This is a genomic window from Pseudomonas trivialis (assembly GCF_001439805.1).
Lineage (GTDB): Bacteria > Pseudomonadota > Gammaproteobacteria > Pseudomonadales > Pseudomonadaceae > Aquipseudomonas > Aquipseudomonas trivialis.
In genome coordinates, this window is record NZ_JYLK01000015.1 from 56,069 (window position 1) to 112,038 (window position 55,970).

The 55,970-nt window shown below is 61.5% G+C and carries 54 protein-coding genes (2 of these 54 running past the window's edge); 29 read left to right on the forward strand and 25 right to left on the reverse strand.

From position 1 onward, the window contains the following. The 3 genes in view from TU79_RS19700 to mfd are tightly spaced (at most 11 nt apart) and all read right to left on the reverse strand, a layout consistent with a single transcriptional unit that may run on beyond the window. On the reverse strand, positions 1-225 hold the 5' portion of the coding sequence (locus TU79_RS19700; RefSeq protein ID WP_057009566.1) for a DEAD/DEAH box helicase. It extends 2,481 nt beyond the left edge of the window; the window shows 225 of its 2,706 coding nt (coding positions 1-225); it begins with the start codon at positions 223-225; the stop codon falls past the left edge of the window. Between the two features lie 9 nt (positions 226-234). Beyond that, positions 235-801 (reverse strand): CsiV family protein, encoded by a 567-nt coding sequence (locus TU79_RS19705; protein WP_057009567.1) that lies wholly within the window; start codon positions 799-801, stop codon positions 235-237. Between the two features lie 11 nt (positions 802-812). Then, the gene (gene mfd, locus TU79_RS19710) at positions 813-4,262 is read right to left on the reverse strand and encodes a transcription-repair coupling factor (RefSeq protein ID WP_057009568.1); all 3,450 of its coding nucleotides are present in this window, start codon (positions 4,260-4,262) and stop codon (positions 813-815) included. Between the two features lie 340 nt (positions 4,263-4,602). On the opposite strand from mfd, the gene TU79_RS19715 reads away from it, so the two are divergent. Then, positions 4,603-6,066: a glyceraldehyde-3-phosphate dehydrogenase gene (locus TU79_RS19715; protein ID WP_057009569.1), complete on the forward strand. Its 1,464-nt coding sequence runs from the start codon at positions 4,603-4,605 to the stop codon at positions 6,064-6,066. Positions 6,067-6,244: 178 nt separating this feature from the next. Here the strand turns inward: TU79_RS19715 and TU79_RS19720 are convergent, their stop codons facing one another. Beyond that, a complete protein-coding gene (locus TU79_RS19720) occupies positions 6,245-6,778 on the reverse strand; it encodes a chalcone isomerase family protein (RefSeq protein WP_057009570.1) in 534 nt (177 codons plus the stop codon). Between the two features lie 213 nt (positions 6,779-6,991). Here TU79_RS19720 and sthA point away from each other — a divergent pair, with 213 nt between their 5' ends. Next, positions 6,992-8,386 (forward strand): Si-specific NAD(P)(+) transhydrogenase, encoded by a 1,395-nt coding sequence (sthA, locus tag TU79_RS19725; protein WP_057009571.1) that lies wholly within the window; start codon positions 6,992-6,994, stop codon positions 8,384-8,386. 42 nt (positions 8,387-8,428) lie between these two features. Here sthA and TU79_RS19730 read toward each other — a convergent pair whose 3' ends face one another. Together TU79_RS19730 and TU79_RS19735 are read right to left on the reverse strand one after the other, a co-directional pair. Next, complete coding sequence (locus TU79_RS19730) at positions 8,429-9,151, reverse strand: glycerophosphodiester phosphodiesterase (RefSeq protein ID WP_057009572.1); 723 nt, start codon at positions 9,149-9,151, stop codon at positions 8,429-8,431. 44 nt (positions 9,152-9,195) lie between these two features. Further along, positions 9,196-9,774 carry a PilZ domain-containing protein gene (locus TU79_RS19735; RefSeq protein ID WP_057009573.1) on the reverse strand — a complete coding sequence of 193 codons (579 nt, stop codon included), beginning with the start codon at positions 9,772-9,774 and terminating at the stop codon, positions 9,196-9,198. A gap of 94 nt (positions 9,775-9,868) precedes the next feature. Between TU79_RS19735 and TU79_RS19740 the strand changes: the two genes are divergently transcribed. The 5 genes from TU79_RS19740 (at position 9,869) to queF (ending at position 14,551) form a co-directional block, all read left to right on the forward strand. Beyond that, entirely contained in the window at positions 9,869-11,119 is a 1,251-nt protein-coding gene (locus TU79_RS19740) for a lipoprotein-releasing ABC transporter permease subunit (RefSeq protein ID WP_057009574.1), read from the forward strand. A gap of 7 nt (positions 11,120-11,126) precedes the next feature. Next, a complete protein-coding gene (gene lolD / locus TU79_RS19745; protein ID WP_167325114.1) occupies positions 11,127-11,810 on the forward strand; it encodes a lipoprotein-releasing ABC transporter ATP-binding protein LolD in 684 nt (227 codons plus the stop codon). Between the two features lie 62 nt (positions 11,811-11,872). Further along, positions 11,873-13,117 carry a lipoprotein-releasing ABC transporter permease subunit gene (locus TU79_RS19750; protein WP_057009575.1) on the forward strand — a complete coding sequence of 415 codons (1,245 nt, stop codon included), beginning with the start codon at positions 11,873-11,875 and terminating at the stop codon, positions 13,115-13,117. A gap of 24 nt (positions 13,118-13,141) precedes the next feature. After that, positions 13,142-13,654, forward strand: coding sequence for a copper-resistant cuproprotein CopI (copI, locus tag TU79_RS19755; RefSeq protein ID WP_057009576.1), 513 nt, complete (start codon positions 13,142-13,144; stop codon positions 13,652-13,654). A 66-nt stretch (positions 13,655-13,720) separates the two neighbouring features. Further along, a complete protein-coding gene (queF, locus tag TU79_RS19760; RefSeq protein WP_057009577.1) occupies positions 13,721-14,551 on the forward strand; it encodes an NADPH-dependent 7-cyano-7-deazaguanine reductase QueF in 831 nt (276 codons plus the stop codon). Positions 14,552-14,605: 54 nt separating this feature from the next. On the opposite strand, the gene TU79_RS19765 is transcribed toward queF, so the two are convergent. Together TU79_RS19765 and pcrP are read right to left on the reverse strand one after the other, a co-directional pair. Next, on the reverse strand, positions 14,606-14,872 hold the full coding sequence (locus TU79_RS19765) for a DUF4404 family protein (RefSeq protein WP_057009578.1): 267 nt from the start codon (positions 14,870-14,872) through the stop codon (positions 14,606-14,608). Positions 14,873-14,982: 110 nt separating this feature from the next. Then, positions 14,983-15,591 (reverse strand): HAD superfamily inactivated hydrolase PcrP, encoded by a 609-nt coding sequence (gene pcrP / locus TU79_RS19770; protein ID WP_057009579.1) that lies wholly within the window; start codon positions 15,589-15,591, stop codon positions 14,983-14,985. 195 nt (positions 15,592-15,786) lie between these two features. Between pcrP and TU79_RS19775 the strand changes: the two genes are divergently transcribed. Next, a complete protein-coding gene (locus TU79_RS19775) occupies positions 15,787-16,476 on the forward strand; it encodes an MlaA family lipoprotein (RefSeq protein ID WP_057009580.1) in 690 nt (229 codons plus the stop codon). A gap of 59 nt (positions 16,477-16,535) precedes the next feature. Here TU79_RS19775 and TU79_RS19780 read toward each other — a convergent pair whose 3' ends face one another. Beyond that, positions 16,536-16,832, reverse strand: coding sequence for a PilZ domain-containing protein (locus TU79_RS19780; RefSeq protein ID WP_057009581.1), 297 nt, complete (start codon positions 16,830-16,832; stop codon positions 16,536-16,538). A 277-nt stretch (positions 16,833-17,109) separates the two neighbouring features. Here TU79_RS19780 and rssB point away from each other — a divergent pair, with 277 nt between their 5' ends. Both rssB and rssC read left to right on the forward strand, forming a co-directional pair. After that, positions 17,110-18,291: a two-component system response regulator RssB gene (gene rssB, locus TU79_RS19785; protein WP_057009582.1), complete on the forward strand. Its 1,182-nt coding sequence runs from the start codon at positions 17,110-17,112 to the stop codon at positions 18,289-18,291. Then, complete coding sequence (gene rssC / locus TU79_RS19790) at positions 18,291-18,773, forward strand: anti-sigma factor antagonist RssC (RefSeq protein ID WP_003235194.1); 483 nt, start codon at positions 18,291-18,293, stop codon at positions 18,771-18,773. Before rssB ends, rssC begins: the two co-directional genes overlap by 1 nt. Positions 18,774-18,881: 108 nt before the next feature. Here rssC and tal read toward each other — a convergent pair whose 3' ends face one another. Both tal and dusA read right to left on the reverse strand, forming a co-directional pair. Beyond that, positions 18,882-19,808 (reverse strand): transaldolase, encoded by a 927-nt coding sequence (gene tal / locus TU79_RS19795; RefSeq protein ID WP_057009583.1) that lies wholly within the window; start codon positions 19,806-19,808, stop codon positions 18,882-18,884. 247 nt (positions 19,809-20,055) lie between these two features. Then, positions 20,056-21,042, reverse strand: coding sequence for a tRNA dihydrouridine(20/20a) synthase DusA (gene dusA, locus TU79_RS19800; RefSeq protein WP_139136824.1), 987 nt, complete (start codon positions 21,040-21,042; stop codon positions 20,056-20,058). Positions 21,043-21,371: 329 nt separating this feature from the next. Here dusA and TU79_RS19805 point away from each other — a divergent pair, with 329 nt between their 5' ends. Both TU79_RS19805 and TU79_RS19810 read left to right on the forward strand, forming a co-directional pair. Further along, a complete protein-coding gene (locus TU79_RS19805) occupies positions 21,372-22,040 on the forward strand; it encodes a class I SAM-dependent methyltransferase (protein ID WP_057009585.1) in 669 nt (222 codons plus the stop codon). A gap of 128 nt (positions 22,041-22,168) precedes the next feature. Next, the gene (locus TU79_RS19810) at positions 22,169-22,387 is read left to right on the forward strand and encodes a hypothetical protein (RefSeq protein ID WP_057009586.1); all 219 of its coding nucleotides are present in this window, start codon (positions 22,169-22,171) and stop codon (positions 22,385-22,387) included. A gap of 93 nt (positions 22,388-22,480) precedes the next feature. On the opposite strand, the gene TU79_RS19815 is transcribed toward TU79_RS19810, so the two are convergent. Then, on the reverse strand, positions 22,481-23,668 hold the full coding sequence (locus TU79_RS19815) for an MFS transporter (protein WP_057009587.1): 1,188 nt from the start codon (positions 23,666-23,668) through the stop codon (positions 22,481-22,483). A 418-nt stretch (positions 23,669-24,086) separates the two neighbouring features. On the opposite strand from TU79_RS19815, the gene mqo reads away from it, so the two are divergent. After that, on the forward strand, positions 24,087-25,733 hold the full coding sequence (gene mqo / locus TU79_RS19820) for a malate dehydrogenase (quinone) (protein ID WP_057009588.1): 1,647 nt from the start codon (positions 24,087-24,089) through the stop codon (positions 25,731-25,733). Between the two features lie 78 nt (positions 25,734-25,811). Here mqo and TU79_RS19825 read toward each other — a convergent pair whose 3' ends face one another. Beyond that, the gene (locus tag TU79_RS19825; protein WP_057009589.1) at positions 25,812-26,648 is read right to left on the reverse strand and encodes a LysR substrate-binding domain-containing protein; all 837 of its coding nucleotides are present in this window, start codon (positions 26,646-26,648) and stop codon (positions 25,812-25,814) included. A gap of 98 nt (positions 26,649-26,746) precedes the next feature. Here TU79_RS19825 and TU79_RS19830 point away from each other — a divergent pair, with 98 nt between their 5' ends. Both TU79_RS19830 and TU79_RS19835 read left to right on the forward strand, forming a co-directional pair. Further along, on the forward strand, positions 26,747-27,646 hold the full coding sequence (locus TU79_RS19830; RefSeq protein WP_057009590.1) for a DMT family transporter: 900 nt from the start codon (positions 26,747-26,749) through the stop codon (positions 27,644-27,646). 124 nt (positions 27,647-27,770) lie between these two features. Beyond that, positions 27,771-28,100: a YXWGXW repeat-containing protein gene (locus TU79_RS19835; protein WP_057009591.1), complete on the forward strand. Its 330-nt coding sequence runs from the start codon at positions 27,771-27,773 to the stop codon at positions 28,098-28,100. Positions 28,101-28,106: 6 nt separating this feature from the next. On the opposite strand, the gene TU79_RS19840 is transcribed toward TU79_RS19835, so the two are convergent. The 5 genes from TU79_RS19840 to TU79_RS19860 all read right to left on the reverse strand — a co-directional run bounded on the left by TU79_RS19840 (position 28,107) and on the right by TU79_RS19860 (position 31,718). After that, positions 28,107-28,481: a hypothetical protein gene (locus TU79_RS19840; protein ID WP_057009592.1), complete on the reverse strand. Its 375-nt coding sequence runs from the start codon at positions 28,479-28,481 to the stop codon at positions 28,107-28,109. Positions 28,482-28,552: 71 nt separating this feature from the next. Continuing rightward, positions 28,553-28,948, reverse strand: coding sequence for a type II toxin-antitoxin system VapC family toxin (locus TU79_RS19845; RefSeq protein WP_057009593.1), 396 nt, complete (start codon positions 28,946-28,948; stop codon positions 28,553-28,555). Continuing rightward, the gene (locus TU79_RS19850; protein ID WP_173670268.1) at positions 28,945-29,259 is read right to left on the reverse strand and encodes an AbrB/MazE/SpoVT family DNA-binding domain-containing protein; all 315 of its coding nucleotides are present in this window, start codon (positions 29,257-29,259) and stop codon (positions 28,945-28,947) included. Before TU79_RS19850 ends, TU79_RS19845 begins: the two co-directional genes overlap by 4 nt. 113 nt (positions 29,260-29,372) lie before the next feature. Beyond that, complete coding sequence (gene ppnN, locus TU79_RS19855; RefSeq protein WP_003235297.1) at positions 29,373-30,746, reverse strand: nucleotide 5'-monophosphate nucleosidase PpnN; 1,374 nt, start codon at positions 30,744-30,746, stop codon at positions 29,373-29,375. A gap of 147 nt (positions 30,747-30,893) precedes the next feature. Further along, positions 30,894-31,718, reverse strand: coding sequence for an aspartyl/asparaginyl beta-hydroxylase domain-containing protein (locus TU79_RS19860; RefSeq protein WP_057009645.1), 825 nt, complete (start codon positions 31,716-31,718; stop codon positions 30,894-30,896). A gap of 317 nt (positions 31,719-32,035) precedes the next feature. On the opposite strand from TU79_RS19860, the gene fabV reads away from it, so the two are divergent. Both fabV and TU79_RS19870 read left to right on the forward strand, forming a co-directional pair. Further along, complete coding sequence (gene fabV, locus TU79_RS19865) at positions 32,036-33,229, forward strand: enoyl-ACP reductase FabV (protein ID WP_057009594.1); 1,194 nt, start codon at positions 32,036-32,038, stop codon at positions 33,227-33,229. 147 nt (positions 33,230-33,376) lie between these two features. After that, the gene (locus tag TU79_RS19870; RefSeq protein WP_057009595.1) at positions 33,377-34,000 is read left to right on the forward strand and encodes an HAD family hydrolase; all 624 of its coding nucleotides are present in this window, start codon (positions 33,377-33,379) and stop codon (positions 33,998-34,000) included. 56 nt (positions 34,001-34,056) lie between these two features. Here TU79_RS19870 and punR read toward each other — a convergent pair whose 3' ends face one another. Then, a complete protein-coding gene (gene punR, locus TU79_RS19875) occupies positions 34,057-34,971 on the reverse strand; it encodes a DNA-binding transcriptional activator PunR (protein WP_057009596.1) in 915 nt (304 codons plus the stop codon). Between the two features lie 123 nt (positions 34,972-35,094). On the opposite strand from punR, the gene punC reads away from it, so the two are divergent. Next, positions 35,095-36,285: a purine nucleoside transporter PunC gene (gene punC, locus TU79_RS19880; RefSeq protein WP_057009597.1), complete on the forward strand. Its 1,191-nt coding sequence runs from the start codon at positions 35,095-35,097 to the stop codon at positions 36,283-36,285. Positions 36,286-36,362: 77 nt separating this feature from the next. Beyond that, a complete protein-coding gene (locus TU79_RS19885) occupies positions 36,363-37,865 on the forward strand; it encodes a nucleobase:cation symporter-2 family protein (protein WP_057009598.1) in 1,503 nt (500 codons plus the stop codon). Between the two features lie 37 nt (positions 37,866-37,902). On the opposite strand, the gene TU79_RS19890 is transcribed toward TU79_RS19885, so the two are convergent. Together TU79_RS19890 and TU79_RS19895 are read right to left on the reverse strand one after the other, a co-directional pair. Continuing rightward, positions 37,903-38,835 carry a proline iminopeptidase-family hydrolase gene (locus TU79_RS19890; RefSeq protein ID WP_057009599.1) on the reverse strand — a complete coding sequence of 311 codons (933 nt, stop codon included), beginning with the start codon at positions 38,833-38,835 and terminating at the stop codon, positions 37,903-37,905. 91 nt (positions 38,836-38,926) lie between these two features. Continuing rightward, on the reverse strand, positions 38,927-39,691 hold the full coding sequence (locus TU79_RS19895) for a LuxR family transcriptional regulator (RefSeq protein WP_057009600.1): 765 nt from the start codon (positions 39,689-39,691) through the stop codon (positions 38,927-38,929). A 183-nt stretch (positions 39,692-39,874) separates the two neighbouring features. Between TU79_RS19895 and TU79_RS19900 the strand changes: the two genes are divergently transcribed. The 6 genes from TU79_RS19900 to TU79_RS19925 are packed head-to-tail and all read left to right on the forward strand — an operon-like array spanning position 39,875 to position 46,037. Then, positions 39,875-40,762, forward strand: coding sequence for a proline iminopeptidase-family hydrolase (locus tag TU79_RS19900; protein WP_057009601.1), 888 nt, complete (start codon positions 39,875-39,877; stop codon positions 40,760-40,762). A 3-nt stretch (positions 40,763-40,765) separates the two neighbouring features. Continuing rightward, positions 40,766-41,713: an ABC transporter permease gene (locus TU79_RS19905; RefSeq protein ID WP_057009602.1), complete on the forward strand. Its 948-nt coding sequence runs from the start codon at positions 40,766-40,768 to the stop codon at positions 41,711-41,713. Continuing rightward, positions 41,710-42,567, forward strand: a complete 858-nt coding sequence (locus TU79_RS19910; RefSeq protein WP_057009603.1) for an ABC transporter permease — start codon at positions 41,710-41,712, stop codon at positions 42,565-42,567. The genes TU79_RS19905 and TU79_RS19910 overlap by 4 nt, the downstream gene beginning before the upstream one ends. Beyond that, positions 42,564-43,520, forward strand: coding sequence for an ABC transporter ATP-binding protein (locus TU79_RS19915; RefSeq protein WP_057009604.1), 957 nt, complete (start codon positions 42,564-42,566; stop codon positions 43,518-43,520). The genes TU79_RS19910 and TU79_RS19915 overlap by 4 nt, the downstream gene beginning before the upstream one ends. After that, positions 43,517-44,488: an ABC transporter ATP-binding protein gene (locus tag TU79_RS19920; protein WP_057009605.1), complete on the forward strand. Its 972-nt coding sequence runs from the start codon at positions 43,517-43,519 to the stop codon at positions 44,486-44,488. Before TU79_RS19915 ends, TU79_RS19920 begins: the two co-directional genes overlap by 4 nt. Positions 44,489-44,522: 34 nt before the next feature. Beyond that, a complete protein-coding gene (locus TU79_RS19925; protein WP_057009606.1) occupies positions 44,523-46,037 on the forward strand; it encodes an ABC transporter substrate-binding protein in 1,515 nt (504 codons plus the stop codon). Positions 46,038-46,108: 71 nt separating this feature from the next. Here TU79_RS19925 and TU79_RS19930 read toward each other — a convergent pair whose 3' ends face one another. The 4 genes from TU79_RS19930 to TU79_RS19945 form a co-directional block, all read right to left on the reverse strand. Then, entirely contained in the window at positions 46,109-46,849 is a 741-nt protein-coding gene (locus TU79_RS19930; RefSeq protein ID WP_057009607.1) for a YciK family oxidoreductase, read from the reverse strand. A 78-nt stretch (positions 46,850-46,927) separates the two neighbouring features. Then, positions 46,928-47,599 carry an N-acetylmuramic acid 6-phosphate phosphatase MupP gene (gene mupP / locus TU79_RS19935; RefSeq protein WP_057009608.1) on the reverse strand — a complete coding sequence of 224 codons (672 nt, stop codon included), beginning with the start codon at positions 47,597-47,599 and terminating at the stop codon, positions 46,928-46,930. A gap of 4 nt (positions 47,600-47,603) precedes the next feature. After that, on the reverse strand, positions 47,604-48,302 hold the full coding sequence (gene ubiG / locus TU79_RS19940; RefSeq protein ID WP_057009609.1) for a bifunctional 2-polyprenyl-6-hydroxyphenol methylase/3-demethylubiquinol 3-O-methyltransferase UbiG: 699 nt from the start codon (positions 48,300-48,302) through the stop codon (positions 47,604-47,606). Positions 48,303-48,364: 62 nt separating this feature from the next. Further along, positions 48,365-49,696 (reverse strand): TRZ/ATZ family hydrolase, encoded by a 1,332-nt coding sequence (locus tag TU79_RS19945; protein WP_057009610.1) that lies wholly within the window; start codon positions 49,694-49,696, stop codon positions 48,365-48,367. Between the two features lie 109 nt (positions 49,697-49,805). Between TU79_RS19945 and mtnA the strand changes: the two genes are divergently transcribed. The 4 genes from mtnA to pheA form a co-directional block, all read left to right on the forward strand. Then, positions 49,806-50,876, forward strand: coding sequence for an S-methyl-5-thioribose-1-phosphate isomerase (gene mtnA / locus TU79_RS19950; protein WP_057009611.1), 1,071 nt, complete (start codon positions 49,806-49,808; stop codon positions 50,874-50,876). A 425-nt stretch (positions 50,877-51,301) separates the two neighbouring features. Beyond that, positions 51,302-53,956: a DNA gyrase subunit A gene (gene gyrA / locus TU79_RS19955; RefSeq protein WP_057009612.1), complete on the forward strand. Its 2,655-nt coding sequence runs from the start codon at positions 51,302-51,304 to the stop codon at positions 53,954-53,956. Between the two features lie 245 nt (positions 53,957-54,201). Continuing rightward, positions 54,202-55,287, forward strand: a complete 1,086-nt coding sequence (serC, locus tag TU79_RS19960; protein ID WP_057009613.1) for a 3-phosphoserine/phosphohydroxythreonine transaminase — start codon at positions 54,202-54,204, stop codon at positions 55,285-55,287. Beyond that, positions 55,287-55,970: the 5' portion of a prephenate dehydratase gene (pheA, locus tag TU79_RS19965; RefSeq protein WP_057009614.1), read on the forward strand. It continues 411 nt past the right edge of the window; only the first 684 of its 1,095 coding nucleotides appear in the window; the start codon lies at positions 55,287-55,289; the stop codon falls past the right edge of the window. Before serC ends, pheA begins: the two co-directional genes overlap by 1 nt.

The window sequence follows — 55,970 nt, forward strand, 5'->3', positions numbered from 1 at the left end:
CACCAGAATCAGCGAGCCCTTGGCCGACTCGCGCAACGAGATGGTCTGGCGATAAACGTTGCTGCCCGAGCCCTCGCAACTGGCGACGATGGTGCTGTCGCCGGACTCGACAATGCGCACGCGGTTTTCCAGCGCATACCGCCGCCCGCGCTCCAGGCTTTGCTCCTTGAAGCGGTTGGCCCACGACGGGGCCAGGGGTTTGGTCAAAGACGGCGTCAGGGACATGGCGCAGGATCAGTCCTGAAGGCCCGGCGGCGGTGCACTGGGGGGCTTGGCGGTCAGCGAGGTGATCTTGATCAGCAGCGCCAGGTGGCCGCCGTCCAGGTAGTTGAGCTGATTGTTCTTGGTGCGCACGTCTTTCTGCGCCAGGTGTTCGCTGGCGATCACGCTGCCGTTGGCGTCGAACTGGTTGATCCAGAAGTCCGCGTCGATATCGGTAAATCGCCCCAGTTGCAGGCGCAACACACCCTGGAGGGGGAATTGGCCGAACTGTTCGGCGCCGTCAGTGATCGCAATGTTGACCGGCTGCTCACCGAGGTTCTGCTCCCAGGCCTTGTGCGCCAGTACCGTGTAGGTTGAGTCGGCGCGCAGCTTGTCGACGATATTGCCCAAACGCGGCGGGCTCATGCGCTCGCCCAGGCGCGGTGCGCCGGCATCCCAGTCTTCCGGGGCGGGACGGCTGTTGATCACCGGTTCTGCGTTCTGGCGCACCAGGATGATCTCCACCTGGTAGGGGCTGTCGGCAAATGCCGCAGGCGCCACGACCACCAGCAACAGGCTCAAGATGCGGAACAGGCGCATGGGGACGTCCTTCATGCAGATTTCGGAATGAGGCGCTCAAACAGCGCCTCCAGGGTATTGAAGCGTTCTTCCGGGCGTTCCATCGGCACCATGAATTTGAACAGCGTAGCCCCTTCGAACTTGTAGCGGTTGGGCTGGCCCTGGATCAGCTTGATCAGCACCAACGGGTCCACCGGCGTCTGCGCTTCAAACTCGATGCGCCCACCCTGCGGCCCAGCGTCGACCTTCTTGATGCCCAACTGCTCGGCCTGCAATTTGAGCAGGGTCAGACGCACCAGATTCTTGGTCGGGTCGGGCAGCAGGCCGAAGCGGTCGATCATCTCCACCTGCAGGTCCTTGAGGCCCTCTTCGTCGGTAGCCGAGGCGATGCGCTTGTACAGGATCAGCCGTGCGTGCACATCCGGCAGGTAGCTCTCGGGGATCAACGCCGGCAGGCGCAGGTTGATCTCCGGGCCGCCGCCCAACGGTTGGTCGAGGTTGGGTTGCTCGCCCTTGCGGATGGCTTTGACCGCGCGTTCCAGCATCTCCATATAAAGCGTGAAGCCCACGGCCTGGATCTGTCCGCTCTGGCCGTCGCCCAGCAGCTCGCCGGCGCCACGGATTTCGAGGTCGTTGGTGGCCAGCACAAAGCCCGCGCCCAGGTCCTGGGTGTTGGCGATGGCTTCCAGGCGCTTTTCCGCGTCGGAGGTGATCTGCTGGCGCGGCGGCGTGAGCAGGTAGGCGTACGCCTGGTGGTGACTGCGCCCCACCCGGCCGCGCAACTGGTGCAACTGGGCCAGGCCGAACTTGTCGGCACGCTCGATGATGATGGTGTTGGCGCTCGGCACGTCGATGCCGGTCTCGATGATGGTCGAGGCGATCAGCACGTTGAAGCGCTTGTGGTAGAAGTCGCTCATTACCTGTTCGAGTTCGCGTTCGCGCATCTGCCCGTGGCCAATGGCGATGCGCGCTTCCGGCACCAGCTCGGCGAGGTCGGCGGCGCATTTCTCGATGGTCTTCACATCGTTGTGCAGGTAGTACACCTGGCCGCCGCGCAGCAGTTCACGCAGCAGCGCTTCCTTGACCGTGCTTTTGTTCTGCTCCATCACGAAGGTGCGCACCGACAGCCGACGCGCCGGCGGCGTGGCGATGATGGACAGGTCGCGCATGCCCGACACCGCCATGTTCAGCGTGCGCGGAATCGGCGTGGCGGTGAGGGTGAGAATGTCGACTTCACTGCGCAGGGCCTTGAGCTGTTCTTTCTGACGCACGCCGAAGCGGTGTTCTTCGTCGATGATCACCAGGCCCAGGTTCTTGATCTTCACGTCGTCCGACAGCAGTTTGTGCGTACCGATGACGATATCGATTTTGCCCTCCGCCAGCTCGGCGATGGCGGCGTTGACTTCCTTGGCCGACTTGAAGCGGCTCATCACTTCCACGCTCACCGGCCAGTCGGCAAAGCGGTCGCGAAAGCTGTTGTAGTGCTGCTGGGCGAGCAGGGTGGTCGGCACCAAAATGGCGACCTGGCGACCGCCGTGCACGGCAATGAACGCCGCGCGCATTGCCACCTCGGTCTTGCCGAATCCCACGTCGCCGCACACCAGGCGGTCCATCGGCTTGGGCGCGAGCATGTCGGCGCGCACGGCTTCGATGGTGGTTTGCTGGTCCGGGGTTTCTTCGAAGGCAAAGCCGGCGCTGAAGGTGGCGTAGTCGGCCTTGGGGTCGGCGAACGCATAGCCCTCGCGCGCGGCACGTCGTGCGTAGATATCGAGCAGTTCGGCCGCCACGTCGCGCACCTGTTCGGCGGCCTTGCGCTTGGCTTTCTGCCAGGTCTCGGAGCCGAGGCGGTGCAACGGCGCCAGCGCGTCGTCGCTGCCGGTATAGCGTGCGATCAGGTGCAGGCTCGCGACCGGCACGTAGAGCTTGGCGCCCTCGGCGTATTCCATGGTGAGGAATTCGGCGGCCTGGTTGTCGATCTCCAGGGTCTGCAGGCCGAGGTAGCGGCCCACGCCGTGGTCGATATGCACCACTGGCGCGCCTTCGCGCAACTCGGTGAGGTTCTTGATCACCGCGTCGTTGTTGTGGTCGGCGCGTTTGTCACGGCGCCGACGCTGCATCACGCGCTGGCCAAACAGCGGGCTTTCGGCGATCAGCGCCAGCGCCGGGTCGTCCAGCAGCAAGCCTTCATCGAGCGGCGCAATGGTGATCGCCAGGCGCTCCTTGCTGTTGACGAAGTCCGGCCAGCTGTCGACGGTTTTTGGCCGCAGCTTGAGGCGCTCCAGCAGCTCCAGCAGCACTTCGCGGCGCCCGGCGGACTCGGCGGTAAACAGCACGCGGCCCGGGAAGTCGCCGAGGAAGTTGGACAGCGCTTCCAACGGTTGTGTGGCTTTGGCCTGGATCGACAGGTCCGGCAGGGTCGCGGCCGGGAAGCGCTCGCGACCACTGCCGGCGTCCACGTCCTGCTGGCTGGCGACGACGCGCGGCCAGTTTTTCAGGCGGGCGAAGCAGTCTTCCACCGGCAGGAACAGCTCGGCGGGCGGCAACAGCGGGCGGGACGGATCGACGCGGCGCTCTTCGTAGCGGTTGCGCACATCGTTCCAGAAATTTTCCGCCGCCTGCTCGATGCCCGGCAGCGAGAACACCTGGGTGTCCTGGGGCAGGTAGTCGAACAGCGTGGAGGTTTCGTCGAAGAACAGCGGCAGGTAGTACTCGATGCCGGCCGGGGTAATCCCGCTGCTCAGGTCCTGGAAGATCGGGCAGCGGCGGAAGTCGACGTCGAAGCGTTCGCGAAAGCGCGCCTTGAAGCGCGTGACCGCGTCCTTCTGCAGCGGGAATTCCCGCGCAGGCAGCAGCTTGATCGATTCCACCTTGTCGATGGAGCGCTGGTTTTCCGGATCGAAGGTGCGCAGGGTCTCGATTTCGTCATCGAACAGGTCAATGCGGTACGGCAACTTGCTGCCCATGGGAAACAGGTCGATCAGCGCGCCGCGCACGGCGAATTCACCGTGCTCGTACACCGTGTCGACGCAACGGTAGCCGCTGGCTTCCAGGCGCGTGCGCATCTGTTCCACGTCGAGCTTCTGGCCGATGTCCAGCACCAGGCTGCTGCCCAGCAAAAACTTGGTCGGCGCCAGGCGGTGCAGGGCGGTGGTGATCGGCACCACCAGCACGCCGTGGGCCAGTTCCGGCAGGCGGTACAGGCTGGCGATGCGCTGAGAAATGATGTCCTGGTGCGGCGAGAACAAATCGTAGGGCAGGGTTTCCCAGTCGGGAAAATGCAGCACCGGCAAATCCGGCGCGAAGAAGCTCAGCTCCTGCTCCAGCCGCTCGGCGCTCTGGCTGTCGGCGGTGAGCAGCAGGGTAAAGCGCTTGGCTGCGCTGGCAGCCTCGGCAATGGCCAGGCTCAGGGCGGCACCGGGCAGGTTGCCCCAGTGCTGTTTACCTGCCGCAGCAGGGAGGAGCGGTAGACGCAGGACGGGCACGGAAGGTTGAGCTCCAAGCGTTGCGACAAAGTCGGTAATTGTAACGGCCAGAGGTGCCGCCTGTCAGTTGCTGACTGTGCCTGATGCGGTTTTCGGGAAATGTAGTGGCTAAGACAAACAATGCTCGGTTTTGACTCAATATGTAGTGCCAAAAATGGTGGATATTTCGGAGGGTTACGGACAAGTCGGCCGTGGCGTGCCACTGGTGGCCTTCTGGAACCCGCGTATTTCAAGGGCTGTGGCGGGGTGGTGGTTTTTTGCAAGGGGTTTTTGTTCACCCTGGCGCATTGCTCATCGTGCACTCGGACGACATAATGTAGCCCCTTTTTTCAGCCCCTACATGTGGAAGGTTCCCGTGACTCAGAAGCCCGACCAGTGTCTTGGTGAATGGATCGACCGTGAAGCACTCGCAGAAGCGATGATCCCGCTTATCGGTCAGCTGTACCGCAATAACAATGTGGTGAGCTCGATCTATGGCCGCAGCCTGATCAACCAGTCTGTCATCGCGATTCTCAAAGCCCACCGCTTTGCGCGTCACCGTTCCGCCGACGACAGCGAACTCTCCGTCCACGAAACATTCCCGCTGCTCAAGGCCATGAGCGAGCTCAAGCTCGGCGCGGCCTCGGTCGACCTCGGCAAACTGGCCTACAAATTCCGCAAGGAAGGCGCCGGCCGCAGCGCCGAGCAGTTCGTGCGTGAAGAAATGGCCGACGTGGTGGGTCAGCAAAGCGCCGCCGCCCGCAAGGGCACCGACGTGGTGCTGTACGGTTTCGGTCGGATCGGTCGCCTGCTGGCGCGCATCCTCATCGAAAAAACTGGCGGCGGCGACGGCCTGCGCCTGCGGGCCATCGTGGTGCGCAAAGGTGCCGACAACGACTTGACCAAGCGCGCCAGCCTGCTGCGTCGCGATTCGGTGCACGGTCCGTTCAACGGCACCATCGTTATCGATGAAGAAAACAGCACCATCACCGCCAACGGTAACCTGATCCAGGTGATCTACGCGAAGAACCCGTCCGAGGTGGATTACACCCAGTACGGCATCAAGGACGCCCTGCTGGTGGACAACACCGGCGTATGGCGTGACGCCGAAGGCCTGGGCCAGCACCTGGCCTGCCCGGGTATCGACCGCGTCGTCCTCACCGCGCCCGGCAAGGGCAAGCTGAAGAACATCGTGCATGGCATCAACCATGGCGAAATCACCGCTGACGACAAGATTGTCTCCGCTGCGTCCTGCACCACCAACGCCATCGTGCCGGTGCTCAAGGCTGTGAATGACAAGTTCGGCATCGTTAACGGCCACGTTGAAACCGTTCACTCGTACACCAACGACCAGAACCTGATCGACAACTTCCACAAGGGCGACCGCCGTGGCCGCAGCGCTGCGCTGAACATGGTCATCACCGAAACCGGCGCCGCCACCGCTGCAGCCAAGGCCCTGCCTGAGCTGGCCGGCAAGCTGACCGGCAACGCGATCCGCGTGCCGACGCCGAACGTGTCGATGGCCATTCTCAACCTCAACCTTGAGACGGCCGCCAGCCGTGAAGAGATGAACGAGTACCTGCGCTACATGGCGCTGCACTCGGATCTGCACAAGCAGATCGACTACGTTCACTCGCAGGAAGTGGTGTCCACCGACTTCGTGGGCTCGCGCCACGCCGGTGTGGTGGATGCCGAGGCCACCATCAGCCAGGACAACCGCGTTGTGCTGTATGTGTGGTACGACAACGAGTTCGGCTACAGCTGTCAGGTGGTGCGCGTGATGGAAGACATGGCCGGGGTTAACCCGCCGGCGTTTCCGCGCTAAGCCTGTGTTGAAATGAAAAGGCCCCGACTGGTTCGGGGCTTTTTTATGGCGGGCAATTTGTGTTGTGTGTGAGGGCCTCATCGGGAGCAAGCCCCCTCCCACATGTTGACTGCATTCACACAGTCAACATGTGGGAGGGGGCTTGCTCCCGATAGCGGCGGGGCAGTCAACATCCTCCTCAATTGAGTAACGCTCTGCGCAGGCTGTCGGACAAGCCCTTGGGCGCCAGCCAGATGCCCAGGTAGGCCTTCGCCAGCGCCTCATCGCGACTGCTGAACACCACCTTGCCATTGATCTCCAGGTTCAACCCCCGTCCCGGTCGAACATCCAGTGCATAGCGATCGCCGCTGCGGATAGTGCGAAAACTGGCGTGCAACTTGTCAAGCTCCGGTTTTAACCGGGCGCTGGCCTGCTGGCGTTCCAGCGTGGCCGTGGCCGCCTTGATCACATCATTGCGGTCAATGTCGCGAAAGTAATAGAGCTCCAGGCGCAGCGCTTTTTGCTGGTCCCAGGCTTGCCCTGCGCTCGAATCCGCTGGCGCATACAGCGCCGCCGCGTACACATCCGCCCAGAGATAATTGAGCACCGCCTGGTTTTTCAGCACCAGCCCCTCGAACTGCGGCGGGAAAGCCGCTTGCCTGAGCCGGTCGGCATCGTTGGCGTGCGCGGTGATCGACAGCATGAGCATCAAGCAGATAAAGAGTTGTCGCATAATGGCCCTTCCTGAATTCAGCGCTGATTTGGGTGCTGTAGTATGGCAAGACTGGCCTACGACGCGACCAAGGGTTAATGTGCGCGGCGGTGAGCCTTCTATAGACTGTGCCCGGTTCACACACGTGAGCCAAATTGTCCTTCATGACCGCTGGCCGCGGCATGATTTAGCCAGGCGTCCAACCGTACGCCTGGCCTGTTCTGAGGAGTACGCATGGCTGTCTACAACTACGACGTGGTGGTACTGGGTTCCGGCCCGGCTGGAGAAGGCGCGGCAATGAACGCCGCCAAAGCGGGGCGCAAGGTGGCGATGGTCGACAGCCGTCGCCAGGTCGGCGGCAACTGCACCCACCTGGGCACCATCCCGTCCAAGGCCTTGCGTCACTCGGTCCGCCAGATCATGCAATTCAACACCAACCCGATGTTCCGGGCGATTGGTGAGCCGCGCTGGTTCTCCTTCCCGGACGTGTTGAAAAGCGCCGAAAAAGTCATCGCCAAACAAGTGGCCTCGCGTACCGGCTTTTACGCCCGTAACCGCGTCGACCTGTTTTTCGGCACCGGCAGCTTCGCCGACGAGCAGACCGTCGAAGTGGTCTGCGCCAATGGCGTGGTCGAGAAGCTGGTGGCCAAGCACATCATCATCGCCACCGGTTCGCGCCCATACCGCCCGGCGGACATCGATTTCCACCACCCGCGTATCTACGATAGCGACACCATCCTGAGCCTGGGCCATACGCCGCGTAAGCTGATCATCTACGGCGCCGGCGTGATCGGCTGTGAATACGCCTCGATTTTCAGCGGCCTGGGTGTGCTGGTCGAGCTGGTGGACAACCGCGACCAGTTGCTCAGCTTCCTCGACTCGGAAATCTCCCAGGCGTTGAGCTATCACTTCAGCAACAACAACATCACCGTGCGTCACAACGAAGAGTACGAGCGGGTCGAAGGCCTGGACAATGGGGTGATCCTGCACCTCAAGTCCGGCAAGAAGATCAAGGCCGACGCCTTGCTGTGGTGCAACGGCCGTACCGGCAACACCGACAAGCTGGGCATGGAAAACATCGGGGTCAAGGTCAACAGCCGTGGCCAGATCGAAGTGGACGAGAACTACCGCACCTGCGTGACGAACATCTATGGCGCCGGCGACGTGATCGGCTGGCCGAGCCTGGCCAGTGCGGCGCACGACCAGGGTCGTTCGGCCGCCGGCAGCATTATCGACAACGGCAGCTGGCGCTATGTGAACGACGTGCCGACCGGGATTTACACGATTCCCGAGATCAGCTCGATCGGCAAGAACGAGCACGAGCTGACCAAGGCCAAGGTGCCTTACGAAGTGGGCAAGGCGTTCTTCAAGAGCATGGCGCGGGCGCAGATTGCCGGTGAGCCGCAAGGCATGCTGAAAATCCTGTTCCACCGCGAGACCCTGGAAGTGCTCGGCGTGCACTGCTTCGGCTACCAGGCCTCGGAGATCGTGCACATCGGCCAGGCCATCATGAGTCAGCCGGGTGAGCAAAATACCCTCAAGTACTTTGTGAACACCACGTTCAACTACCCGACCATGGCTGAAGCGTATCGGGTAGCCGCCTACGACGGCCTCAACCGGCTTTTTTGAGCGGCTCCGGCCGGTGGCCTGAGCCGGCCGGGGAGACCGATTTCAGTAATTCCCGAGGGTGGCAGTGGCCAAACCGGGAAAGTCTGTAATCAGGCTATCTACGCCGAAGTCGGCGAGCCTGCGCATCAGCGCAGGTTCGTTGACCGTCCACACCGACACGTGCAAACCCTGGCGCTGGGCTTTTTCCAGCCGTTCAGGGGTGCACAGCGTCCAGTTCAAGGCCAGGTACTCACAGCCGTAGTTCTGCGCGACCTTCAACGGGTCGAGCCAGGCGTACTCGGCCACCAGCCCGCGCGACAGGTCCGGGGTGAGGTCCACCGCCGCTTTCAATACCTCCCGCGAACTTGAGGTGACGGTGACCTTGTCCATCAGGCCAAAGCGCACGGCCATCTCGCGAATCGCCAGCACGGTGGTCGCGGCGCGGGTGCGTGAGGCGCTTTTGACTTCCAGTTGCCAATGATCGAAATCGCACTGTTCGAACAACTGCTCCAGGCGCGGGATCGGGCACGGCTTCACCCAGCCGGGTCCGCCTTTGCGCGCATCCATTTTCACCAGGTCCGCCGCTGAATACTCGACGACCTTGCCGCGCCGGTCGGTGGTGCGCTTGAGGGTCGGGTCGTGGATGACCATCAGCTCGCCGTCCATGGACAGGTGCAGGTCCAGTTCGCAGCGGCGTACGCCGTGCTTGAGGCATTCCTGAAAGCTGGTCAGGGTGTTTTCCGGTGCTTCGCCTTTGGCACCGCGATGGCCGTAAATCAGGGTCACAGTTGCTCCTTTGCGCCAGCGTTGCTGACGGTGTGAATACGCATTCAGAAGTCGTCGCTTTGTTCTCGCGCCAGGCGGCGTTCCTGGGCCTGTTTCTGCAGAATGTAGCGTGCCAGCAATTGGCGTTGGGCATCGGTCATGGATTCGAATTCCGTGGCCACCTCAAAGCCGTCGTCCTGTGGCGTGCACTGGGTGACTCGCGCACGCAGCAGCAGGCCGAGCGCCTGGGGCATCAGCACCAGCTTAACCGCCAGGTGCGAATCGGGTGCCACGGGGGCGGGGTGATGGAAGTCGATGCCGCCTTCGGAGATGACCACCGGCTGCGGCGCGCCGACTTCATCGAGCAGGCCGCGCGCCATGATCTGGCTGAGCAGGTCCAGACGTTTGTTCTGCACGCGCAGGAAGGCGGCGAGGGTGCGATCCTTCTCACTCAGCTGGCGCAGCAGGTGCTGGGCTTCGAATTCGCTGAGGTGCAGTTCGCTGAGCAGATTGAACAGCGGTGAATCATCCAGCAACACTTCCTTGCCCGCCGCTTCGGGGGCCGACAAGGTTTTGATTTGAAGTGCGATCATGTCGTCGATACGGTAGTATTCGCGGCGCTCTTCTTCATCTAATGTCGACATGGCGAACCCCAGTTAGCGGCAATGGTCTGAGTGTAAAGCTGCTGACCAGCCCCCGCCACCGGGACGTCTTCTTTTCCTCCGAACAAGCCCCGACATGTTCAGACCTCTCTTCGTATTTATCGGCACGCGTTATACCCGTGCAAAGCGTCGCAATCATTTTGTGTCGTTCATTTCCCTGACCTCGATGATCGGTCTCGCCCTGGGCGTGGTCGTGATGATCGTGGTGCTGTCGGTGATGAACGGCTTCGATCATGAGATGCGCACCCGCGTGCTGGGCATGGTGCCCCACGCGACCATCGAGGGCGATGCACCGATCAGCGACTGGCAAAGCCTGGCCGCCAGGGTCAAGCAGAACCCCAAGGTGCTGGCCGTAGCGCCCTTTACCCAGATGCAGGGCTTGCTGACCAACGACGGCAAGGTGCAGAAAATCCTGCTCAATGGCGTCGACCCGGCCCAGGAACGCAACGTGTCGATCATCGACAAGTTCATGTTGCAGGGCAAACTCGACGACCTGGCGCCCGGCAGCTTCGGCATCGTGATCGGCGACAAGGCGGCGGCCAAGCTCGGTGTGGGCGTCGGCGACAAGCTGACCTTCGTCGCGCCGGAAGTGACCGTGACCCCGGCCGGCATGTTCCCGCGCATGAAGCGCTTTACCGTGATCGGCACCTTCCACGTCGGCGCCGGCGAGATCGACGGTTACCTGGGCCTTACCAACCTCACCGATCTTGCGCGCCTGCATCGCTGGCAGCCGGACCAGGTGCAAGGCCTGCGCCTCAAGTTCAACGACCTGTTCGATGCACCGCGCGGCGCCTGGGAAATTGCCCAGCACCTGGGCGAGTCCGAGTACTACGCGCGCGACTGGACCCGTACCCACGGCAACCTGTATCAAGCCATCCGCATGGAAAAAGCCATGATCGGCCTGCTGTTGCTGCTGATCGTCGCCGTGGCCGCATTCAACATCATCTCCACCCTGGTGATGGTGGTGAATGACAAGAAGGGCGATATCGCGATCCTGCGTACGCTCGGCGCCACGCCGGGGCAGATCATGGCGATCTTCATGGTGCAGGGCACCGTGATCGGCGTGGTCGGCACCCTGATCGGCACGGCGGTCGGGATCCTGGCCGCACTCAATGTCAGCGCCGCGATTGCCGCGCTGGAAAAAGTGCTCGGTCACAAGTTCCTCAATGCCGACGTCTACTTCATCGACTACCTGCCGTCCCAGGTTCAGGCCCAGGACGTGTTGATGGTGGGCGGCGCCGCGTTGGTCCTGAGTTTCCTTGCCACCCTGTATCCAGCCTGGCGCGCGGCACGTACCCAGCCAGCACAGGCCTTACGTTATGAGTGAATCGGGCATGAGTGAAAAAGCAATCCTGAGCTGCCGCAACCTGGGCAAATCCTACGAGGAAGGCCCGGAGTCGGTGGTGGTGCTGTCCAACCTGCAGCTTGAGTTGCATCCGGGCGAGCGCGTGGCGATCGTCGGCAGTTCCGGCTCGGGCAAAAGTACCTTGCTCAACCTGCTGGGCGGCCTCGATACGCCGTCCAAGGGCAGCGTATGGCTGGCCGGCGAAGAACTGTCGGCCCTCGGTGAAAAGGCCCGAGGCCAGTTGCGCAACCGCTCGCTGGGCTTTGTGTACCAGTTCCACCACCTGCTGCCGGAATTCACCGCTCTGGAGAACGTGTGCATGCCGCTGCTGATCGGCAAGACCGCGATCCCCGAAGCGCGCCAGCGCGCCAAAGCGTTGCTCGAGCGCGTCGGCCTCGGCCATCGCCTGGAGCACAAGCCGGCCGAGCTGTCCGGCGGCGAGCGCCAGCGTGTGGCGATTGCCCGTGCCCTGGTCAACAACCCGGGCCTGGTGATGCTCGACGAGCCCACCGGCAACCTCGACTCCCACACGGCCCAGGGCATCAAGGACCTGATGCTGGAACTGAGCACCCAGATGCGCACCGCATTCCTGGTGGTGACCCATGACATGAGCATGGCCCGCCAGATGGATCGCGTGCTGCACCTGCAGGAAGGTCATCTGGTCGCCATCTGACCCGTTTCAGGCCCGGTGCTTCACGTGTCGGGCTTTTTCATTTTTTCAGACGGTGCCCGCTAATGTTCAGACCGTTATCGATTTTCATCGGCACGCGCTATACCCGCGCCAAGCGCCGCAACCGTTTTGTCTCGTTTATCTCGATGACCTCGATGATCGGCCTCGCCCTGGGTGTGCTGGCGATGATCGTGGTGCTCTCGGTGATGAACGGTTTCCAGCGTGAAATGAGTTCCCGCATCCTCGGCATGGTGCCCCACGCCACCATCGTCGGCGTGAAGCCGATGGACGATTGGCGGCCGGTGGCGGCGGCGGCGATGAAGAATCCTGAAGTGACCGCTGCCGTACCTTTCACCCAGATGGACGGCATGTTTTCCTACAAGGGCGCCATGCAGCCGATCGAGATCAGCGGCGTCGACCCGGCACAGGAAGGCAAGGTGTCGATCGTGGCCCAGCACATCGTGCGGGGCAAGCTGGACGACTTGAAGGCCGGCGAGTTCGGCGTGGTGATCGGTGACATCACCGCGCGGCGCTTTCGCCTGAACGTGGGCGACAAACTGACCCTGATCGTGCCGGAAATCAGTACCGCCCCCGGCGGCATCACCCCGCGCATGCAGCGCTTGAACGTGGTGGGTATCTTCAAGGTCGGTGCCGAGCTGGATGGCTCCATGGCGTTGATCCATATGGCCGACGCCGCCGAGATCCAGCATTGGCAGCCCAATCAGGTGCAAAGCGTGCGCCTGGCGGTAAAGGACTTGTATTCGGCGCCCAAGGTCTCGGCCGATATCGCCGCCAGTCTCGGTGCGGCTTATAAACCGGATGACTGGACTCACACCCAGGGCAGCCTGTTCAGTGCGATGAAAATGGAAAAGACCATGATCGGCCTGTTGCTGCTGATGATTGTCGCCGTGGCAGCGTTCAACATCATTGCCACCCTGATCATGGTGGTGAACGACAAGGGCGCGGACATTGCGATTTTGCGCACCATTGGCGCCACGCCACGGCAGATCATGGCGATCTTCATGGTGCAGGGCACGGTGATCGGGATTGTCGGCACCCTGATCGGCGGCGTGCTGGGGGTGATTGCCGCGCTCAACGTGAGCGAGCTGGTGGGTTGGCTGGAGCGGGTGAGCGGGCAGCATATCTTCAGTTCGGACGTGTATTTTGTCAGCAACCTGCCCTCAGAGCTGCAAGGTGGGGATGTGCTGCTGATCTGCACGGCGGGGTTTGTATTGAGCTTTCTGGCCACGCTGTACCCGGCGTACCGGGCGGCGAAAATCGAGCCGGCGCACGCCTTGAGATATTCCTGATTCGATTATTGTGGGAGCGTGGAAATGACCTTGCGTACATCCTTGTTATGGGCGGGGTGCCTGATGGCGTTGAGTGTCGATGCTTTGGCCGACGCGTCGCACGGCTACGCCTTTGGTCATTCGGCGGCGGCGGATAACGCCACGCGCAGTGTCGAGGTGACCCTGCAGGACATTGCGTTCGCGCCCAAGTCCGTGGATGTAAAGGCCGGCGAGACCGTGCGCTTTGTGCTGGTCAACAAAGGCCAGTTACTTCATGAATTCAACCTGGGCGACGCGGCGATGCATGCCGAGCACCAGAAGGAAATGCTGCAGATGCTGGCCAGCGGCATGCTCACGTCCACTGGCATGGCCAGGATGGATCACGCTGCCATGGGCCATGGTGCGATGAAGCACGATGACCCCAACAGCGTGCTGGTGGAACCGGGTAAAACCGCCGAGCTGACCTGGACCTTCGCCAAGGCCACCGGTCTTGAGTTCGCCTGCAACCTGCCGGGGCACTATCAGGCGGGAATGGTCGGCACGCTGACCGTTGAGTGAGGCGATGATTAAGGGCGGGCGCAAAGGCTGGTAGACTGGCGCGGTTTATTTAGCCAGGTTTCCGTCATGCATCCCGCCGCCGAACACTCACCGCTGGGCAAGTCCAGTGAATACATCAGCACCTACACCCCTTCGTTGCTGTTCCCGATTCCGCGCGCCGCCAAGTGGGCCGAGCTGGGCCTGAGCGCCGAGACCCTGCCGTACAAGGGCGTGGACTTCTGGAACTGCTTCGAACTGTCCTGGTTGTTGCCTTCGGGCAAGCCGGTGGTGGCCATCGGCGAATTCAGCATCCCGGCCGACTCGCCGAACATCATTGAATCCAAGTCTTTCAAGCTGTACCTGAACTCGCTGAACCAGACCGCGTTCGCCGACTCCCAGGACCTGCAAGCCACGCTGCACAACGACCTGAGCTTTGCCGCCGGCAAGCCGGTGAGCGTGCGTATCCGCAGCCTGGCCGAGGTCGAGGCCGAAGGCGTGATGGCGTTGCCCGGCATGTGCATTGATGGGCTGGATATCAGCGTCAGCAGCTACGAGCATCCGCGGCCGGAACTGTTGCGCTGCGACGATTCGCGCGTGGTGCAGGAGAGCGTGCACAGCCACTTGCTCAAATCCAATTGCCCGGTCACCCGCCAGCCGGACTGGGGCAGCGTGGTGGTGGACTATTGCGGCGCGGCGCTCGATCACGCCAGTCTGCTGGAATATATCGTGAGCTTTCGCCAGCATTCGGACTTTCATGAGCAGTGTGTGGAGCGGATTTTTCTCGACCTGCAGCGCTTGCTCAAACCTGAAAGGTTGACGGTGTACGCGCGCTATGTGCGCCGTGGCGGGCTGGATATCAACCCGTATCGCAGCACTGAGGAGGTGGCGTTCCAGAACGTGCGGCTGGCGCGTCAGTAGCCTGCACACAAAAACCAATGTTGGAGGGGGCAAGCCCCCTTCCACATGAAGCGTTTAGATACCGATGTTGCCCAGGGTGATCATGATGTTGCGCAAGGTCCCGGAAATAACCGGGTGATCAGCGTCGAACTCAATGGCCGCCTGATTCACGTCGTCGGAAATGCTCGGCGTCTGGGTGGCCGGCTCCAGTTCAAGTTGCGTTTCAAACCTGGCAAGCAGGGCTTCCAGCGCTTCACGTTTTTCGGCCGGCAGTGGTGGATCCTGTTCCAGTTGCTCGCGCAGAATGTTGACCTGTTCTTGCAGTTTTTCGCGGGCAGGCATGGTGTTCTTCCTTTTATCGATAGGCACTGGCATAGACCGCGGCGTGCCGCGAAAGGTCTACGGGCTGATCGGTAGATTAATCCACTGCGGCCCGCCGTGCATGCTCTCGATCAGGGCTTCTCGCCTTTGAGCCGGCGCAGGCTGATGTCGGCCAGGCAGGTGCCGAGTTCACCGAGGTGGTCGATCACCGAGTGCACACCCAGCCCGTACAGTGCCACGGTTGCCTTGCCGCGCTTTTGCTCGCGTTGCTGCTCGGTGAGCGCTTGCCACTGTTCGGGTGCCAGGCCGCACAGTGAGCCGCAGGAAGCCAGGCCGATGGTCCACAGGCCGGCGTTGAGGCCCGATTGCAGCAGACGCGGCTCGCCGCTGACCAGCACGCACCCTTCCAGGCGTTCGATGTTCAGTTCCATCAAGGCTTGCCAGCACGCATGGGGCGCGGGCCAGCGAATGGAGGAGGGCGATGTGGCCTTGATCCAGGCGGGCAGCGTAGCCGCCAGGGGCGCGGTCACCGCGGATGGCAGTTCATCCAGCCAGGCGCAGGGCACGCCTTGTTCCTTCAGGCTGCGCAGACTGTTCAGTGCGCCAGGGGTGGCTTGGGAATCGGGGGACGGCGAGTCGCTGCGGGCCTGGGAACCGAAGTCCACCAGGCAGCCACTCAGGCCAAATAGCACGGCAGTCAATGACGGGGCCGTGGCGACGGCAATCTCGGCGTGTGGCATCAGAACATCCCTGAAATAGCTCTGACGCTATCGAGCCGGCATGACAAGTAAATGACAGCGAAGCTGATTGTGAGAAAAATGCACATTTTTTGTAAGACGTTTCCAGGTAGCTGCCTAAACCGGTACTTCCGTCATATACTGACGACCAAATTCAGGGCATAGCGCCCATGACAGATCATTCAAGGAGCAAAAGCTATGCGCTGGAGCCAGTACTTCGCTCAGCTGTCGGTGTGTGCCACCGTGTTATTCGTCCCGTTTGCGGCACAGGCAGCCTCGGAAGATGATCCATGGGAGAGCGTCAACCGCCCCATCTTCACCTTCAACGATACGGTTGATACCTACGCCCTCAAGCCCATCGCCCAGGGCTATCAGTTCATCACCCCGCAATTCGTGCAGGACGGCGTGCACAACTTCTTCCGCAACATCGGCGATGTCGGCAACCTCGCCAACAACGTACTGCAGCTCAAGCCGCACAACGCTGGCGTGGACACCGCCCGTCTGTTGGTCAACACCACCTTCGGCGTGCTGGGCTTCGTCGACGTCGGCACCCGCATGGGCCTGCAGCGCAGCGATGAAGACTTCGGCCAGACCCTCGGTTATTGGGGCGTGGGCAGCGGTCCTTACGTGATGCTGCCACTGCTCGGCCCAAGCACCTTGCGTGATGCGCCGTCCAAATACGTCGACAGCTACACCTCGCCGTACCGCTACATGAATGACATCGACTGGCGCAACAGCGTCTTCGGCCTGAACCTGGTCGATACCCGCGCCAGTCTGCTCGACAGCGAGAAGCTGATCACCGGCGACAAATACACCTTTATCCGTAACGCTTACCTGCAGAACCGCGAGTTCAAGGTCAAGGATGGCAAGGTCGTCGACGACTTCTAAGTCGAGATGTTTTGAAACGAAAAAGGCGACTCAATGTCGCCTTTTTTGTGCGCGGCTGTTTAGCGCATTTTCAGGATCCTGAGCCCCAGTTGCTGTTCTTCGCCCGCCGTCTTGGCCCATACCACTTCGGTATCGGCCTCCAGGCCCTTGAGGGCGGCGTGCTCCGAATCAATGCGCACGGTCAGCTGATCGCCGACGTTGAACTGGCGAGGTGCCTGCACCTGCATGCCGGAACTGGAAAGGTCCACGCAAACCCCGGCGATTTCCTGCCCGGCGTGGATCAATGACACATCGGCATCCACTCGCATGCGGATGAAATCGCGTTTTTCAGCGTAGTCGCGCTCGTGTTCGCTCACAGGTTCCATCCTTACTTTGTGTTGTGGTGGTAGCCGTTCTTATAACTCCCGGTGATTTGCGCTGTAAAGAGGCTCGGCGACCATCGGCGTGAGCTTGAAACCCCTGACGGATGGGAGTACCGTCTGCGCCTTAGAAGGGCACCTCTGCTTTACAGTTGTGCGTGGGCAAAACGCCCGTGCTTTGTAGGACAGAGAGGCTAGAAAGCGAATCCAGTAGTGTGAGCCCGGCCATTGTCGCGCTGCCTACGCCAACCTAATTCTGGCGCCGTTTGCCCACATGCAAAAAACCAGTGCCACGCTGCTGATAATCGATGACGACGAAGTAGTGCGCGAGAGCCTCGCGGCCTATTTGGAAGACAGTGGCTTCAGCGTCCTGCAGGCCAGCAATGGCCAACAGGGTCTCCAGGTGTTCGAGCGCGACCAGCCCGACCTCGTGATCTGCGACCTGCGCATGCCCCAGATGGGCGGCCTGGAGTTGATTCGCCAGGTGACCGAGCGCGCGCCGCAGACGCCAGTGATCGTAGTGTCCGGTGCCGGCGTGATGAACGATGCCGTCGAGGCTCTGCGCCTGGGGGCTGCCGATTATCTGATCAAACCCCTGGAAGACCTGGCCGTGCTGGAGCACTCGGTGCGCCGCGCCCTTGATCGCGCGCGCCTGCTGCAGGAAAACCTGCGCTACCGCGAAAAGCTCGAAACTGCCAACCGCGAACTCGAAGCCAGCCTGAACCTGCTCCAGGAAGACCAGAACGCCGGTCGCCAGGTGCAGATGAACATGCTGCCGGTGAGCCCCTGGACCATCGACGACTTTCAGTTCGCCCACCAGATCATCCCTTCGTTGTACCTGTCGGGAGATTTTGTCGATTATTTCCGCGTGGATGAGCGCCGTGTGGCGTTCTACCTGGCCGACGTGTCCGGCCACGGTGCGTCCTCTGCATTTGTCACCGTGTTGTTGAAGTTCATGACCACACGGCTGTTGTTCGAGTCCAAGCGTAATGGCACGCTGCCGGAGTTCACCCCTTCGCAGGTGCTGGGCCACATCAACCGGGGCCTGATCAGCTGCAAGCTGGGCAAGCACGTAACGATGGTGGGCGGCGTGATCGATGAAGAAACCGGTCTTTTGACCTACAGTATTGGCGGTCACCTGCCGATGCCTGTTCTATACACTCCAGAGAGTGTGCGTTACCTGGAAGGCCGTGGTCTGCCGGTGGGCTTGTTCAATGAAGCCACCTACGAAGACCATATCCTGGAACTGCCGCCGACGTTCAGCCTCACGCTGATGTCCGACGGCATCCTGGATCTTCTTCCAGAGCCTACACTCAAAGAGAAAGAAGCCGCCTTGCCCCAAAAGGTCAAGTCGGCGGGCGGCAGCCTGGATGGCCTGCGGCAGGTTTTTGGATTGGCCACGCTGGGGGAGATGCCGGATGATATCGCCCTACTGGTGTTGAGCAGGAATCTTTGATGAGTACCGGAAGAATCCAATTCGCCGAGCAGGACGGAACCTTCGTCCTCAAATTCGTCGGTGAAGTGCGCCTGACCCTGTGTTCAGCGCTGGATGCGACGATTGAGCGGATCTTCACTGCGCTGAATTTTTCGGCGATCGTGATCGATCTGACCGAAACCCGCAGCATCGACAGCACCACCCTGGGGCTGTTGGCCAAGCTGTCCATTCTGTCGCGGCAGAAGGTCGGCCTGTTGCCCACCGTCGTCACCACCCACGACGACATCACCCGGCTGCTGCAGTCCATGGGCTTCGATCAGGTGTTCAACATCGTCGACCGCCCGATCCCGTGCCCGGAATGCCTTACCGACCTGCCGTCTCAGGACCAATCAGAGGAAATCGTGCGGGTCAAGGTGCTCGAAGCGCACAAGATCCTGATGGGGCTCAACGAGTCCAATCGCGAGGCCTTTCACGACCTCGTGAATGCTCTCGAACGCCACTGATCCCCCACTGCTGGAACACAATCAAATGTGGGAGTTCGGCTTGGGATCAGCGACCACAAAAAAGGGCGGCACCCTCACAGGTGCCGCCCTTTTTGCTGCTGCCTGCTTTTACAGCTTGGCAGTCAACAACGCCTCCAGCTTCTCCTGGTCGCGAGCGAACTGACGAATCCCCTCCGCCAGCTTCTCGGTCGCCATCGCATCCTCGTTGGACTCCCAACGGAACTGCGCTTCAGTCATGTGCACCCGCGCCTCCCCGGCGTGCCCTGGCGACAGCTTGCGCTCAAGCGTGCCTTCATCGGCCGCCAGCTTCTCCAGCAGGTCCGGGCTGATGGTCAGGCGATCACACCCGGCCAGCTCTTCGATCTGGCTCAGATTACGGAAGCTCGCACCCATCACAACGGTTTTGTAGCCGTTGGCCTTGTAGTAGTTGTAGATGCGCGTCACCGACTGCACGCCCGGGTCATCGGAACCGGTGTAGTCGTTGCCATTGGCCTTCTTGTACCAATCGTAGATACGGCCCACGAACGGCGAAATCAGGAACACCCCGGCCTCGGCGCAGGCCACGGCCTGGGCGAACGAGAACAGCAGCGTCAGGTTGGTCTGAATGCCTTCCTTTTCCAGCTGCTCGGCGGCACGGATGCCTTCCCAGGTGGAAGCGATCTTGATCAGCACGCGGTCACGGCCAACGCCGGCGTTGTCGTACAGATCGATGATACGGTGCGCACGCTTGAGCACGGCGTCGGTGTCGAACGACAGACGGGCATCCACCTCGGTGGAGATACGACCCGGCACCACCTTGAGAATCTCCTGACCCACCGCCACCGCAAAACGGTCACTGGCCAGGCCGACATCGCCGTTGCAGTCCTGCACACACTCGTCCAGCAGCTTGGCGTAGCCCGGGATCGATGCGGCCTTGAGCAGCAGGGAAGGGTTGGTGGTGGCGTCCTGCGGCTTGAGCTTGGCGAGCGTGGAAAAATCGCCGGTGTCGGCTACCACGGTGGTGAATTGCTTGAGTTGTTCCAGCTTGGAAGTCATGGGCGTGCTCTGTCCTATGGGTCTGATGACATTACCCGAGCGCCAGCAGGCGCTCAAGGGCGCAAATGCGTTCGATCGTTTGCGAGGGCAACAACCTGAAAACAGCCGTTTGAATGGCGGGCCTTACTCGGTAATTGGAGGCCGCAATCGGTGGCAGGTTCAACCCGATTACCGGATGCCACCCCGATCCCAATGTGGGAGGGGGCTTGCTCCCGATAGCGCCAGCCCAGCCACCACACATTAACGATCAACGCCCTTCCAGCAATTCCCCCGCCTGATCCAGCAACGCCAACGGATCCGCAGCCTTGTGAATATCCACCGACAACAACTGCCGAAACTTCCGAGCCCCCGGAAAACCGGTGCCCAGCCCCAATATATGCCGAGTAATGTGATGCATCGTCCCACCACTGGCCAGATGCTCAGCAATATAAGGCCGCAACTGCACCAACACCTGCGCCCGACTGATCACCGGCGCCTTGCTTCCAAACAGCCGCTGATCCACCTGCGCCAGCACATAGGGATTGTGATATGCCTCGCGGCCCAGCATCACCCCATCGAACGTCTGCAAATGCGCCTCGCATTCCTCCAGCGTCTTGATCCCGCCGTTGAGAACAATCTCCAGCTCGGGAAAGTCCTGCTTCAACTGCGCCGCCACGTCATAGCGCAATGGCGGAATGTCGCGATTCTCCTTGGGCGACAACCCCTCCAGAATCGCGATCCGCGCATGCACGGTAAAACTTGTACAGCCCGCATCTTTCACCTGCCCGACGAAATCACACAGCTGGGCGTAACTGTCCCGGCCGTTGATACCGATACGGTGCTTGACGGTCACCGGAATCGACACCGCATCACGCATCGCCTTCACACAATCGGCCACCAGCGCCGGATGCGCCATCAGGATCGCGCCGATCATGTTGTTCTGCACCCGGTCGCTGGGGCAACCGACGTTCAGGTTCACCTCATCGTAACCGGCAGCCTCGGCCATGCGCGCGCACGCGGCCAGGTCGGCGGGAACGCTGCCACCCAGTTGCAGCGCCAGAGGGTGCTCGGCTTCGTTGTGGCGCAGGAAACGCTCATGATCACCGTGAAGGATCGCGCCGGTGGTGACCATCTCGGTGTAGAGCAGGGCATGTTTGGAGAGCAGCCGCAGGAAGTAGCGGCAGTGGCGGTCGGTCCAATCCATCATCGGAGCGATGGAGAAGCGTCTGGAGAGTGGGGCAGTTTGTAGGGGCATTGGAGGGATCTGGATCATGGCGAGTGACGCGCAGTTTATCAGGGATGCATGGTGGCTGTCGGAGCGGCGTATATTGCCCGTTTCACGACAGTGCTGGGCAAGGACGCCAAGCGCCTCTGTCGCCCGAGTCGTGTTCTGACGCTGAGCGACGCCTTATCACGCATTGGAAGGATCCGAGCTAGTATTGAAAGATGCGGTCTTAAAAAGTTAGCACTTATTTCTCGCCGAAATTGTCGCGACGTTCTTGATGCCCATCATCGGTTCCCCGCCTGACCGCCAGCACGCTGCCAACCCATTTCCCTCTAGCCGTTCGGAGTGATCAGAAAACTATGATAACCATCCAGGAACTCAACGAATTCACCAGCAACCCGGAGTTGACTGGCAGCATTGCCCAGGTGTGGGAATTGATCGGCCAGCATTTCGAACAGGCCCAGGCCAGCTTGCCGCCTGAGCAGGCGATGGAGCGTCGTGAGTTGTCGTTCCATGAGCACGTACGCCTGCTGGGTTACCTGTCTCTTCTGGTGGCCGAACTGCCGGGTGACGTGGTGGAAATCGGCGTGTGGAAGGGCAAGTCGCTGATGCTGATGAACGAGGTGTGCAATGGCGGGCGGCGGGTCATCGGTATTGACCCGTTTGAGTTGCCGAACCAGTTTGAGGAGTTCAGTCACTATCAGGCGTTGATGCTGCCTGATGCGGTGGTGATTCGCGGCTTCTCGGAACTCAGTGCCGAGCGTTTCTACAATCTGGCGCCCAGGGTTGCGCTGTTGCATATCGATGGCGGCCACACCATGCGCAACGTGTTGCTGGATTTCCTGCTGTATTCGCCGAGCGTGGTGCCGGGCGGTTTTATCGTGCTGGACGATTATCGCGACTTTAAACACTCGCCTGAGGTGGGGCCTGCGGTCGATCTGCTCAGGGCTACGGGGTTCTTCAGAGACTTCAACGTGCTGGGGAGCGTGCATGGTTTTGAGAACAGCTACGTGTTACAGCGGATCTAAGCGTTTCCCAGGTCGGCGTCCTGGACGCATCCTGTCACAAGCAAAGTTTCATCATTCTCTGCAGTGTTGAGGTTTACGATTCTTTGCAAGAGAGGCCCAACGCCTCCAGCCTGCAGAGAACTCAGGAAATGACCTCAAACCTCATCAAACTTTTGCTGATCAGCGGCACATTGCTATTGAGCGCCTGCTCCTCGGGCGGGAACGTCGGCAGCGACCCATGCTTCTCGGGCGGATGCCAGGCGTTTGGCGACCATAGCCCGAGTAAAGCCGCCAAAATGAGTTTTGGCGGCAGCGGGCTGGGTAGCAGTTATGGAGAGTATGGTTCGGGGTTGTTGCATGATGACTGAGGGAGCAGGGTGGGGCAGTCAAAGGTGTGGTGACTGACCCATTGCTATCGGGAGCAAGCCCCCTCCCACATGGGAGCTGTGCAGGTTGGCGAGTTAGTGCCCGCCTTTCATGCGTCGGGCGATGAGGTAAAGACCCAGGCCGAGCAGTGCGGTCGCCGCGCCGATGTAGCCGGTGCTGGTCCAGCCAAATCCCGCTGTAATCGCCATTCCCCCAAACCAAGGCCCCAGCGCGTTCGCCAGGTTGAACGCCGCGTGGTTGGACGCGGCCGCCAGGCTTGGGGCTTCGTGGGCGATGTCCATCAGGCGGATCTGCAACGGTGCCGCCAGCGACACCATGGTGCCGACCAAGCCCATGCTCAGCAGCACGCCCCACAGCGACGATGCGGCGAACGGGAAGAACAGCAGCACGGCAATCGACCACACCAATATCAGCCCCACCGCGCGAAACTGCATGCGGTCAAACAGTTTGCCGCCTGCGATGTTGCCGATAATCCCGCCGACACCAAACGCCGCGAGGCCAAAGGGAATCCACTGTGGCGACACCTTGGTCACTTCCAGCAGGGTCGGCGCCAGGTAGCTGAATACGCAGAACATGCCGGCAAAGCCAATCGCACCGATGGACAGGGCCATCCACACCTGGGGTTTGGTGAAGGCGCGCATTTCCTTGCGCGGGTCGCTGCGTTCTTCGTCGTGGCGGTGGGGCACGAATTGCCAGACCAGCGCGATGGTGCACAGGGCGATCATGCTGACCAGGGCGAAGGCCGAGCGCCAGCCCAGGTGTTGGCCGAGGAAGGTGGCGATGGGGTTGCCCAGCAGCATGGCGAGGGTCAGGCCCATCATCACGCGGGCGACGGCGCCGGCGCGTTTATCCGAGGGCACCATGCTCGAGGCGACCACAGCGGCGATGCCGAAGTAGGCGCCGTGCGGCAGGCCGCTGATGAAACGGAAGGCCACCAGTGAGCTGAAGCTCGGGGTGAAGGCGGTGGCGAGGTTGCCCAAGGCGTAAAGCGCCATCAATAACAGCAGCATATGTTTGCGCAGCAGTTTGGCACCGAGGATTGCCAGCAACGGGGCGCCGACCATCACACCCAGGGCGTAGGCGCTGATGGCGTGGCCGACCTGGGGTTCGCTCAGGTTGAGGTTTTGGGCGATGTCGGGCATGAGGCCCATGATGGCGAATTCGCCGGTGCCGATTGCGAAAGCGCCCACGGCCATGGCCGCTTCCATTTTGGCGGCACTGCGCGCGGGCAGCAGGTGCCCGGGTGTTTGCTGGATAGACATGGATGGCTCTGTTTGAATGGGTGCACGAAAGACAGTCGTCGATGCTACGCACGCGACGGTGAAGGTGTCTAGAACAGCCGCTTGTCCGAGAGTTCCAGGCCTGTGACCTCAGGTCGCGCCTGCCAGCCTTGACACTGGCGCAATAAAAGCCGCGATTTAATGCTGTCAATTGGCCAAACAACCCATAGACGCTGTTTGGCATGATATTCTGCGCGCCGTTCTGGACAGGTCTTTCCCGGGTGCGTACATCCGTATACGTCCCGGCGGTGGGCTGTCGCCCAGGTAGCTGAAGCCAATAATGATAAAAAGTCAGCGCAGAAGGGACAAAAGTGAGGTCGATACGTCGGCCTTGTGTGCCCACCCTACGGCCTGAAGAGTCAGGGGCGGGGCGGATGGCGTTTTATCATAGGTGCTACTGATGTTTAAGAAAGTAAACACTGCCTTGCTGGGGCTGGCGTTGTCGATGGGGATCACGTCCGTTCAAGCGCAAGAGGCAAAGAAAGTCGATGTGCTGCTGATCGGCGGCGGCATCATGAGTGCCACCCTGGGTGTGTGGCTCAACGAGCTGCAGCCGGACTGGTCGATGGAGATGGTCGAGCGCCTCGATGGCGTGGCCGAAGAAAGCTCCAATGGCTGGAACAACGCCGGTACCGGTCACTCGGCCCTGGCTGAGCTGAACTACACCCCGGAAGACAAGAACGGCAACGTTGAGATCCCGAAAGCGGTCGAGATCAACGAAGCGTTCCAGATCTCCCGTCAGTTCTGGTCCTGGCAGGTCCAGCAGGGCGTGCTGAAGAACCCGCGTTCGTTCATCAACTCCACACCGCACATGAGCTTTGTGTGGGGCGATGACAACATCAAGTTCCTGAAAAAACGTTACGAAGCCCTGAAAGCGAGCCCGCTGTTCGCCGGCATGCAGTACTCCGAAGACCCGGCGCAGATCGCCAAGTGGGTTCCGCTGATGATGCAAGGGCGTGACCCGAGCCAGAAAATCGCGGCCACCTGGACTCCGATCGGCACCGACGTGAACTTCGGCGAAATCACCCGCCAGTTCGTTGCCCACCTGCAAACCACGCCGAAGTTCGACCTGAAACTGTCGAGCGAAGTGCAGGACATCACCAAGAACGCCGACGGCTCGTGGCGTGTGAGCTACAAAAACCTGAAAGACGGCACCAAGACCGAAACCGACGCCAAGTTTGTGTTCATCGGCGCGGGCGGCGGTGCACTGCACCTGCTGCAGAAGTCGGGCATTCCTGAAGCCAAGGAATATGCAGGCTTCCCGGTTGGCGGCTCGTTCCTGGTGACCGATAACCCGGCCATCGCTGAACAGCACATGGCCAAGGCTTACGGTAAAGCCTCGGTTGGCGCACCGCCGATGTCGGTTCCGCACCTGGACACCCGCGTGCTGGACGGCAAGCGCGTGATCCTGTTTGGCCCATTCGCGACCTTCTCCACCAAGTTCCTGAAGGAAGGTTCGTACCTGGACCTGCTGACCAGCACCACCACCCACAACATCTGGCCCATGACCAAAGTCGGTATTCGTGAATACCCGCTGGTCGAGTACCTTGCCGGCCAACTGATGCTGTCGGACGACGACCGCTTCAAGGCGCTGCAGGAATACTTCCCGAACGCCAAGCAGTCCGACTGGCGCCTGTGGCAAGCCGGCCAGCGCGTGCAGATCATCAAGCGTGACGAAGAGCAGGGCGGCGTCCTGAAACTCGGTACCGAAGTGGTCAGCTCCGCCGACAACACCATCGCAGGCCTGCTGGGTGCATCGCCAGGCGCGTCCACCGCGGCTCCGATCATGCTGACCGTGCTGCAGAAAGTGTTCAAGGACAAGGTGGCGACCCCTGAGTGGCAGGCCAAGCTGCACCAGATCGTACCGAGCTACGGCACCAAGCTGAACGACAGCCCGGAAGCGGTTGCCAAGGAATGGGCCTACACCGCCGGTGTCCTGCAATTGACGCCACCGCCTGCGATCCCGCAAATGGCGGCGCCAAAGGCCACCGAGGCTGCCAAGCCTGCGGCTGAGCCGAGCAAGCCGGCGTCCGACCTGGCGCTGTAAGCTGCTCAGCAACACGCATCGCTGAAGAAAAAGCCCGCTGAACCGGTGACGGTCAGCGGGCTTTTTTGTGGGCGACGTTCACACCTTGAAATGCCTGACCTGCTCATGCAGGTGCAAGGCCAGGGCATTGCCGGTGTCGCACAGCAGATAGAGGTGCTGCGGCGCGAGTGCGGGCAGGTCTGGCATCTGCATCAGCCCATCGCCCATGCGACTGGCCTCCATCAAGCCCACGGCCACGCCACTGCGTACACAGGCCTCGACCGCCGATGAGTTGGGGCTTTCCAGCAGCAGTCGATGGTAAACCCCGTGGTCCTTAAGGGCCTGCAAGGCGGCCGCGCGATAAGGGCAACCGGCGATGGGCACGGTCACGGGCAGCGGCGCGTTGGGCGGGCAACTGAAGTGCTGGGCGGCAACCCACAATGGCTGAACGTCGCCGAGCCGTTCACCCTGCGCCAGGGGCTGGGCGCTGACGGTGATCGCCAGGTCCAGTTGATTGGCCATGAACAGATTCAGCAGCTCGCCACTTGTGCGTGCCTCGATTTCCAGTTCGAGCAAGGGGTTGTCGGCGATCAAGCGCGGCAGGAATGCCTGGATGAATGCGCTGGCATAGGTGTCCGGCACACCCAGGCGTATCTTGCCCTGCATGCGCTGTGGCATCAGCGAGATCAGCAGGCGGTCATGGCTCTTGAGAAACTCGGTGGTGTCGCCCAGCAGTTTCGTGCCGTACAGCGTGAGCTCCACGCCCTGATTGCTGCGACTGAACAGGCGCTGGCCCACCTGATCCTCCAGCTTCTGAATCTGCGTGGTCACGGTCGAGGCACTGCGGTGCACATGTTCGGCCGCCTCGTTGAAGCGCCGAAAACGTGCCACAGCGTGAAAAGTGCGCAGCAGCTCAATATTCAGTTGTCTGGGCATGATTCGTCTTTTGCGGATTAGTTGTGCAGTTAATTTCAATATACACAATCATCAGCGGCTCATAGCCTTGGCGTCAATGCACAGATGCTGGAGGCTATATGAAACGCTCACCCTTGGGCCTGCTGTTGTTACAAAGTGCGTTTGTCCTGTCGTGGAGTTCAGGCTATATCGGCGCCAAGCTGGGCACACAGGGCGGCGGGGCGTTCAACCTGCTGTTCTGGCGCTTCTTGCTGGTGTCGGTGTGCCTGGGGTTGTTTCTGAATGTCAGGTTGATGCAGGTGTCCTGGGCGCAGATTCGCCATTACGCGGTGATCGGTTTCCTCTCCCAGTTTGCTTACCTGAGCTGCCTCTACGTTGCCATCCAGAACGGCTTGCCCCCTGGCATTGCGGCCATCATCGCCGCGCTGCAGCCGCTGATGACGGCGGCACTGTCCACCGGCAGCGATACCGAGCGCAGCGGCGGCTGGCAGTGGGCAGGGCTGTTGATCAGTTTTGTCGGCGTGGCGATCGTGATCGCCGGGCAGTACGGCCAGAGTGGACAAGGCGTTGGTTTGGTCATGTATCTGCTGCCATTGGCGGCGGCACTGGGGCTGACACTGGCCACACTCTATGAGCGCCGTTCGCTGCAAAAAAACGACGCGGGCCTGGTGTTGCCGCTGTTTATCCAATCGCTGCTGACTTTGATCGGTTTCACTGGCGCAGTGCTCTACACGGACACCCTGAGCATTCCCAGCGACCCGAATGTGCTGATCTCGATTGTCTGGCTGACGGTGTTCTCCACCTTTATCGCTTACCTGAGCTTGTGGATGCTGTTGCGTGTGATGACCGCAACCCGTGTGGCGGCGCTGGTCTATCTGGAACCACCGGTGACGCTGGTGTGGGCGGCGTTGATGTTTGGCGATGTGATTTATGGGGCGACCTATGCGGGCATGGCCGTGGTAGTCGCGGGTTTACTGCTGGTGCGTGTGAAACGACCGGCAGTCGCATGCACCTCGTAAGGCGTGCAGGTTCAGCAAGCTGACAGACACATCCTGTTAAAAAATACCCAGGGCCATGCAGGAGCGTGGTTGCAGCAAGGGGGGATTTTTACCATTGCAGGGTGTAAGCGCCCGAGGGTTTCGTATGTTGTTACGTTATGCGGCATTGGCGGCAGTGGTCGTCGCGGCGTCTGGATGTGTACAGGAGCGCGTGGTGCATGAGCGTGTTCCAATGCAGCGTGATTACGTGGAAGTGGTCGCGCCACAGCCGCCGCCGGTGCAGGTGATCGAGGTCGAGCCGGCGCCACGTTATGGCTATGTATGGTCGCGTGGTTACTGGCGCTGGACGGGCGGGCGGTATGTCGCGGTGCACGGCCACTGGGAGCCTGTTCGCGAAGGTTATCGTTATGTGCATCCGCACTGGGTGCAGCACAGCGATGGTTTCCACTGGCAGGTGGGTGGCTGGGTGCGCTGAGCCTGGTTAAATCGGCTTCCGGGTACCCAGGAGCCGAACCTCTCGCAGCAGTGCCGCACCGAGTTGATCGGTGCCCAGCTCCCGATATCCCACCGCCTTCACCTCGCCGTTTTCCTCCGCCTGGATGATGATCACCGGCGTTTCCTTGCCCGATGCTTCGTCCACATGCATCGCGTACTGCGGGATTTCCAGCGCTATGGGCGTACCGGCCGCCTTGCCTTTCACGTTGATCAGGAACGCCGCGCATCCGCTGTCCACATCCTCGCTGTTGGCCGAGCGGCCGCTGACGAAGCAGCTCTGCGGCAGGTCGGGCCAGACGATGGCACCCCCCAGCGCGAGTGCAGGCAGTAGGGTCACGGCTGTGAGCAGAAGTGTGCGCACGTCAGGTGTTCTCTTGATCAAGGGCCAGTCGATTTTTTACCAAAGCTCACCGTCAGCTGCAACGACGCGGCTCAGACCAGTCGCTTCATGCCCGTCGTTTTGGCGGCGTCAAGGTCGAAAGTGGCAGTGTATTCGCAGCCGGCTGCGTGTGCGCATCGCTCGATCAGGCAGTCCGCAAAGTCGGCCTTGCTGGCGATGAACTTGCGCAGTGCCTTCCAGACGATATCGGCGTGTTCGATGGTCAGCTCGCGAGTGTGCAGCAGGGTTTCCAGCACCAGCACCACGTCGGACTTGGCCGATTGGTAGCAGGCCTGAAGGACCCACACCAGTTCCACGATGGACACCACGCTGACAAAGCCCGGCGATGCGGTAGTCAGCGATTCGATCAGGTGCGATGCCTTGGCCGACTGAACCGCATCGTCCTGGGTGACGTAGCGCACCAGCACATTGGTATCCAGGCCTATCATCGCGCTTGTGCTCCCCTGGCCGCGATGGCCTGGTTCATGTCTTCGATGGACACGGCCTTGGCGGGCCTGCTGATCAGCCCCTTGAGATCCTTGACGGTTTTGCTCGCGGCAATCATGGAAAACTTGCCGTCTTCCATCTCGACGAATTCCACCCGGTCGCCTGTTTCCAGGCCCAGGGCTGTCCGGACCTGGACGGGAATAGTGATTTGCCCTTTCGACGTAAGCGTGGCGGTTGCCATGGTTAATACCTCCAACATAATGCTCCTTACCCTAGAGTAAGGAGTTCTGAAGGACAAGATCCGTTGGTCCATAGGTTGCTCGCAGAAGTGAATTGGAATAGGAAAACCCTAGTCCGAACGCGCGATCCTCACACGCTTGCCTGTGCACCAAAGCGATACAAACTATGACCAGCCGCGCGCGAGGCTTATTGCACCACGCGATAACACGGCACATACGCTGCGCCGCCCGGCAGTTTCATCCGGTGCTGGGCCACGAATGCCTTCAACAGCTCATCCAGTGGTTTCATGATCGCCGGGTCGCCGTGTATTTCGTAAGGACCGTTTTCCTCGATCAGGCGAATGCCCTTGTCCTTCACGTTGCCCGCCACGATTCCCGAGAACGCACGACGCAGGTTGGCCGCCAACTCATGGGGTGCCAACGCATGACTCAACTGCAGGCTGGCCATGTTTTCGTGGGTGGGATCGAACGGACGCTGAAAGCCCTCATCAATCTTGAGCAGCCAGTTGAAGTGAAACGCATCGTTGCGTTCGCGACGGAACTGCTTCACCGCCTTGAGACCTGCGGTCATCTGGCGCGCCACTTCGGCCGGGTCGTCGATGATGATCTGGTAATGCTGTTGCGCGGCTTCACCCAGGGTGGCGCCAACGAACGCATGCAGTTGTTCCAGATAGGGCGCCGCGTGTTTGGGCCCGGTAAGCACTACCGGGAACGGCACGTCGCGGTTGTCCGGGTGCATGAGAATGCCCAGCAGGTACAGGAACTCTTCGGCCGTGCCTGCACCGCCCGGAAAGATGATGATGCCGTGGCCCACGCGCACGAAGGCTTCCAGGCGCTTTTCGATGTCCGGCAGGATCACCAGTTCGTTGACGATGGGGTTCGGTGCCTCGGCGGCGATGATGCCAGGCTCCGTCAAGCCCAGGTAGCGCCCGCCAGTGATGCGCTGTTTGGCGTGGGAAATGGTCGCGCCCTTCATCGGCCCTTTCATCACGCCTGGGCCGCAGCCGGTGCACACGTCGAGGCTGCGCAGGCCCAGTTCGTGGCCCACTTTTTTGGTGTATTTGTATTCTTCGGTATTGATCGAGTGCCCGCCCCAGCACACCACGATTTTCGGCTCGACGCCCGGACGCAGCGTACGGGCGTTGCGCAGCAGGTGGAACACGTAGTCGGTGATGCCCTGGGAGTCGCTCAGGTCGATGCGCTGGCTGTCGAGTTCGTTCTCGGTGTAGACGATGTCGCGCAGGGCGCTGAACAGCATCTCGCGGGTGCTGGCGATCATTTCGCCATCGACGAATGCATCCGCGGGCGCGTTCAATAATTCAAGGCGCACGCCGCGGTCCTGCTGATGAATACGCACTTCAAAGTCTTTGTAGGCGTCGAGGATGGTCTTGGCGTTGTCGATGTGCGCGCCAGTGTTGAGGATGGCCAGGGCGCACTGGCGAAACAGGGTGTAGATGCTGCCGGTGCCGGCGGCGCTCAGTTGCTGGACTTCGCGTTGGGAAAGTGTTTCGAGGCTGCCCTTGGGGCTGACGGAGGCGTTGATGACGTGACGTTGGGGCATTCTGATTCCTTGAAAGCACAGCCACCGCATCCTTTGAGAAGCGATGACTTGAGAAGGGTGGGCGCCGTTGACGGCGCGCGAGCCGAATATTTACCTCAGGCGCAAGGCCGAGCGCAAATACCGTCCACCCCCATCATGCCGCAGAACCTACTGAATCAGCTTCCAGTTTTTGTAGAAAACCCGACGCAGGGTAAACACGAGGCCGGCAAAACCGGCGATCACGGCGTTCAGCACCGAGGGCAGCATTGTCGGCCGCACGATGTCGATAAACAGGCAGTAACGCTTTGCGTCGTTCTTGTTGAAGGAGGCGTGCATCAGCGTGTCATCGAAAATAAACAGCGGGTCGTCGTGCCAGTAGTGTTTGTGTTTACCGACCTGGATGTACACGCCTTCGTGGTGCGGTGCCGGCGCCATGTTGTAGAGCACGCGAAACATCATGCGCAGCGGGCCGAAGTGAAACGAGGTGGAGCGGTTTTCGTTGAACACCGACACGCCGATGGTTTTCACGAACGGCAGCTTCTTGCGCAGTTGCGGAATATCCAACGTGGTTTCGATCGGACGGCCGTACCACTGGAAAAACAGCATGCCGCGCTTTTTCTCGGCCATGCGCGTATCCAGGTAGCCGATGATTTCATCCTTGTGGGCCATGGCGTCGTCGATCACCTGTTGCAGGTCGTCGCGCCAGGCCGGCGGCAGGTCATGCATCGTATAAACATGGCGATTGCGGCGGCTCAACAGGTCGAGCAGGGTGTTGAACGGTGCCAGCACCCAGGTATTGCGTCCGTTTCCGATGAAATATTTCTTGATGGTGTCACGGTCGTACAGGCCGTTGCGCAGGAAGTCATACACACCGCACACCAGCACCAGCCCAAGGAACGCCGCCGAGGTCAGCGGGAACAGGCCAATGATCAGCAGCACGCCTGCCACCCAGGCAAGCGACACTGCTCTTTTACGTAAAACGGACTTGCTCATCAAACTCAGCTCCAGCGGGACGCCATTCGACAGGTCCGGATCCATGGCTGCGAGTGGTGGGTTTTGAAACATATTGAAACAATCCGTTCATGATAAAGGCGTTCTACCGTCAGCGGGCGTTTTAAGTAGTGGGAAATTGTGAAGACTGCGTTCAGTTTTTAACCCTAGCCGCACTTGGCAGGCTGTGCGGATTGGATTTTGTAAACGGAAGATTTGCGACTATCGTGACGCTTCGGTTTTTTGGGCGTCATAGACCGGTACGATTAAGTTGAATGGCCACCATTGGCCTTCGGCACCTTGGAAGAGGCAGAATTTTTATGATCATCAAACCGCGGGTTCGTGGCTTTATCTGTGTGACCGCTCACCCTGTTGGATGTGAAGCGAACGTCAAAGAGCAGATCGACTACGTGACTCAACATGGCGTCATCGAGGGCGGCCCCAAAAAGGTGCTGGTACTCGGCGCTTCCACTGGCTACGGCCTGGCCGCGCGCATCAGTGCCGCGTTTGGCTGTGGTGCCGATACCTTGGGCGTGTTTTTTGAGAAAGAAGGCGAAGAGGGCAAACTCAGTTCCGCCGGCTGGTACAACAGCGCGGCGTTCGAGAAGTTTGCCGTCGAGAAAGGCCTGTACGCCAAGAGCATCAACGGCGACGCGTTCTCCGACGAGATCAAGCGCCTGACCATCGACACCATCAAAAAGGACCTGGGCAAGATCGACCTCGTGGTCTACAGCCTGGCCGCGCCGCGCCGTACCGACCCGCAGGGCGTGGTGCACACCTCCACCCTCAAGCCGATCGGCAAGGCCGTGACCCTGCGCGGTATCAACACCGACAAGGGCGTTGTGGTCGACACCACCCTTGAGCCGGCCACCCAGGAAGAAATCGACGGCACCGTGAAAGTCATGGGCGGCGAAGACTGGCAGCTGTGGATCGACGCCCTGCGCGACGCCGACGTCCTGGCCGAAGGCGCCAAGACCACAGCGTTCACCTACCTCGGCGAGAAGCTGACCCAGGACATCTACTGGAACGGTTCCATTGGCGAAGCCAAGAAAGACCTGGATAAAAAAGTCCTGACCCTGCGCGATAACCTCGCGGCGCTCAAGGGCGATGCCCGTGTGTCGGTGCTCAAGGCCGTGGTCACCCAGGCCAGCTCGGCGATCCCGATCATGCCGCTGTACCTGTCGCTGCTGTTCAAGGTGATGAAAGAGCAGGGCACCCACGAAGGCTGCATCGAGCAGGTCTATGGCCTGTTCAAGGACAGCCTGTACGGCAGCGAGCCCAAGCTGGACGCCGATGGCCGTCTGCGCGCCGACCTGGCCGAGCTGGAACCAAAGGTCCAGGACGCCGTGGCCGCGCTGTGGAACCAGGTGACCGATGACAACGTCAACGAGATCAGCGATTTTGCCGGCTACAAGGCTGAGTTCCTGCGCTTGTTCGGTTTTGAGGTCGACGGCGTGGACTACGAGGCCGACGTGAACCCGACCGTGAAGATCAATGGTTTGATCCAGGCCTGAGACGCGGTTTAAACAATGTGGGAAGGGACCAGCCCCTCCCACATTTTTTGTGTTTTTCAGAAGCGTCTTACATGCTGACGCGCAGCTCCCGCCTCACAGACTCTGCCAGACTCCTTTGGCTATCACGCCATGCCAACGGAGGATCTGATGACGATTCGCGCAGTAGTTTTCGATTTCGGCGGTGTCCTGTTTGACTGGAGCCCGCTGCACCTGTACCGCAAGCTGATTGCCAACGACCATGAACGCCAGTGGTTCCTGGACAATATCTGCACCCAGGCCTGGAACACCGAGCAGGACGCCGGTCGCCCCCTGGCCGAGGCCACCCGCACGCTGGTTGACCAGTATCCGCACCACGAAACCCTGATCCGCGCCTACTACGACCGCTGGCCTGAAATGCTGCGTGGCCCATTGCCCGAAGGCGTGGCGATCCTCAAGGCTTTGCACGCCGTCAATATGCCGTTGTTCGGGCTTACCAACTGGTCCGCTGAAACCTTCCCCTACGCCCGCGCCAACTACCCGTTCCTGCAGTGTCTGCGCGATATCGTCGTGTCCGGCGAGTTGAAGCTGATCAAGCCCGATCCCGCGATCTATCACGCCAGCCTCGGACAGGTGCGCGCCCATCTGCCGGATATCCAGGCGGGAGAAGTGGTGTTTATCGATGATGTGGCCGGCAACGTCGAGGCCGCCATCGCACTGGGCTGGCAGGGCATTCATCATGTGTCGGCCGAGCGCACCGCCGCGCAGTTGCGTGAGTTGGGTGTGGGCTTTTAATGCAGTCTCACTGTGGGAGGCAGCAATCCCCCTCCCACAGGGGACCAGTGTGATCCTCAAAGGTCTGCGCCATTGAGCCACTCCTGGTTCAGCGTTTCGGTGTCTCCCAGGTACTCCAGCAACCATGCCATGGCCGGCGACAGTCTGTTCTGCGCCCAGGCCACGCACGAGGGGCTCGCGGGGAAGGGCCGGTGCAGTTGCAGCGCCATCAACTCGCCACGCTCGATCCACGGCAACACCTGATGCGCCGGTGCCATGCCGACGCACAGACCGTCGCGCAGGCAGTCGATGGCCGAGGACCAGTTGGGCACCACCAGCCGCCGTTGATTGTCCAGGGTCCAGGTGTCGCGCTTGGGCAGGTTGCGAGAGGTATCGGTCATGCACAGCGAGGCGAACGGGCGCAGTTGATCGTCGCTGAGCAAGCCGTTCACTGCCGCCAACGGATGCCTGGCGCTGACCACGCACAGCCAGTTCATAAGGCCCATGTCACGAAAGGTGAAATGGCTGGCCACCGGCACTGCGCTGGTGGCGCCGATCACGATGTCGGTGCGCTCATCGGCGAGGGCGTCCCACACGCCGTTGTACACCTCGTATTCCAGCAACAACTCCACGTCGGGAAACTGCCGGTAGAAATCCAGTACCAACTGCCGACAGCGCTGCGGTTTGACGATGGAATCCACCGCCACCTTCAACTGACCGCTCCAGCCATTGGCCACCTGCTGGCACAAGCGCCGGGTGCCGAGCATTTTCTTCATCACGCCACGGGCTTCATCAATGAACAGACGGCCGGCGGGTGTCAGTTCCACATCCCGGTGGCGGCGGATGAACAGCGGCACCGCCAGCCATTCTTCGAGTTGCCGCACGGTGTAGCTGATGGCAGACGGCACACGGTGCAGTTCCTGGGCGGCGGCGCTGAAGCTGCCATGACGCGCCACGGCGTCCACCACATCCAAGGAGTATTCGGACCACATGAGCGGTTGCCTTCAAATTAGTTGATAGGAATGTCCAATTATTCTCGCTTCACACAGGATTTGTCAGCTTCATAATGGGCGTCAGTCAGCAAATAGTTTGATGGCAAGGTAGAAAAGGCTTCAATGAAAAATTCGTTTGGTTTTATCGGGTATCTGGCGGGGCTGAGCATGCTCGGTTATCTCGCCATGGACATGTACTTGCCGGCGTTCGGCGCCATGGGCGAGCAGTTGCAGATCGGCGCGGGCGCCGTGGGCGCCAGTCTGAGTGTTTTCCTCGCAGGGTTTGCCGTGGGGCAGCTGCTGTGGGGGCCGCTGTCGGACCGCCTGGGGCGCAAGCCGATCCTGCTGACAGGCCTGAGCCTGTTCGTGCTGGGTTGTGCCGGGATGTTCTGGGTCGAGACCGCGCCGCAGTTGCTGGCCTTGCGTTTCATCCAGGCCATTGGCGTGTGTGCCGCCGCCGTGAGCTGGCAAGCGCTGGTGATCGACCGTTACCCGGCCGACAAGGCCCATCGCGTGTTTGCCAGCATCATGCCGCTGATGTCGCTGTCGCCGGCCCTGGCGCCGCTGTTGGGGGCGATGGTGTTGAACCATTTCGGCTGGCAGGCGATTTTCGCGGTGTTGCTCGGGGTGTCGCTGGTGTTGCTGTTGCCCACCTTGTTCCTGTGCAGCCCGCCGAAACGCCCTGCAGACAAACCGGCGGTACGCCTCGGCTACGGGCAGTTGCTCACCTCGCGGGTGTTCACCGGCAATGTGATGATCTTTGCCGCGTGCTCCGCAAGCTTCTTCTCTTGGCTCACCGCTTCGCCGTTCATCCTCGGGGGCATGGGCTACAGCCCCGGCGATATTGGCCTGAGCTATATAGTGCCGACGCTGGCCTTCCTGATCGGTGGCTACAGTTGCCGCAGTGCCCTGCAACGCTTCGAAGGCAAGGCGCTGCTGCCGTGGCTGCTGGTGGCGTATTGCATCAGCATGGTGGCGCTTTATCTGGTCGCGACCTTTACCGTGCCGACCCTCACCACCTTGCTGATTCCCTTTTGCCTCATGGCGTTGGTCAACGGTGCGAGCTACCCCATCGTGGTGGCGAACGCGCTGATGCCGTTCGCGGAAAATTCCGGCAAGGCGGCGGCGCTGCAAAACACGTTGCAGTTGGGCCTGTGTTTTCTCGGCAGCCTGCTGGTGTCGTCGCTGCTCGACCAGCCGCTGATGATCACCGTGAGCGTGATGCTGGCAACCGCACCGGTGGCGGTGTTGGGTTATTGGCTGGCGCGGCCGAGAACTGAGTGCGGCATGCTGGCGAGTGATATGTCCGGTTGATTGTATACAACTATATGGACATATAGTCTTTACATTGCATACAGTGGTCTCACAACAAAAACAGAGACCCTCTCACCATGACTATCCCGAAGGCATCACCGCAGCGGCCAGAAGATGAGAATCTGGGCATCGCCGCCAACCTGGCGTACGGCCTGCAGCATGTGCTGACCATGTACGGCGGTATTGTTGCCGTACCGCTGATCGTCGGCCAGGCGGCCGGGTTGGCGCCGGCACAGATTGGTCTGCTGATCGCCGCATCGCTGTTTGCCGGTGGCTTGGCGACCCTGCTGCAGACCCTGGGTGTGCCGTTTTTCGGTTGTCAGTTGCCACTGGTGCAGGGCGTGTCGTTCGCGGGCGTGGCAACCATGGTGGCGATTATCGGCAACGACGGTGCGGCGGGGTTGCCGGCGGTGTTCGGCGCGGTGATGGCCGCGTCGCTTATCGGCTTGTTGATCACCCCAGTGTTCTCGCGGATCACCCGTTTTTTTCCACCGCTGGTGACCGGCATCGTGATCACCACCATCGGCCTGACCTTGATGCCCGTGGCCGCGCGCTGGGCCATGGGCGGCAACAGCCAGGCGGCAGACTTCGGCAGCGTGCCGAATATCGGCCTGGCTGCACTGACCCTGGTATTGGTGCTGTTGCTGAGCAAGGTTGGCAGCGCGGCCATCTCACGGTTGTCGATCCTGCTGGCGATGGTCATCGGCACCGTGATCGCGGTGGTGCTCGGCATGGCGGATTTTTCCGGCGTGACCCAGGGGCCGATGTTCGGTTTTCCCACTCCCTTGCACTTCGGCATGCCCACCTTTCAGGTGGCCGCGATCCTTTCCATGTGCATCGTGGTGATGGTGACGCTGGTGGAAACCTCGGCGGACATCCTCGCGGTGGGTGAGATCATCGACACCCGGGTCGACGCCAAACGCCTGGGCAATGGCCTGCGTGCCGACATGCTGTCGAGCCTGTTCGCGCCGATCTTCGGCTCGTTCACCCAAAGCGCGTTCGCCCAGAACGTGGGGCTGGTGGCCGTTACCGGGGTGAAGAGCCGCTGTGTGGTGGCGACGGGCGGGGCGTTCCTGGTGATCCTCGGCCTGTTGCCGTTCATGGGCCGGGTGATTGCCGCCGTGCCCACGTCGGTGCTGGGCGGCGCGGGCATCGTGTTGTTTGGCACCGTGGCGGCCAGCGGTATTCGCACGCTGTCGAAGGTGGATTACCGCAATAACATGAACCTGATCATCGTCGCCACGTCCATCGGTTTTGGCATGATTCCGATTGCCGCGCCGAGCTTCTATGACCAGTTCCCCGGCTGGTTCGCAACCATTTTTCATTCAGGGATAAGTTCGTCGGCGATCATGGCGATTGTGCTGAACCTGGCGTTCAATCACTTCACCGCCGGCAACTCGGACCAGCAGTCTGTGTTCGTGGCCGGCACCGAGCGCAGGCTGTGTTTTCACGATGTGGCGGCGTTGCGTGATGGCGATTATTTTCGCGGCGGCAAGCTGTTTGATGCCGAAGGGAAGGAGGTTCCGTTGTTGGCCGACATTCCAGGGAAAACAGCGAAACCTGAAATCACTGAGGTCTGAATGCGAGAGGGGGATTGCCCCCCCTCGCATCACCTGTTCAACCGGCCTTGAGTTCAGCGTGCCGTACCGAACACACCTCATCCAGAAACTTCACCACCGTGCCCATGCACGCCTGGCGTTCTTCCACATGGGGCATGTGGCTGGAGTCCTCAAACAGTGCCCAGCGCACGTCGGCGATCTCATCCAGAAACGGCTTGACCACCAGCGGCGTGGCCTCATCGTGCCGCCCGGAGATCACCAGCGTCGGCACGTTGATCGCCGACAGCCGGCCGATCACGTTCCAATCCTTCAAGCTGCCGATCACATGGAACTCGGTCGGGCCGCTCATGGCGTGGTACACCGTTGGGTCGGCGTCGACCTGGGCGAAGGTGCGCGCCACTTCTTCGGGCCACGGGTTGACCCGGCACACGTGCTGGTCATAGAAAATTCGCGAAGCGGCAAGGTATTCCGGGTCCTGGTAGGTGCCGGCTGCTTCGTGCTTGAGCAGGGTTTCATCGACGCCTTCGGGCAGCAATTTACGCAGGCGGTTGGCTTCGCTGACCCAGGTGCGCATGCAGGTGGGCGAGTTGGCCGGGATGAATGCGCGCAAGCCCTTGGGTTGCGCAATGGCATGTTCGCTGCCGAGCATGCCGCCCCAGGATTGCCCGAGGATTGCGTAGTCATTGCTGATTTGCAGATGGTCGAGCAGGTTGTTCAGCTCGTCGAGGAACAGGCCGATGGTCCAGAAGGAGGGAGGCTTGTCGGGCAGGTGAGTGGAGCGGCCATTGCCCAGTTGATCGTAGTGGATCACCGCGTGACCGCTGGCGGCGACGTCCTTGAACGCGTCGACGTAATCATGGGTGCAACCGGGGCCACCATGAATAATGACCAGCGGCGTACGCCCGGTGCTCAGGTCGCCGGTGACGCGGTACCAGGTCTGGTAGGCGCCGAAGGCCGCATAGCCTTCGCGGATTTTGTCGATGAATTCCATTTCGTACCCTGCTCTGAAAAAAGGATCAGGACTACGATAATTGGCCTGGACGATTCAGGTAACTAGCAAAACAGCTAGGTTTTGCCGAGGGTCAGTCTTCCAGTAACCGGTAATGGCTGGCACGCACCACCGCCTGCACACGGTTCCTGGCCCCCAGTTTGTGCATCGCCGAGGCCAGGTGCAGGGTGACCACCGCCAGCGAGCGGCTTAATTGCGCAGCGATTTCGGCGGCGGTCATGCCCTCGGCGGCCCATTTGAGGCACTCACGTTCGCGTTTGGTCAGGTGAATATGCGGGTAGGTGCGCAGCTCTTTACTGAACAGCGGGTAGGCCGCTTCCTGCAAGGCGTGGGTAATCAGGCTGAAGTCGGACAGCGTGTGCCGGGCATCCTGCAGCACCGCGCCGGCGTTGCCGGTGCGTAGGCCGGTCAGCGAAGCGAAGCCGCCGCGCGGCAAGTGGATGGGCACGCTGACGCCGCAGGTCAGTTGCTGGTCGTGCAGGTAGGAGGATACGGGGGCGTGGCAGGGGTCGATGATGGTTTGCAGCGCGGTCTCGGCCTTGGCCTCGTAGGACCAGACAAACGGCGATACCGTGCGCAAGGCCAGGTGCTGCACCGGATCGATCTGGTAAAACCCTTCGCTGCACCACAAGGCATGCCAGTCGGGCGGTGTGTTGCGCAGCTCCAGCACCGAGGGGGTGATCAGGCTGCCGTCGTGGTCGATCGGCACCGGGGTGTAATCGTATACCAGCGCATCGAAGCCCAGTTGCTGTGCAAGAAGAAATGTATTGTCCATCTGCTCATCCAGGCTCCTGCCCGGCATCAGACGATTGTTGAAGGCAGTTAGCTTGGCCAGCATCCGTTCTGCTCCCGAATTCATTTGAATCTCGACTTGCGGCAAGTAGAATGCCACGCCCCGGCGAAGGACTGCCAGACCAAACCTATAAGAAATACTAGGTTATGGACACGCGGCATCCTCGGTAGTGTTGGCCTGATCAGCGGCCACTGCCAGCCAGGCCGATACCACACAAGGAATGTACGCATGTGGCATGAAATTGCCCCCGACCAGCAATACAACGTGCAAGTCGACGGCCACAACCTCGTGGTCTACAGCTTTGGCGAAGGCGATGAGGTGTTGCTGTGCCTCAACGGCGGCCCGGGCCTGCCGTGTGACTACTTGCGCGACGCCCATGGCTGGCTCAAGGACCATAACCTGCGAGTGGTTGCATTCGACCAGCTTGGCACGGGCGCTTCTGCCAGACCCACCGACGTCTCCTTGTGGGAAATCGGCCGTTATGTCGAGGAAGTCGAAACCGTACGCCAAACCCTGGGCCTGGGCCGTGTGCACATGCTCGGCCATTCCTGGGGCGGCTGGCTCGCCATCGAATACGCCATTCATTACCCGCACGCGCTGAAAAGCCTGATCCTGGAAAATACCGTCGGCGACATCCCGCACCTGTCCCAGGAGCTGCAACGCCTGCGCGGCGCTCTCGGCAGCGAGACCGTGGCGATGATGCAGCGCCACGAAGCCATGGGCACCCTCGACCACCCGCAGTACCAGGCCGCAATCACCTTGCTCAACTATCGCCATGTGTGCCGTCTGGACGAGTGGCCGGAACCGGTCAAACGCTCCCTTGGCGACTGGAACATGGGGCCTTACGAAACCATGCAGGGCCCCAACGAATTCCTCTATATCGGCAACCTCAAGGACTGGAACCGCCTTGAGCAGATGGCCGCGTTCAGCATGCCGATCCTGATCACCACCGGCCAGCACGATGAACTCACGCCGGCCTGCGCCCTGCGCATGAAACTGGCGGCCCGGCATGCCGAGTTGCATGTGTTCCCCAACAGCAGCCATATGCCGTTCTACGAAGAACCCCTGGCGTATTTTCCGGTGCTGCTGGACTTTCTCGCGCGTCATCGAGGCTGACGGATGAACCTTGCGCGCTACCGTTTCGTGCTGTCCCGGCCGCTGCAATTGCTGCCGGTGCTGTTTGGCATCAGCCTGATCACCTTTGTGCTGGTGCGCTCGATCCCCGGTGACCCGGCGCGGGCCTTGCTCGGCTCGCGCAGCACGCCGGATGCGTTGCTGAAGATTCGCGCGCAGTTCGGCCTCGACCAGCCGCTGTGGCTGCAATATTTCTACTTCCTGAAAAACCTGCTCAAGGGCGACCTCGGCCAGTCCCTGCTGTACAAGGTCGATGCCCTGAAGCTGATCGTGACCCGCATCGAACCGACCCTGGTGCTGGTGCTCGGCAGCGTGCTGCTGGCGCTGCTGATCGCGGTGCCGCTGGCCACGGTGGCGGCGCGCCGCAAAGGCGGCTGGGCGGACAACCTGATCCGCGTGTTCACCACGCTGGGCCTGGGCATGCCGGCGTTCTGGCTGGGCCTGATGCTGATTCTTGTGCTGAGCGTGCAATGGGGGCTGTTCCCGGTGTCCGGTTACGGCCGTACCTGGCTGGACAAGGCGCACCACATGGTGCTGCCGTGCCTGACCATTGCCCTGGCGCTCTCGGCGGTGCTGGTGCGCAACCTGCGGGCGAGCATGTTGATGGAATTGCAGGCCGACCATGTCACCGCCGCCCGGGCCCGCGGGCTGTCGGAAGCGGCGGTGTTTCGCCGGCATGTGCTGCCCAATTCCCTGGTGCCGGCGGTCAACCTGCTGGCGGTGAATATCGGCTGGTTGATCAGTGGCACGGTGGTGATCGAAAGCCTGTTCGCCATTCCCGGCATCGGCCAGTTGCTGGTACGCGGCATTTTTACCCGCGATTACATGGTGGTGCAGGGCGTGGCGATGGTGCTGGCGTGCGCGACGGTGCTGGTCAACTTCATCGCGGACGTAGTGACCGTGACCCTCGACCCACGGGTGAAGATGCAATGAGCAGCCCGCCGATGATTGCGCCATGGCGGCTGCGCCTGCGGCTGGGCTTTCGCAATGGCCGGCTGACCGCCGCGTGGGGGCTGCTGATATTGCTGGTGTGGCTGGCCCTGGCGGTCTTTGCGCCCTGGCTCGCACCCTATGACCCGATTGCGCAGAACACCGAATTCAGCCTGCTGGCGCCGAGCCTGGCGCACCCGTTCGGCACCGACAACTATGGGCGCGACATCCTGTCCCGGGTGATCTGGGGCGCGCGGATTGACCTGCAACTGGCCATTGTCGGCGTGATCTTCCCGTTCATGATCGGCACCTTCGTCGGCGCAGTGTCCGGCTATATCGGCGGGCGCTTCGACAGCGTCTGCATGCGTGTGATCGACGTGGTCCTGGCGTTTCCGTTTTTGGTGCTGATGCTGGCGATCATGGCCATCCTCGGCCCGGGCCTGAAGAGTTTTTATATCGCCATGGCGCTGGTGGGCTGGGTGTCGTACGCGCGGCTGATTCGCTCGCAGATTCTGGTGCTCAAGGAAAGCGAATTTGCCCTGGCTGCCAGAAGCCTGGGCTTTGGCCATGGGCGCATCCTGTTCCGGCATTTGCTGCCCAACGCGATGTTTGGCTCGATTGTGTTTTCCATGTCGGATGCGGTGCTGGTGCTGCTCAACGGCGCCGCCGTGAGTTACCTGGGCCTGGGCGTGCAGCCGCCGACGGCCGAGTGGGGCACCATGGTCGCCGAAGGGCAGGCATTCATCACCACGGCCTGGTGGATCTGCACCTTTCCGGGCTTGGCCATTGTGACCCTGGCCATGGGGTTCAGCCTGCTGGCCGACGGCGTGGCGCAGGTATTGGGAGAGCGCACATGAGCCTGCTGCAGGTGCGCGACCTCAGCGTGATCGCCAGCAATGCGGGGCGCGATGTCACGCTGGTGGACCGCGTGTCCTTCGATCTGGCCGAAGGCGAAATCCTCGGCCTGGTGGGCGAGAGCGGCTCGGGCAAGACCCTGGCCTGTCGCGGCCTGATGCGCCTGCTGCCGTCGCCGAACCTGCGGGTGCAAGGCGGCGCCGTGCGGCTGGCCGGTCAGGACCTGCTGGCGCTTGACGATGCCGGCATGCGCGCGGTGCGTGGCGGACAACTGGGCATGATCTTCCAGAATCCCAGCAGCCATCTGGACCCGTTGATGCGCATTGGCGAACAGATCGCCGAGGGCATTCGACTGCATCAGGGGGCGTCGAAAAAGGAAGCCCGTTTGCAGACCATCGAGGTGTTGCGCCAGGTGGGCATTCCCGACCCGCAGGCGCGGGTCGACAACTTTCCCCATGAGTTTTCCGGCGGCATGCGTCAGCGCGCAATGATCGCCGTGGCCCTGGGCTGCAACCCGAAGGTGCTGATCGCCGACGAGCCGACCACGGCGCTCGACGTGACGGTACAGGCACAGATCCTGCGCCTGTTGCTGGACCTGCGTGACACGCGCGGCCTGTCGATCATCATGATTACCCACGACCTCGGCGTGGTGGCGCAGACCTGTGACGCCATCGCGGTGATGTATGCCGGGCGCCTGTGCGAACACGGCAGCAAGTACGAGCTGCTGGCCCGTCCGCAGCACCCGTACACCGCCGGCCTGATCGACTGCCAGCCCGCCCGCAGCAGCGGCCACGCGTTGCTGCGCACCATCCCCGGCCAGCCGCCGTTGCTGGATGCGCTGCCGCCCGGTTGCCGTTTCAACCCACGCTGCCCGCAGGTGGGCACGTTATGCACCGACGTGCTGCCCGAAGGCGCGCGGGTGGCGTGTCACTATCCACTGGGAGAGCGCCCATGAGCCTGCTGCAGATCAAGGACCTGGAGGTGAAGTTTGCCGCGTCCGGCACGGGCGTGTTCGGCTTGAACAAGCAGTGGGTGAGGGCGGTGAACGGGGTGTCGCTGAACCTGGAAGCGGGGCAAACCCTCGGTCTGGTGGGCGAGTCCGGCAGCGGTAAAAGCACCCTGGGCCGTGCAATCCTGCACCTCAATCCAATCAGTGGTGGTCAGGTGCTGTTTGATGGCATCGACATGGCCCACGGCAGCGCCATCGACATCGCCCGCCTGCGCCATGAAACCGCGATGATCTTCCAGGACCCGTACGCGGCGTTGAACCCGCGCCACACCATCGGTGAAACCCTTGCCGAAGTCTTGCGGGTGCAGCGCAAGGTCGCGCCGCCGCAGATCCCGGCGCGCGTGAATGAATTGCTCGACCTGGTCGGCCTGCGCCCCGAGCTGGCGTCACGCAAGCCTGGCGCCCTCAGCGGCGGCCAGTGCCAACGCGTCGGCATCGCCCGCGCGCTGGCGGTGGAGCCGCGCCTGATTATCGCCGATGAGTGCGTGGCGGCGCTGGATGTGTCGATCCAGGGCCAGATCATCAACCTGCTGCTGGAACTGCAACAGCGCATGAACCTGGCGATTCTGTTTATCGCCCACGACCTCGCCATCGTGCGCCGCCTGTGCGATCGCGTGGCGGTGATGTACCTGGGCAAGATCGTGGAAGAAGGGCCGGTGGAAGCCGTGTTCACCGCCCCCCGTCATCCGTATACGGCAGCGCTGATCCAGGCGATCCCGGAGATCGATCCTCACCGGCCGTTACCTGCCGAGCCGCTGCCGGGCGAGCCACCCAGCCCGCTGAACCTGCCCGACGGCTGCGCGTTTCACCCGCGTTGCCGGCATGCGCGGGCCATGTGTTCCGTGGTGTTGCCGCCCACCCATTTCCTGCACGAGCATCGGTACAGTTGCGTGCTTGAAGAACCTTTGCTTTGACCCCCCCTGCCATTCATAGACAAGGAGTTATGACATGCACTCACGCCCTTTGAAGTTGCTTGCCGCCGCCACATTGACCGCCTGGTCCCTCACCGCCGGGCTGGCCCAGGCCGCCGGGGTGCTGACCATCGGCTGCCGCGAGGACAGCACCACGTTCGACCCGATCAAGAGCGCGCAGAACCGCGACACCTGGGTGTTCGCCAACGTCTACGACACCCTGGTGCGGGTGGATAACCTGGGCACCAAGATGGAACCTGGCCTGGCCGAAAGCTGGGAGATTTCCAGAGACGGCTTGACCTACACCTTCAAGCTGCGTGACGCGAAATTCTCCGACGGCTCGGCCATCACCGCTGCCGACGCGGCCTTCAGCCTGCTGCGCATCCGTGACAACAAAGCCTCACTGTGGGCCGACCCGTTCAACCTGATCAACACCGCCAAGGCCGCCGATGCGAAAACCCTGGTCGTCACCTTGAAGACCCCGGCCGTGGCCTTCCTTTCGCAGCTGGCGTCGCCAACCGTTTCGATCCTGTCGGAAAAAGCCATGACCGAGATGGGCGAAGACGCCTACTCGGAAAACCCGGTGACCTCCGGTGCGTTCACCGTGGACGAGTGGCGCAAGGGCGACCGTGTGATCCTGAAAAAGAACCCGAATTTCTGGCAGGCCAAAAACGTCAGCCTCGATGGCGTGGAATGGGTGTCGGTGACCGACGACAACACGCGCATGCGCATGGTGCAGAACAACGAGCTGGACACGGCGATCTTCGTCCCGTTTTCACGGGTTGAAGAGCTGAAGAAAGACAACAACGTAGTGATCCACGCCGACCCGTCCACCCGTGAAGATCACCTGCTGATCAACCACGCCCACGGCCTGCTGGCCAAACAGCAGGTCCGGGAAGCGCTGGACATGGCCATCGACAAGCAGTCGCTGGTGAAGGCCGCCACGTACGGTCAGGGCACCGTGGCCTATTCCTACATTCCGAAGGGCTCGCTGTACCACTACGCCGACAACCTGCAACGCCCGTACGACCCGACCGCCGCCAAAAAGCTGCTGGAAGCGGCCGGTGCCAAGGACTTGAAGCTCAACTACGTGGTCAACGCCGGCAACGAAGCCGACGAGCAGATTGCGGTGATCATCAAGGACCAGTTGGCCAAGGTCGGCGTCACCGCCAACCTGCAGAAGGTCGACCCGACCCAGAGCTGGCAGATGCTGGTGGACGGTGAATACGATATTTCGGTGATGTACTGGACCAACGATATCCTCGACCCGGACCAGAAGACCACCTTCGTGCTGGGCCACGACACCAACCAGAACTACATGACCCGCTACAAGAACGACAAGGTCAGGGAACTGGTAGCCGCCGCGCGGATCGAGGCTGACCCGGTCAAGCGCGAGCAGATGTATGTCGAGTTGCAGAAGTTGGCGAAACAGGACGTGAACTGGATCGATCTGTATTACAGCCCCTACATCAATATCTCGCGCAAGAACGTGAGCAACTTCCTGCAAAACCCGCTGGGCCGCTTCACCCTCGAAGAAGTGGTGAAGAACTGACCTTGCATGCCCGATGTGACAGGGTACCTGTGGCGAGCGGGCTTGCCACAAAGCTCCCTCCCAAACTGGGATTACTGCGCGTCGAATGCCTGCCCGCTCACCCCGGCGCTGTCCGGGCCCATCAGGTACAGGTACACCGGCATGATCTCTTCCGGTGCCGGCCTGTCCATTGGATTTTCTCCCGGGTACGCCTGGGCGCGCATGCTGGTGCGGGTGCCGCCTGGGTTGATGCTGTTGGCGCGTACGGCCGCCACGTCTTCCAGCTCATCGGCCAGGGTTTGCATCAAGCCTTCGGTGGCGAACTTCGACACCCCATAGGCGCCCCAATAGGCCCGGCCCTTGCGTCCGACGCTGCTGGAGGTGAACACCACCGACGCATCCTGGGACAGCTTGAGCAGTGGCAGCATGGCGCGGGTCAACATGAACATCGCGTTGACGTTCACCTGCATCACCTGCATGAAGTGTTCGCCGGACAACTGTTCGAGCGGCGTGCGCGGGCCGATGATGGACGCGTTGTGCAACAGACCGTCGAGGCGGCCGAAGGCCTTTTCGATCATCACGGCCAGCTCATCGTATTGATGGGGCAGGGCGGTCTCCAGGTTGAACGGGATCACCACCGGTTGTGGCTGGCCGGCGGCTTCGATGTGGTCATACACCTCGGCCAGGTTGGCTTCGGTCTTGCCCAGCAACAGCACGGTGGCGCCGTGGGCCGCATAGGTTTTCGCCGCTGCAGCGCCGATCCCGCGACCGGCACCGGTTACCAGGATCACCCGGCCTTTGAGCAGTTCCGGGCGTGCTGAGTAATCAAACATAAACAACCTCGACTGTTAAAACACTGACGATCACCCTCCCACACTGGATGTTCATGGGGCAACAAGACCTTGCAACACTCAGCAGCTGCACAGCGCGTTATCCAGCACCTTGCGCAGTTCCAGCGGGTGGTCCACCACCACATCCGCGCCCCAGTGACGCGGGTTGTCGTCCGGGTGGATATAGCCATAGGTGACCGCAGCGGTACGCGTGCCGGCATCACGGCCGGATTCGATATCGCGCAGGTCATCGCCCACGAACAGCACGCTGGCCGGGTCGAGGTCGAGCATCTTGCACGCCAGGATCAGCGGCTCCGGGTCCGGTTTGCTGTTTTTCACGTGGTCCGGGCAGATCAGCAAGGCCGAACGCTCGGCCAGGCCCAGTTGCTGCATGATCGGCTCGGCGAAGCGCAGCGGCTTGTTGGTGACCACGCCCCAGATCAATTTGGACTTCTCGATGTCCTGCAGCAATTGCTCCATGCCGTCGAACAGCTTGCTGTGGATGGCGCAGCCCTTGAGGTAACGCTCAAGGAATTCCTGGCGCAGGTCTTCAAAGCCTGGAGACTCCGGGTCCATCGAGAAGGTCACCGCGACCATCGCTCGCGCGCCGCCGGAGATTTCATCACGCACATGCTCGGGGTTGATCGGCGCCAGGCCGCGGTCGGCGCGCATGGCCTGGCAGATGGCGATAAAGTCCGGCGCGGTGTCCAGCAGGGTACCGTCCATATCGAAGAGAACCGCTCGCAGCTTCACAGGCTCACTCCTCGCGCAGGGTCTGGATCATGTAGTTGACGTCAACGTCGTTGGCCAGCTTGTAGTGCTTGGTCAGCGGGTTGTAGGTCAAGCCGATGATGTCCTTGACGGTCAGGCCGGCCTGACGACTCCAGGCACCCAGTTCGCTCGGGCGGATGAATTTCTTGAAGTCATGGGTGCCGCGCGGCAGCAGCTTCATGATGTATTCGGCGCCGATGATCGCGAACAGGTAGGCCTTGGGGTTGCGGTTGATGGTGGAGAAGAACACCTGTCCGCCGGGCTTGACCATGCGGAAACAGGCGCGGATCACCGACGACGGGTCCGGCACGTGTTCCAGCATCTCAAGGCAGGTGACCACGTCGAACTGCTCGGGCATCTCTTCGGCCAGGGCTTCGGCGGTGATCTGCCGGTATTCCACGCTCACACCGGACTCCAACTGATGCAGCTGGGCCACGGCCAGCGGCGCTTCGCCCATGTCGATGCCGGTCACAGTGGCGCCGCGCAGGGCCATGGCTTCACTGAGGATGCCGCCGCCGCAGCCCACGTCCAGCACCTTCTTGCCGGCCAGGTTGACGCGTTCATCAATCCAGTTGACCCGCAGGGGGTTGATGTCGTGCAGGGGTTTGAATTCGCTTTCGCGGTCCCACCAGCGATGGGCCAGGGCTTCGAATTTGGCGATTTCGGCGTGGTCGACGTTGCTCATGGTCAATCCTCTGAATCTGATAATCGGTTGGTCGGTGCTGGACATGCGGTCCAGCCCCTTCGTTATTCGTTATGCCCGCTGATGCGTTGGCCCCAGGCGATGGCCTTGGCGGTCAACTGTTGTTCATCCATGCGGGTCAGTTGCCGGTCGTCGAGCAACTGCTTGCCGGCGACCCACAGGTGTTTCACGCACTCGCGCCCGGTGGCATAGATAAGTTGTGAGACCGGGTCAAAGATCGGTTGTTGCGCCAGGCCCGAAAGATCGAAGGCGACCAGGTCGGCGGCCTTGCCCACTTCCAGTGAGCCGATCTGGCTTTCCAGACCCATGGCCCGCGCGCCGTTGAGGGTGGCCATGCGCAAGGCGCGGTGAGCGTCCAGCGCGGTGGCCGAGCCGGCCACGGCTTTGGCCAGCAGCGCGGCGGTGCGGGTTTCGCCGAGCAGGTCCAGGTCATTGTTGCTGGCCGCGCCGTCGGTGCCGATGGCCACATTGACGCCGGCCTGCCACAGGCGCTCCACCGGGCAAAAGCCGCTGGCCAGCTTGAGGTTGGATTCGGGGCAATGGATGAGACTGGTGTTGCTTTCGACCAGCAAGGCCAGGTCGTCCTCGCTGATCTGCGTCATGTGCACGGCCTGGAAGCGCGGGCCAAGCAAACCGAGGCGGCCCAGGCGCGCCAATGGCCGCTCGCCGGTCTGTTCGACGGCCTGCTGCACCTCGAAGGCAGTTTCGTGCACGTGCATCTGGATGACGGCGTCGAGCTCTTCGGCGATGACCTGGACCTTTTCCAGGTTGGCGTCGCACACCGTGTAGGGGGCGTGGGGGCCGAAGGCGATCTTGATGCGCGGGTGGTGCTTGAGGTCGCCGAACAGTTCGATGCCCTGGCGGATCGCCTCGTCGGCGCTGCTGGCGCCGGGGATCGGGAAGTCGAGGATCGGGATCGCGATCTGTGCGCGCATGCCGCTGTTGTGCACGCAGTCGCTGGCGACCTTGGGGTGGAAGTACATGTCGGCAAAACAAGTGATGCCGCCCATGAGCTGCTCGGCGATCGCCAGGTCGGTGCCGTCGCGTACAAAGGCTTCATCGACCCACTTGGCCTCGGCGGGCCAGATGTGTTTTTCCAGCCAGGTCATCAGCGGCAGGTCGTCGGCCAGGCCGCGAAACAGGCTCATCGCCGCGTGCCCGTGGGCGTTGATCAGGCCGGGGCTGAGCAACATGCCCGGCAGTTCGCGCACGTCGTCGGCCGCCAGCTTCAACGCGGCCGCCCGTGGCCCGATAAACGCAATGCAGCCATCGCGGATGCCCAGCGCATGCTCCTTGAGCACCACACCGGCAGGTTCGACAGGTACCAGCCAGGTCGGCAGCAGCAATAAGTCGAGCGGGGCGGCAGTGGCGGTCATCGCAGGCTTCTTCCCTGGCAGCTATAAAAGAAGGGCGAAGTATACCCGAGCGTCCTGGCTGGCGGATCGCTATAATCGGCGGCTTTTGTTCATGAGTACGGGGTTAGGGATGCGCGACCGACTGTTGGCTGCACAGAAAGTGAAGGCCATCGAGTGGCGCGATGGCGCACTGTACCTGCTCGATCAGCGTGCCTTGCCGGCCCGTCAGAGCTGGGTGGCCTGCTCGACAGCAGAGGACGTGGCCACGGCCATTCGCGCAAGGGTGGTGCGCGGGGCGTCGGCCATCGGCATCAGCGCCGCATACGGGCTGGTACTGGCCGCCCGCGTGCGTATCACCGAAGGCGCTGACTGGCAGGCCGCGTGGGAGGAAGACTACGCGCTGCTGGCCGATACCCGTCCGACCGCCGCCAACCTGTTCTGGGCGCTCAAGCGCATGCGCGATCGCCTGGACCGCCTCAAGAAGCACGCCGACCCCCTGGCGGCGCTGGAAGCCGAAGCGATCACGATCCATGAGAGCGACCGCGAAGCCAACGTTGTCATGGCCCAATTGGGCATGGAACGGATTCGCAGGCATCAGGGCAATGTCCAGGCGATCCTCACCCATGGCAATGCTGGTGCCCTGGCGACGGGTGGCGTTGGCACCGCGCTCGGTGTGATTCGCGCGGCCTTTTTGGAGGGCCTGGTCGAGCAGGTTTATGCCAACGAGACCCGACCCTGGCTGCAGGGCTCGCGACTCACCGCGTGGGAGCTGGCGGGCGACGGGGTCCCGGTCACGGTGAATGCCGACTCGGCTGGCGCACATATCCTCAAGACCAAGGGCGTGACCTGGGTGGTCGTCGGCGCCGACTGCATTGCGGCCAATGGTGATGTGATCAGCACCATCGGCACCTACCAGTTGGCCGTGTGCGCCATGCACCATGGCGTGCGCTTTATGGTGGTGGCGCCGAGCTCGACGGTCGACCTGATGATGGCCGCCGGTGAGGATGTGACGCTGGAAGAGCGCGATGTCGAGGAGTTGCGTGACATTGGCGGCCAGCGTCTGGAGGTGCCGGCGTTCAATTCTGCGTTCGATGTGACGCCGGCCGACCTGATTGATGTGATCGTCACTGAAAAAGGTGTTGTGGAGCGGCCGGATACCGCCAAGCTGGCCAGGTTGATGTGCCGTAAGCGACTGCATTGAAGGCTGTGGTGTCTGTGTCATTGCTATCGGGGGCAAGCCCCCTCCCACATGTTTGACTGTGTTCACTATTCAAGTGGGGGAGGGGGCTTGCCCCCGATTGGCCCTCAAAGTCAATAAAACTCCCGGATCCACCCTCAAAAAACACCACCACCCCACCTCTGAGCCCCTCTCGTCCCCCTCAAGCCTGTCATCGGTCAAATTACTGGCCTCCATGCGCATCAGGGGGATAGGTGCGTGGCGGCGATTGTGATAACATCCGGCGGTTTCCAGGGCCACCCAAAGGGGTTGCCTGTAACGTGCAGATCCGTGTCATAACTCGTTGATTTGTCGTAAGTCGTTGTCAGGCACCCTGCCGGCAGCGGCGAGCTTCGTTCATCCCGAATGGATGTGACGAGGTTTCACCCGAAAAAGGAATCAGGCTTCTCATGGGCGAACTGGCCAAAGAAATCCTCCCGGTCAATATCGAAGACGAGCTGAAACAGTCCTACCTCGACTACGCAATGAGCGTCATCGTGGGTCGGGCACTGCCTGATGCGCGCGATGGCTTGAAGCCCGTGCACCGGCGAGTGCTGTTCGCGATGAGCGAGCTGGGTAACGACTGGAACAAGCCGTACAAGAAATCTGCCCGTGTTGTCGGTGACGTGATCGGTAAGTATCACCCTCACGGCGACACCGCGGTGTACGACACCATTGTTCGGATGGCCCAGCCATTTTCCCTGCGCTACCTGCTGGTAGACGGCCAGGGCAACTTCGGTTCGGTCGACGGCGACAACGCCGCGGCCATGCGATACACCGAAGTGCGCATGACCAAGCTGGCGCACGAGCTGCTGGCCGACCTGCACAAGGAAACCGTGGACTGGGTGCCGAACTACGACGGCACCGAAATGATCCCGGCCGTCATGCCCACCCGTATTCCCAACCTGCTGGTCAACGGTTCCAGCGGTATTGCCGTGGGCATGGCCACCAACATTCCGCCGCACAACCTCGGTGAAGTCATCGACGGTTGCCTGGCCCTCATCGACAACCCCGAGCTGACCGTCGATGAACTGATGCAATACATCCCCGGTCCGGACTTCCCGACCGCCGCGATCATCAACGGTCGTGCCGGTATCATCGAAGCCTATCGCACCGGTCGCGGCCGCATTTACATGCGCGCCCGCTCGATCATCGAAGACATCGACAAGGTCGGTGGCCGCCAGCAGATCGTCATCACCGAACTGCCGTACCAGCTCAACAAGGCGCGTCTGATCGAGAAGATCGCCGAGCTGGTTAAAGAGAAGAAACTGGAAGGCATCACCGAGCTGCGCGACGAGTCCGACAAAGACGGTATGCGCGTGGTGATCGAGCTGCGTCGTGGCGAAGTGCCTGAGGTGATCCTCAACAACCTCTACGCCCAGACCCAGCTGCAAAGCGTGTTTGGTATCAACGTGGTTGCACTGATCGACGGCCGCCCACGCATCCTGAACCTCAAGGACCTGCTGGAAGCCTTCGTGCGTCACCGTCGCGAAGTGGTCACCCGCCGTACCGTGTTCGAACTGCGCAAGGCCCGCGAGCGCGGTCACATCCTGGAAGGCCAGGCGGTTGCGCTGTCGAACATCGACCCGGTCATCGCGCTGATCAAGGCTTCGCCGACGCCGTCGGAAGCCAAGGAAGCGCTGATCAAGATGCCGTGGGAATCCAGCGCCGTCGTGGCGATGGTTGAACGCGCCGGTGCCGATTCGTGCCGTCCGGAGACTCTGGACCCGCAATACGGCCTGCGTGATGGCAAGTATTTCCTGTCGCCGGAACAGGCCCAGGCCATCCTCGAGCTGCGTCTGCACCGCCTGACCGGCCTGGAACACGAGAAACTGCTGGCCGAGTACCAGGAGATTCTCAACCAGATCGGCGAGCTGATCCGCATCCTCAACAGCGCCGTGCGCCTGATGGAAGTGATCCGCGAAGAGCTGGAAGTGATCCGCGCCGAATACGGCGACGCGCGCCGCACCGAAATCCTCGATGCCCGCCTCGACCTGACCCTGGGTGACATGATTCCGGAAGAAGACCGCGTGGTGACCATTTCCCACGGCGGCTACGCCAAGACCCAGCCGCTGGCGGCGTACCAGGCCCAGCGTCGTGGCGGTAAAGGCAAATCGGCTACCGGCGTGAAGGATGAGGACTACATCGCTCACCTGCTGGTCGCCAACAGCCACACCACGCTGCTGCTGTTCTCCAGCAAGGGCAAGGTGTACTGGCTCAAAACCTACGAAATCCCGGAAGCCTCCCGCGCTGCCCGTGGTCGTCCGCTGGTCAACCTGCTGCCCCTGGACAGTGATGAATACATCACCACCATGCTGCCGGTCGACGAGTACACCGAAGGTCACTTCATCTTCATGGCGACCGCCAAAGGCACCGTCAAGAAGACCCCGCTGGAATCCTTCAGCCGTCAGCGCAGTGTTGGCCTGATCGCCCTGGAGCTGGATGAAGGTGACGTACTGATCTCCGCTGCCATTACTGATGGCGCGCGTGAAGTGATGCTGTTCTCCGATGGCGGCAAGGTCACGCGCTTCAAGGAATCCGACGTGCGCGCCATGGGCCGTACTGCCCGTGGTGTGCGTGGCATGCGTCTGCCGGAAGGGCAGAAGCTGATTTCGATGCTGATCCCGGAAGAAGGCAGCCAGATTCTCACCGCTTCGGCGCGTGGTTACGGCAAGCGCACGGCCATCAGCGAGTTCCCCGAGTACAAGCGTGGCGGCCAGGGCGTGATCGCCATGGTCAGTAACGACCGCAACGGCCGTCTGGTTGGCGCGGTGCAGGTGCTCGACGGCGAGGAAATCATGCTGATTTCCGACCAGGGCACGTTGGTGCGTACTCGTGTGGCCGAAGTCTCGAGCCTGGGCCGTAACACCCAGGGCGTGACGCTGATCAAGCTGGCCAAGGACGAGAAACTGGTAGGCCTTGAGCGTGTGCAGGAGCCTTCGGAAATTGAAGGTGAAGAGCTGGAAGGCGAAGAATTTGACGGTGAGGTGATCGCAACCGTCGATGACACCATCGACGAGCCAACCCTCGATGCTGCCGCAGACGAAGAAGAACCGCAGGAATAAGCGGACACGCAGGGGGCGGATGAAGATTCGCCCCCTTGTTGTTTGTGTCCCCTTTGAAATACCTATCCTTGGTCTGGCACCGATCCCTGTGGGAGCTGGCTTGCCTGCGATAGCATCACCGCGGTATCACTGGAACCACCGCAGTGCCTGTATCGCAGGCAAGCCAGCTCCCACCAGGGTTCGCTCCAGCGAAAGGTTGTTGCCGAACATGATTGCAGCCCCACCAGATCAGAGTGAGATTGGATGTGAGCAAGAGAGCCTATAACTTCTGTGCCGGTCCCGCGGCGCTTCCTGAAGCAGTCCTGCAGCGCGCGCAGGGTGAACTCCTCGACTGGCATGGAAAAGGCCTCTCCGTGATGGAAATGAGCCATCGCAGCGATGAGTTCGTCTCCATCGCCACCAAGGCCGAGCAGGACCTGCGCGACCTGCTGAACATCCCTTCAAACTACAAGGTGCTGTTCCTGCAAGGCGGCGCCAGCCAGCAGTTTGCCCAAATCCCGCTGAACCTGCTGCCCGAGGGCGGTACGGCCGACTACATCGACACCGGTATCTGGGGGCAGAAGGCCATTGAAGAGGCCTCCCGCTACGGCAACGTGAATGTGGCTGGCACCGCCAAGCCCTACGACTACTTCGCCATTCCAGGTCAGAACGAATGGACATTGTCGAAAGACGCGGCCTACGTGCACTACGTGGCCAACGAAACCATCGGTGGTCTGCAGTTCGACTGGGTGCCTGACGTGGGCGACGTTCCGCTGGTGTGTGACATGTCCTCGGACATTCTTTCGCGCCCAATCGATGTGTCGCGCTACGGCATGATCTACGCCGGCGCGCAGAAGAACATCGGTCCGAGCGGCATCCTGGTCAACATCATCCGCGAAGACCTGTTGGGCCGCGCCCGTGCCGTGTGCCCGACCATGCTCAACTACAAGGTCGCAGCCGACAACGGCTCGATGTACAACACGCCGCCGGCCTTCGCCTGGTACCTCTCGGGCCTGGTGTTCGAATGGCTGAAAGAGCAGGGCGGTGTCGCCGCCATGGGCAAGCTCAACGAAGAGAAGAAGCGCGTCCTGTACGACTTCATCGACGCCAGCGGCCTGTACAGCAACCCGATCAACCTCGGCAATCGCTCGTGGATGAACGTGCCGTTCCGTCTGGCGGACGACCGCCTGGACAAACCGTTCCTGGCCGGTGCCGACGCACGCGGGCTGCAGAACCTCAAGGGCCACCGCTCGGTGGGTGGCATGCGCGCCTCCATCTACAACGCTGTCGACATCCACGCGATCAACGCGCTGGTTGCCTACATGGCAGAGTTCGAAAAGGAACACGGCTAATGTCTGAGCAAGAACTCAAGGCCCTGCGGGTCCGCATCGACAGCCTGGACGAGAAAGTCCTGGAACTGATCAGTGAGCGTGCGCGCTGCGCCCAGGAAGTGGCGCGGGTGAAGATGGCTGAGCTGGCCGAAGGCGAGGTGCCGGTGTTCTATCGGCCCGAGCGTGAAGCGGCGGTGCTCAAGCGTGTGATGGAGCGCAACCGGGGCCCATTGGGCAACGAAGAAATGGCGCGGTTGTTCCGCGAAATCATGTCCTCGTGCCTGGCCCTCGAGCAGCCGCTGAAAGTGGCCTACCTCGGCCCCGAAGGCACGTTCACCCAGGCGGCGGCCATGAAACACTTCGGTCACGCCGTGATCAGCAAGCCGATGGCGGCCATCGACGAAGTGTTCCGTGAAGTGGCGGCCGGCGCGGTGAATTTTGGCGTGGTGCCGGTGGAAAACTCCACTGAGGGCGCGGTCAACCACACCCTCGACAGCTTCCTCGAGCACGACATGGTGATCTGCGGCGAAGTCGAACTGCGCATTCACCATCACCTGCTGGTGGGCGAAAACACCAAGACCGACAGCATCAGCCGTATCTACTCTCACGCTCAGTCCCTGGCCCAGTGCCGCAAGTGGCTGGACGCCCATTACCCGAATGTCGAGCGCGTGGCGGTGTCGAGCAACGCCGAGGCCGCCAAGCGG

Excerpts from the sequence above, each read along its gene's own strand:
- TU79_RS19705 (WP_057009567.1), bottom strand. The coding sequence starts at position 801 with ATGCGCCTGTTCCGCATCTTGAGCCTGTTGCTGGTGGTCGTGGCGCCT.
- TU79_RS19715 (WP_057009569.1), top strand. The coding sequence starts at position 4,603 with ATGTGGAAGGTTCCCGTGACTCAGAAGCCCGACCAGTGTCTTGGTGAA.
- TU79_RS19720 (WP_057009570.1), bottom strand. The coding sequence starts at position 6,778 with ATGCGACAACTCTTTATCTGCTTGATGCTCATGCTGTCGATCACCGCG.
- sthA (WP_057009571.1), top strand. The coding sequence starts at position 6,992 with ATGGCTGTCTACAACTACGACGTGGTGGTACTGGGTTCCGGCCCGGCT.
- TU79_RS19735 (WP_057009573.1), bottom strand. The coding sequence starts at position 9,774 with ATGTCGACATTAGATGAAGAAGAGCGCCGCGAATACTACCGTATCGAC.
- TU79_RS19740 (WP_057009574.1), top strand. The coding sequence starts at position 9,869 with ATGTTCAGACCTCTCTTCGTATTTATCGGCACGCGTTATACCCGTGCA.
- lolD (WP_167325114.1), top strand. The coding sequence starts at position 11,127 with ATGAGTGAAAAAGCAATCCTGAGCTGCCGCAACCTGGGCAAATCCTAC.
- TU79_RS19750 (WP_057009575.1), top strand. The coding sequence starts at position 11,873 with ATGTTCAGACCGTTATCGATTTTCATCGGCACGCGCTATACCCGCGCC.
- copI (WP_057009576.1), top strand. The coding sequence starts at position 13,142 with ATGACCTTGCGTACATCCTTGTTATGGGCGGGGTGCCTGATGGCGTTG.
- queF (WP_057009577.1), top strand. The coding sequence starts at position 13,721 with ATGCATCCCGCCGCCGAACACTCACCGCTGGGCAAGTCCAGTGAATAC.
- TU79_RS19765 (WP_057009578.1), bottom strand. The coding sequence starts at position 14,872 with ATGCCTGCCCGCGAAAAACTGCAAGAACAGGTCAACATTCTGCGCGAG.
- pcrP (WP_057009579.1), bottom strand. The coding sequence starts at position 15,591 with ATGCCACACGCCGAGATTGCCGTCGCCACGGCCCCGTCATTGACTGCC.
- TU79_RS19775 (WP_057009580.1), top strand. The coding sequence starts at position 15,787 with ATGCGCTGGAGCCAGTACTTCGCTCAGCTGTCGGTGTGTGCCACCGTG.
- rssB (WP_057009582.1), top strand. The coding sequence starts at position 17,110 with ATGCAAAAAACCAGTGCCACGCTGCTGATAATCGATGACGACGAAGTA.
- rssC (WP_003235194.1), top strand. The coding sequence starts at position 18,291 with ATGAGTACCGGAAGAATCCAATTCGCCGAGCAGGACGGAACCTTCGTC.
- tal (WP_057009583.1), bottom strand. The coding sequence starts at position 19,808 with ATGACTTCCAAGCTGGAACAACTCAAGCAATTCACCACCGTGGTAGCC.
- dusA (WP_139136824.1), bottom strand. The coding sequence starts at position 21,042 with ATGCCCCTACAAACTGCCCCACTCTCCAGACGCTTCTCCATCGCTCCG.
- TU79_RS19805 (WP_057009585.1), top strand. The coding sequence starts at position 21,372 with ATGATAACCATCCAGGAACTCAACGAATTCACCAGCAACCCGGAGTTG.
- TU79_RS19810 (WP_057009586.1), top strand. The coding sequence starts at position 22,169 with ATGACCTCAAACCTCATCAAACTTTTGCTGATCAGCGGCACATTGCTA.
- TU79_RS19815 (WP_057009587.1), bottom strand. The coding sequence starts at position 23,668 with ATGTCTATCCAGCAAACACCCGGGCACCTGCTGCCCGCGCGCAGTGCC.
- mqo (WP_057009588.1), top strand. The coding sequence starts at position 24,087 with ATGTTTAAGAAAGTAAACACTGCCTTGCTGGGGCTGGCGTTGTCGATG.
- TU79_RS19825 (WP_057009589.1), bottom strand. The coding sequence starts at position 26,648 with ATGCCCAGACAACTGAATATTGAGCTGCTGCGCACTTTTCACGCTGTG.
- TU79_RS19830 (WP_057009590.1), top strand. The coding sequence starts at position 26,747 with ATGAAACGCTCACCCTTGGGCCTGCTGTTGTTACAAAGTGCGTTTGTC.
- TU79_RS19835 (WP_057009591.1), top strand. The coding sequence starts at position 27,771 with ATGTTGTTACGTTATGCGGCATTGGCGGCAGTGGTCGTCGCGGCGTCT.
- TU79_RS19845 (WP_057009593.1), bottom strand. The coding sequence starts at position 28,948 with ATGATAGGCCTGGATACCAATGTGCTGGTGCGCTACGTCACCCAGGAC.
- TU79_RS19850 (WP_173670268.1), bottom strand. The coding sequence starts at position 29,259 with ATGGACCAACGGATCTTGTCCTTCAGAACTCCTTACTCTAGGGTAAGG.
- ppnN (WP_003235297.1), bottom strand. The coding sequence starts at position 30,746 with ATGCCCCAACGTCACGTCATCAACGCCTCCGTCAGCCCCAAGGGCAGC.
- TU79_RS19860 (WP_057009645.1), bottom strand. The coding sequence starts at position 31,718 with ATGAGCAAGTCCGTTTTACGTAAAAGAGCAGTGTCGCTTGCCTGGGTG.
- fabV (WP_057009594.1), top strand. The coding sequence starts at position 32,036 with ATGATCATCAAACCGCGGGTTCGTGGCTTTATCTGTGTGACCGCTCAC.
- TU79_RS19870 (WP_057009595.1), top strand. The coding sequence starts at position 33,377 with ATGACGATTCGCGCAGTAGTTTTCGATTTCGGCGGTGTCCTGTTTGAC.
- punR (WP_057009596.1), bottom strand. The coding sequence starts at position 34,971 with ATGTGGTCCGAATACTCCTTGGATGTGGTGGACGCCGTGGCGCGTCAT.
- punC (WP_057009597.1), top strand. The coding sequence starts at position 35,095 with ATGAAAAATTCGTTTGGTTTTATCGGGTATCTGGCGGGGCTGAGCATG.
- TU79_RS19885 (WP_057009598.1), top strand. The coding sequence starts at position 36,363 with ATGACTATCCCGAAGGCATCACCGCAGCGGCCAGAAGATGAGAATCTG.
- TU79_RS19890 (WP_057009599.1), bottom strand. The coding sequence starts at position 38,835 with ATGGAATTCATCGACAAAATCCGCGAAGGCTATGCGGCCTTCGGCGCC.
- TU79_RS19895 (WP_057009600.1), bottom strand. The coding sequence starts at position 39,691 with ATGCTGGCCAAGCTAACTGCCTTCAACAATCGTCTGATGCCGGGCAGG.
- TU79_RS19900 (WP_057009601.1), top strand. The coding sequence starts at position 39,875 with ATGTGGCATGAAATTGCCCCCGACCAGCAATACAACGTGCAAGTCGAC.
- TU79_RS19905 (WP_057009602.1), top strand. The coding sequence starts at position 40,766 with ATGAACCTTGCGCGCTACCGTTTCGTGCTGTCCCGGCCGCTGCAATTG.
- TU79_RS19910 (WP_057009603.1), top strand. The coding sequence starts at position 41,710 with ATGAGCAGCCCGCCGATGATTGCGCCATGGCGGCTGCGCCTGCGGCTG.
- TU79_RS19915 (WP_057009604.1), top strand. The coding sequence starts at position 42,564 with ATGAGCCTGCTGCAGGTGCGCGACCTCAGCGTGATCGCCAGCAATGCG.
- TU79_RS19920 (WP_057009605.1), top strand. The coding sequence starts at position 43,517 with ATGAGCCTGCTGCAGATCAAGGACCTGGAGGTGAAGTTTGCCGCGTCC.
- TU79_RS19925 (WP_057009606.1), top strand. The coding sequence starts at position 44,523 with ATGCACTCACGCCCTTTGAAGTTGCTTGCCGCCGCCACATTGACCGCC.
- TU79_RS19930 (WP_057009607.1), bottom strand. The coding sequence starts at position 46,849 with ATGTTTGATTACTCAGCACGCCCGGAACTGCTCAAAGGCCGGGTGATC.
- ubiG (WP_057009609.1), bottom strand. The coding sequence starts at position 48,302 with ATGAGCAACGTCGACCACGCCGAAATCGCCAAATTCGAAGCCCTGGCC.
- TU79_RS19945 (WP_057009610.1), bottom strand. The coding sequence starts at position 49,696 with ATGACCGCCACTGCCGCCCCGCTCGACTTATTGCTGCTGCCGACCTGG.
- mtnA (WP_057009611.1), top strand. The coding sequence starts at position 49,806 with ATGCGCGACCGACTGTTGGCTGCACAGAAAGTGAAGGCCATCGAGTGG.
- gyrA (WP_057009612.1), top strand. The coding sequence starts at position 51,302 with ATGGGCGAACTGGCCAAAGAAATCCTCCCGGTCAATATCGAAGACGAG.